The sequence below is a fragment of the Janthinobacterium sp. PSPC1-1 genome (assembly GCF_049897625.1).
Lineage (GTDB): Bacteria > Pseudomonadota > Gammaproteobacteria > Burkholderiales > Burkholderiaceae_D > Janthinobacterium > Janthinobacterium tructae.
In genome coordinates this window covers 1595191-1650644 of record NZ_JAFCWP010000001.1, presented here as the reverse complement: position 1 = coordinate 1650644, position 55454 = coordinate 1595191, and the positions used below count along the sequence as shown (strand labels likewise).

At 59.9% G+C, this 55454-nt stretch carries 58 protein-coding genes and 1 pseudogene (2 of these 59 only partly in view); 38 read left to right on the top strand and 21 right to left on the bottom strand.

Going from position 1 to position 55454, the window contains the following annotated elements:
- Positions 1 to 631, bottom strand: partial view of an acetyl-CoA C-acyltransferase gene (locus tag ACP7EG_RS07375; protein ID WP_426087093.1) — the 5' portion only. The gene continues 548 nt to the left of window position 1, outside the view; 631 of the gene's 1179 nt are visible here — the first part of the coding sequence; it begins with the start codon at positions 629 to 631; its stop codon lies beyond the left edge, outside the window.
- A gap of 227 nt (positions 632 to 858) precedes the next feature.
- On the opposite strand from ACP7EG_RS07375, the gene ACP7EG_RS07370 reads away from it, so the two are divergent.
- Positions 859 to 2559, top strand: a complete 1701-nt coding sequence (locus tag ACP7EG_RS07370) for an MFS transporter (RefSeq protein WP_426087092.1) — start codon at positions 859 to 861, stop codon at positions 2557 to 2559.
- Positions 2560 to 2651: 92 nt separating this feature from the next.
- On the opposite strand, the gene ACP7EG_RS07365 is transcribed toward ACP7EG_RS07370, so the two are convergent.
- On the bottom strand, positions 2652 to 2855 hold the full coding sequence (locus ACP7EG_RS07365; RefSeq protein ID WP_046682764.1) for a hypothetical protein: 204 nt from the start codon (positions 2853 to 2855) through the stop codon (positions 2652 to 2654).
- Between the two features lie 187 nt (positions 2856 to 3042).
- On the opposite strand from ACP7EG_RS07365, the gene ACP7EG_RS07360 reads away from it, so the two are divergent.
- Complete coding sequence (locus ACP7EG_RS07360; RefSeq protein WP_426087091.1) at positions 3043 to 3792, top strand: nucleotidyltransferase domain-containing protein; 750 nt, start codon at positions 3043 to 3045, stop codon at positions 3790 to 3792.
- On the opposite strand, the gene ACP7EG_RS07355 is transcribed toward ACP7EG_RS07360, so the two are convergent.
- Positions 3789 to 4694, bottom strand: a complete 906-nt coding sequence (locus ACP7EG_RS07355) for a LysR family transcriptional regulator (RefSeq protein WP_426087090.1) — start codon at positions 4692 to 4694, stop codon at positions 3789 to 3791. The genes ACP7EG_RS07360 and ACP7EG_RS07355 overlap by 4 nt on opposite strands.
- Before the next feature lie 111 nt (positions 4695 to 4805).
- On the opposite strand from ACP7EG_RS07355, the gene ACP7EG_RS07350 reads away from it, so the two are divergent.
- The 6 genes from ACP7EG_RS07350 (at position 4806) to ACP7EG_RS07325 (ending at position 8193) form a co-directional block, all read left to right on the top strand.
- Positions 4806 to 5045, top strand: a complete 240-nt coding sequence (locus tag ACP7EG_RS07350) for a DUF2798 domain-containing protein (protein ID WP_426087089.1) — start codon at positions 4806 to 4808, stop codon at positions 5043 to 5045.
- Between the two features lie 95 nt (positions 5046 to 5140).
- Complete coding sequence (locus ACP7EG_RS07345) at positions 5141 to 5545, top strand: VOC family protein (RefSeq protein WP_426087088.1); 405 nt, start codon at positions 5141 to 5143, stop codon at positions 5543 to 5545.
- Between the two features lie 100 nt (positions 5546 to 5645).
- Positions 5646 to 6482, top strand: a complete 837-nt coding sequence (locus ACP7EG_RS07340) for an alpha/beta fold hydrolase (protein WP_426087087.1) — start codon at positions 5646 to 5648, stop codon at positions 6480 to 6482.
- Positions 6483 to 6491: 9 nt separating this feature from the next.
- Positions 6492 to 6977 carry an IS6 family transposase gene (locus tag ACP7EG_RS07335; protein WP_426087148.1) on the top strand — a complete coding sequence of 162 codons (486 nt, stop codon included), beginning with the start codon at positions 6492 to 6494 and terminating at the stop codon, positions 6975 to 6977.
- A 182-nt stretch (positions 6978 to 7159) separates the two neighbouring features.
- Entirely contained in the window at positions 7160 to 7507 is a 348-nt protein-coding gene (locus ACP7EG_RS07330) for a FlxA-like family protein (RefSeq protein ID WP_426087086.1), read from the top strand.
- 86 nt (positions 7508 to 7593) lie between these two features.
- Positions 7594 to 8193 (top strand): transposase, encoded by a 600-nt coding sequence (locus tag ACP7EG_RS07325; protein ID WP_426087085.1) that lies wholly within the window; start codon positions 7594 to 7596, stop codon positions 8191 to 8193.
- A gap of 78 nt (positions 8194 to 8271) precedes the next feature.
- Here ACP7EG_RS07325 and ACP7EG_RS07320 read toward each other — a convergent pair whose 3' ends face one another.
- The gene (locus ACP7EG_RS07320) at positions 8272 to 10359 is read right to left on the bottom strand and encodes a 3-hydroxyacyl-CoA dehydrogenase NAD-binding domain-containing protein (protein ID WP_426087083.1); all 2088 of its coding nucleotides are present in this window, start codon (positions 10357 to 10359) and stop codon (positions 8272 to 8274) included.
- A 555-nt stretch (positions 10360 to 10914) separates the two neighbouring features.
- On the opposite strand from ACP7EG_RS07320, the gene ACP7EG_RS07315 reads away from it, so the two are divergent.
- From ACP7EG_RS07315 to ACP7EG_RS07300, 4 genes are read left to right on the top strand one after another with little or no spacing between them, the layout of a single operon-like run.
- Positions 10915 to 12978: a methyl-accepting chemotaxis protein gene (locus ACP7EG_RS07315; RefSeq protein ID WP_426087082.1), complete on the top strand. Its 2064-nt coding sequence runs from the start codon at positions 10915 to 10917 to the stop codon at positions 12976 to 12978.
- A gap of 3 nt (positions 12979 to 12981) precedes the next feature.
- A complete protein-coding gene (locus ACP7EG_RS07310; RefSeq protein WP_426087081.1) occupies positions 12982 to 13806 on the top strand; it encodes a CheR family methyltransferase in 825 nt (274 codons plus the stop codon).
- Entirely contained in the window at positions 13803 to 14342 is a 540-nt protein-coding gene (locus tag ACP7EG_RS07305) for a chemotaxis protein CheD (RefSeq protein ID WP_426087080.1), read from the top strand. Before ACP7EG_RS07310 ends, ACP7EG_RS07305 begins: the two co-directional genes overlap by 4 nt.
- Positions 14335 to 15837, top strand: coding sequence for a chemotaxis protein CheW (locus ACP7EG_RS07300; RefSeq protein WP_426087079.1), 1503 nt, complete (start codon positions 14335 to 14337; stop codon positions 15835 to 15837). Before ACP7EG_RS07305 ends, ACP7EG_RS07300 begins: the two co-directional genes overlap by 8 nt.
- Before the next feature lie 5 nt (positions 15838 to 15842).
- Here ACP7EG_RS07300 and ACP7EG_RS07295 read toward each other — a convergent pair whose 3' ends face one another.
- Positions 15843 to 17495 carry a 3-(methylthio)propionyl-CoA ligase gene (locus ACP7EG_RS07295; RefSeq protein WP_426087078.1) on the bottom strand — a complete coding sequence of 551 codons (1653 nt, stop codon included), beginning with the start codon at positions 17493 to 17495 and terminating at the stop codon, positions 15843 to 15845.
- 213 nt (positions 17496 to 17708) lie between these two features.
- Between ACP7EG_RS07295 and ACP7EG_RS07290 the strand changes: the two genes are divergently transcribed.
- From ACP7EG_RS07290 to ACP7EG_RS07260, 7 genes are all read left to right on the top strand, one after another.
- Complete coding sequence (locus ACP7EG_RS07290) at positions 17709 to 19187, top strand: protein adenylyltransferase SelO (protein WP_426087077.1); 1479 nt, start codon at positions 17709 to 17711, stop codon at positions 19185 to 19187.
- Between the two features lie 9 nt (positions 19188 to 19196).
- Positions 19197 to 19598: a peptide-methionine (R)-S-oxide reductase MsrB gene (gene msrB / locus ACP7EG_RS07285; protein ID WP_096235562.1), complete on the top strand. Its 402-nt coding sequence runs from the start codon at positions 19197 to 19199 to the stop codon at positions 19596 to 19598.
- Between the two features lie 84 nt (positions 19599 to 19682).
- Entirely contained in the window at positions 19683 to 20312 is a 630-nt protein-coding gene (locus ACP7EG_RS07280; protein WP_426087076.1) for a septation protein A, read from the top strand.
- Positions 20309 to 20596 (top strand): BolA family protein, encoded by a 288-nt coding sequence (locus tag ACP7EG_RS07275; protein WP_099763678.1) that lies wholly within the window; start codon positions 20309 to 20311, stop codon positions 20594 to 20596. The genes ACP7EG_RS07280 and ACP7EG_RS07275 overlap by 4 nt, the downstream gene beginning before the upstream one ends.
- An 84-nt stretch (positions 20597 to 20680) precedes the next feature.
- On the top strand, positions 20681 to 21460 hold the full coding sequence (locus tag ACP7EG_RS07270; protein WP_131686481.1) for a peptidylprolyl isomerase: 780 nt from the start codon (positions 20681 to 20683) through the stop codon (positions 21458 to 21460).
- A gap of 117 nt (positions 21461 to 21577) precedes the next feature.
- The gene (locus ACP7EG_RS07265; RefSeq protein WP_096235565.1) at positions 21578 to 22354 is read left to right on the top strand and encodes a peptidylprolyl isomerase; all 777 of its coding nucleotides are present in this window, start codon (positions 21578 to 21580) and stop codon (positions 22352 to 22354) included.
- 67 nt (positions 22355 to 22421) lie between these two features.
- Positions 22422 to 23102: a DNA alkylation repair protein gene (locus ACP7EG_RS07260; protein WP_426087075.1), complete on the top strand. Its 681-nt coding sequence runs from the start codon at positions 22422 to 22424 to the stop codon at positions 23100 to 23102.
- Here ACP7EG_RS07260 and ACP7EG_RS07255 read toward each other — a convergent pair.
- Positions 23065 to 23739 (bottom strand): TetR/AcrR family transcriptional regulator, encoded by a 675-nt coding sequence (locus ACP7EG_RS07255; RefSeq protein ID WP_426087074.1) that lies wholly within the window; start codon positions 23737 to 23739, stop codon positions 23065 to 23067. The two genes, ACP7EG_RS07260 and ACP7EG_RS07255, sit on opposite strands and share 38 nt — an antisense overlap.
- A 107-nt stretch (positions 23740 to 23846) precedes the next feature.
- Here ACP7EG_RS07255 and ACP7EG_RS07250 point away from each other — a divergent pair, with 107 nt between their 5' ends.
- A complete protein-coding gene (locus ACP7EG_RS07250) occupies positions 23847 to 24545 on the top strand; it encodes a DAPG hydrolase family protein (protein WP_426087073.1) in 699 nt (232 codons plus the stop codon).
- Positions 24546 to 24551: 6 nt separating this feature from the next.
- Here ACP7EG_RS07250 and ACP7EG_RS07245 read toward each other — a convergent pair whose 3' ends face one another.
- Positions 24552 to 25439, bottom strand: coding sequence for a GNAT family N-acetyltransferase (locus ACP7EG_RS07245; protein WP_426087072.1), 888 nt, complete (start codon positions 25437 to 25439; stop codon positions 24552 to 24554).
- Positions 25440 to 25571: 132 nt separating this feature from the next.
- On the opposite strand from ACP7EG_RS07245, the pseudogene ACP7EG_RS07240 reads away from it, so the two are divergent.
- Positions 25572 to 25951 (top strand): annotated as a pseudogene (locus tag ACP7EG_RS07240) (excinuclease ABC subunit A); the annotation flags it as partial.
- Positions 25952 to 26274: 323 nt separating this feature from the next.
- Here ACP7EG_RS07240 and ACP7EG_RS07235 read toward each other — a convergent pair.
- The gene (locus ACP7EG_RS07235; RefSeq protein WP_426087071.1) at positions 26275 to 29313 is read right to left on the bottom strand and encodes an NACHT domain-containing protein; all 3039 of its coding nucleotides are present in this window, start codon (positions 29311 to 29313) and stop codon (positions 26275 to 26277) included.
- Positions 29314 to 29624: 311 nt separating this feature from the next.
- On the opposite strand from ACP7EG_RS07235, the gene ypfJ reads away from it, so the two are divergent.
- Positions 29625 to 30518, top strand: a complete 894-nt coding sequence (gene ypfJ, locus ACP7EG_RS07230; RefSeq protein ID WP_426087070.1) for a KPN_02809 family neutral zinc metallopeptidase — start codon at positions 29625 to 29627, stop codon at positions 30516 to 30518.
- Positions 30519 to 30560: 42 nt separating this feature from the next.
- Here ypfJ and ACP7EG_RS07225 read toward each other — a convergent pair whose 3' ends face one another.
- The 4 genes from ACP7EG_RS07225 to ACP7EG_RS07210 all read right to left on the bottom strand — a co-directional run bounded on the left by ACP7EG_RS07225 (position 30561) and on the right by ACP7EG_RS07210 (position 35054).
- On the bottom strand, positions 30561 to 31322 hold the full coding sequence (locus tag ACP7EG_RS07225) for a substrate-binding periplasmic protein (RefSeq protein WP_426087069.1): 762 nt from the start codon (positions 31320 to 31322) through the stop codon (positions 30561 to 30563).
- Positions 31322 to 32188, bottom strand: a complete 867-nt coding sequence (gene nadC, locus ACP7EG_RS07220) for a carboxylating nicotinate-nucleotide diphosphorylase (protein ID WP_426087068.1) — start codon at positions 32186 to 32188, stop codon at positions 31322 to 31324. The genes ACP7EG_RS07225 and nadC overlap by 1 nt, the downstream gene beginning before the upstream one ends.
- Positions 32185 to 33318: a quinolinate synthase NadA gene (gene nadA / locus ACP7EG_RS07215; RefSeq protein WP_426087067.1), complete on the bottom strand. Its 1134-nt coding sequence runs from the start codon at positions 33316 to 33318 to the stop codon at positions 32185 to 32187. The genes nadC and nadA overlap by 4 nt, the downstream gene beginning before the upstream one ends.
- A 137-nt stretch (positions 33319 to 33455) precedes the next feature.
- Positions 33456 to 35054, bottom strand: a complete 1599-nt coding sequence (locus ACP7EG_RS07210; protein WP_071077220.1) for an ABC-F family ATPase — start codon at positions 35052 to 35054, stop codon at positions 33456 to 33458.
- A 224-nt stretch (positions 35055 to 35278) separates the two neighbouring features.
- On the opposite strand from ACP7EG_RS07210, the gene ACP7EG_RS07205 reads away from it, so the two are divergent.
- The 3 genes from ACP7EG_RS07205 to ACP7EG_RS07195 all read left to right on the top strand — a co-directional run bounded on the left by ACP7EG_RS07205 (position 35279) and on the right by ACP7EG_RS07195 (position 37636).
- Positions 35279 to 35827: a DUF2939 domain-containing protein gene (locus ACP7EG_RS07205; RefSeq protein ID WP_426087066.1), complete on the top strand. Its 549-nt coding sequence runs from the start codon at positions 35279 to 35281 to the stop codon at positions 35825 to 35827.
- A gap of 54 nt (positions 35828 to 35881) precedes the next feature.
- The gene (locus ACP7EG_RS07200; RefSeq protein ID WP_426087065.1) at positions 35882 to 36823 is read left to right on the top strand and encodes a hypothetical protein; all 942 of its coding nucleotides are present in this window, start codon (positions 35882 to 35884) and stop codon (positions 36821 to 36823) included.
- A gap of 156 nt (positions 36824 to 36979) precedes the next feature.
- Positions 36980 to 37636 (top strand): hypothetical protein, encoded by a 657-nt coding sequence (locus ACP7EG_RS07195; protein ID WP_426087064.1) that lies wholly within the window; start codon positions 36980 to 36982, stop codon positions 37634 to 37636.
- 106 nt (positions 37637 to 37742) lie between these two features.
- On the opposite strand, the gene ACP7EG_RS07190 is transcribed toward ACP7EG_RS07195, so the two are convergent.
- On the bottom strand, positions 37743 to 38435 hold the full coding sequence (locus tag ACP7EG_RS07190) for a DUF3334 family protein (protein ID WP_071077212.1): 693 nt from the start codon (positions 38433 to 38435) through the stop codon (positions 37743 to 37745).
- 301 nt (positions 38436 to 38736) lie between these two features.
- A complete protein-coding gene (locus ACP7EG_RS07185; protein WP_426087063.1) occupies positions 38737 to 40362 on the bottom strand; it encodes a methyl-accepting chemotaxis protein in 1626 nt (541 codons plus the stop codon).
- A 110-nt stretch (positions 40363 to 40472) separates the two neighbouring features.
- On the opposite strand from ACP7EG_RS07185, the gene ACP7EG_RS07180 reads away from it, so the two are divergent.
- The gene (locus tag ACP7EG_RS07180) at positions 40473 to 41309 is read left to right on the top strand and encodes a cupin domain-containing protein (RefSeq protein WP_426087062.1); all 837 of its coding nucleotides are present in this window, start codon (positions 40473 to 40475) and stop codon (positions 41307 to 41309) included.
- A 12-nt stretch (positions 41310 to 41321) separates the two neighbouring features.
- On the opposite strand, the gene ACP7EG_RS07175 is transcribed toward ACP7EG_RS07180, so the two are convergent.
- Both ACP7EG_RS07175 and ACP7EG_RS07170 read right to left on the bottom strand, forming a co-directional pair.
- Positions 41322 to 41579, bottom strand: coding sequence for a DUF1488 family protein (locus ACP7EG_RS07175; protein WP_426087061.1), 258 nt, complete (start codon positions 41577 to 41579; stop codon positions 41322 to 41324).
- Between the two features lie 12 nt (positions 41580 to 41591).
- Positions 41592 to 42743 carry a sensor histidine kinase gene (locus ACP7EG_RS07170; RefSeq protein ID WP_426087060.1) on the bottom strand — a complete coding sequence of 384 codons (1152 nt, stop codon included), beginning with the start codon at positions 42741 to 42743 and terminating at the stop codon, positions 41592 to 41594.
- Positions 42744 to 42900: 157 nt separating this feature from the next.
- On the opposite strand from ACP7EG_RS07170, the gene ACP7EG_RS07165 reads away from it, so the two are divergent.
- The 11 genes from ACP7EG_RS07165 to ACP7EG_RS07115 all read left to right on the top strand — a co-directional run bounded on the left by ACP7EG_RS07165 (position 42901) and on the right by ACP7EG_RS07115 (position 50682).
- Complete coding sequence (locus tag ACP7EG_RS07165; RefSeq protein WP_282407200.1) at positions 42901 to 43218, top strand: hypothetical protein; 318 nt, start codon at positions 42901 to 42903, stop codon at positions 43216 to 43218.
- Positions 43219 to 43335: 117 nt separating this feature from the next.
- A complete protein-coding gene (locus ACP7EG_RS07160; RefSeq protein ID WP_426087059.1) occupies positions 43336 to 45006 on the top strand; it encodes a DUF6138 family protein in 1671 nt (556 codons plus the stop codon).
- A 97-nt stretch (positions 45007 to 45103) separates the two neighbouring features.
- Positions 45104 to 45784, top strand: coding sequence for a hypothetical protein (locus ACP7EG_RS07155; RefSeq protein ID WP_426087058.1), 681 nt, complete (start codon positions 45104 to 45106; stop codon positions 45782 to 45784).
- A 25-nt stretch (positions 45785 to 45809) separates the two neighbouring features.
- A complete protein-coding gene (locus ACP7EG_RS07150) occupies positions 45810 to 46130 on the top strand; it encodes a hypothetical protein (RefSeq protein ID WP_426087057.1) in 321 nt (106 codons plus the stop codon).
- 84 nt (positions 46131 to 46214) lie between these two features.
- Positions 46215 to 46862: a hypothetical protein gene (locus ACP7EG_RS07145; RefSeq protein WP_426087056.1), complete on the top strand. Its 648-nt coding sequence runs from the start codon at positions 46215 to 46217 to the stop codon at positions 46860 to 46862.
- 36 nt (positions 46863 to 46898) lie between these two features.
- The gene (locus tag ACP7EG_RS07140) at positions 46899 to 47816 is read left to right on the top strand and encodes an alpha/beta hydrolase (protein ID WP_426087055.1); all 918 of its coding nucleotides are present in this window, start codon (positions 46899 to 46901) and stop codon (positions 47814 to 47816) included.
- Between the two features lie 94 nt (positions 47817 to 47910).
- Positions 47911 to 48765 (top strand): undecaprenyl-diphosphate phosphatase, encoded by an 855-nt coding sequence (locus tag ACP7EG_RS07135; protein ID WP_426087054.1) that lies wholly within the window; start codon positions 47911 to 47913, stop codon positions 48763 to 48765.
- Positions 48766 to 48947: 182 nt separating this feature from the next.
- On the top strand, positions 48948 to 49517 hold the full coding sequence (mntP, locus tag ACP7EG_RS07130) for a manganese efflux pump MntP (protein ID WP_099763654.1): 570 nt from the start codon (positions 48948 to 48950) through the stop codon (positions 49515 to 49517).
- Positions 49518 to 49623: 106 nt separating this feature from the next.
- Positions 49624 to 49830 carry a hypothetical protein gene (locus ACP7EG_RS07125; protein ID WP_096235588.1) on the top strand — a complete coding sequence of 69 codons (207 nt, stop codon included), beginning with the start codon at positions 49624 to 49626 and terminating at the stop codon, positions 49828 to 49830.
- Between the two features lie 236 nt (positions 49831 to 50066).
- Positions 50067 to 50372 (top strand): hypothetical protein, encoded by a 306-nt coding sequence (locus tag ACP7EG_RS07120; RefSeq protein ID WP_426087053.1) that lies wholly within the window; start codon positions 50067 to 50069, stop codon positions 50370 to 50372.
- A 64-nt stretch (positions 50373 to 50436) separates the two neighbouring features.
- The gene (locus tag ACP7EG_RS07115; RefSeq protein WP_426087052.1) at positions 50437 to 50682 is read left to right on the top strand and encodes a hypothetical protein; all 246 of its coding nucleotides are present in this window, start codon (positions 50437 to 50439) and stop codon (positions 50680 to 50682) included.
- A 13-nt stretch (positions 50683 to 50695) separates the two neighbouring features.
- On the opposite strand, the gene ACP7EG_RS07110 is transcribed toward ACP7EG_RS07115, so the two are convergent.
- Entirely contained in the window at positions 50696 to 50917 is a 222-nt protein-coding gene (locus ACP7EG_RS07110) for a hypothetical protein (RefSeq protein ID WP_096235591.1), read from the bottom strand.
- Positions 50918 to 51057: 140 nt separating this feature from the next.
- Here ACP7EG_RS07110 and ACP7EG_RS07105 point away from each other — a divergent pair, with 140 nt between their 5' ends.
- Positions 51058 to 51774, top strand: a complete 717-nt coding sequence (locus ACP7EG_RS07105; RefSeq protein WP_426087051.1) for an SOS response-associated peptidase — start codon at positions 51058 to 51060, stop codon at positions 51772 to 51774.
- Between the two features lie 4 nt (positions 51775 to 51778).
- On the opposite strand, the gene ACP7EG_RS07100 is transcribed toward ACP7EG_RS07105, so the two are convergent.
- The 4 genes from ACP7EG_RS07100 to ACP7EG_RS07085 all read right to left on the bottom strand — a co-directional run.
- Complete coding sequence (locus ACP7EG_RS07100) at positions 51779 to 52921, bottom strand: DUF418 domain-containing protein (RefSeq protein ID WP_426087050.1); 1143 nt, start codon at positions 52919 to 52921, stop codon at positions 51779 to 51781.
- Positions 52922 to 52971: 50 nt separating this feature from the next.
- Complete coding sequence (gene ldcA, locus ACP7EG_RS07095; protein ID WP_426087049.1) at positions 52972 to 53889, bottom strand: muramoyltetrapeptide carboxypeptidase; 918 nt, start codon at positions 53887 to 53889, stop codon at positions 52972 to 52974.
- A gap of 43 nt (positions 53890 to 53932) precedes the next feature.
- On the bottom strand, positions 53933 to 54850 hold the full coding sequence (locus ACP7EG_RS07090) for an alpha/beta fold hydrolase (RefSeq protein ID WP_426087048.1): 918 nt from the start codon (positions 54848 to 54850) through the stop codon (positions 53933 to 53935).
- Between the two features lie 152 nt (positions 54851 to 55002).
- Positions 55003 to 55454, bottom strand: partial view of a hemin-degrading factor gene (locus ACP7EG_RS07085; protein WP_426087047.1) — the 3' end only. Its footprint extends 706 nt past the window's final position; the window shows 452 of its 1158 coding nt (coding positions 707-1158); its start codon lies beyond the right edge, outside the window; it ends in the stop codon at positions 55003 to 55005.

The following is a 55454-nucleotide window of genomic DNA, read 5'->3' as shown; positions in this document are numbered from 1 at the left end:
CGCGCGACACCAGCATGCCGCTGGCCTTGTCGGCCACGCCCATGATGGTGGTCATCGGCACGATTTCCGCGTCGAACAGGCCGGCCGCCTGGGCGCTTGCTGCGCGCTGCTGGCTTTGCGCGCCATACACATCCTGGCGCTCGCGCGAAATCTGGTAGCGCTTGGCCACGGTTTCGGCCGTCTGCAGCATGGGCCAGTACACTTCCGGCTTGTGTTGCTGCAGCCAGACGTCGCGATACATATGCGTATTCATTTCGTTTTGCACACAGGAAATCGATTCCACGCCGCCCGCCGCATAAATATCGCCTTCGCCGGCGATGATGCGCTGCGCCGCCAGGGCGATGGCCTGCAAGCCCGAGGAACAAAAGCGGTTGACGGTCATGCCGGCCGTCGTGACGGGGCAGCCGCCGCGCAAGGCCACCTGGCGTGCGATGTTGCCGCCCGTGGCGCCTTCGGGGAAGGCGCAACCGACCAGCACGTCTTCCACTTCTTCCGCCTCGATGCGCGCACGCTCGATGGCGGCGGCCAGCACGTGGCCGCCCAGGGTGGCGCCGTGCGTCATGTTGAACGCGCCCTTCCAGGACTTGGCCAGGCCCGTGCGGGCGGTCGATACGATGACGGCTTCATTCATGCTGTGTCTCCTTGTGGAAAATATTATAGGTGGGGTATCTACGGAATCAGAATAGCACATTTAAGTACGGTCGTTCGCAAAGTTCTGACGTGCACCACTAGTAAGCCCCGTGTAAGTTTCAAGCAAGCATGACGTAAGGTTCGGAGAACACACTCGGCTCCAGCTGTTGCAAGAATGGTCAAAAAGACCTCGGCAATGGTTCACTATAAAACATAGGGAGACAAACCATGGCAACACCATCCGGCTCGGCCGACGTACGGAAATTTTCCACCAAGGGAACGCCGATTACACCCGAGGAACGCAAGGTCATTTTTGCGTCCTCGCTCGGCACCGTCTTTGAATGGTACGATTTTTATCTGTACGGTTCGCTCGCTTCCATCATCGCCAAGCAATTCTTCATCGGCGACCCCACCACCACCTTCATCTTCGCGCTGCTGGCCTTTGCCGCCGGCTTCATCGTGCGTCCGTTCGGCGCGCTGGTCTTCGGCCGCCTGGGCGACATGATCGGCCGCAAATACACCTTCCTGATCACGATTTTGATCATGGGCGGCTCCACCTTCATCGTCGGCTTGCTGCCGGGCCATGCCTCCATCGGCATCGCCGCGCCGATCATCCTCGTCATCCTGCGCATCCTGCAAGGCCTGGCACTGGGCGGCGAATACGGCGGCGCAGCCACCTATGTGGCCGAGCACGCGCCTGAAGGCAAGCGCGGCGCATTCACGGCGTGGATACAGACGACGGCAACCCTCGGCTTCTTCCTGTCGCTGATGGTCATCCTGGGCACCCGCCTGGCGACCGGCGAGAAGGATTTCGAGGCCTGGGGCTGGCGCATTCCCTTCCTGGTCTCCGTCATCCTGCTGGGTATTTCCGTCTGGATCCGCCTGGCCATGAATGAATCGCCCGCGTTTTCCAAGATGAAAGCCGAGGGCAAGACCTCGAAAGCGCCGCTGACAGAAGCGTTCGGCAAGTGGAAAAACCTGAAGATCGTCATCCTGGCCCTGATCGGTCTGACCGCTGGCCAGGCCGTCGTCTGGTACACGGGCCAGTTCTACGCCCTGTTCTTCATGATCCAGACCCTGAAAGTGGACCTGGCAACGGCCAACGTGCTGGTCGCCGTCGCCCTTCTGCTGGCTACGCCGTTCTTCCTGTTCTTCGGCAGCCTGTCGGACCGCATCGGCCGCAAGTACATCATCCTCGGCGGCTGCCTGATCGCCGCCCTGACCTACTTCCCGATCTTCAGCGGCCTGACCCATTTCGCCAATCCGCAACTGGAAGCCGCACTGAAGAACTCGCCAGTGGTGGTGGTGGCCGATCCGGCATCGTGCCACTTCCAGTTCAACCTGACGGGCCAGAAGAAATTCCCGTCCTCGTGCGACATCGCCACGGCTTTCCTGTCGAACAGCTCGGTGAATTACACCAAGGAAGACGCACCAGCCGGCAGCGTGGCCAAGGTACGCATCGGCACCAAGGAATTGACCTCGTTTAACGCCGTCATGACGGCCGACGGCTTGAATTTCGACGCGGACAGCAAAGTCAAGGAAGCGGCGTTCAAGAAAGAAATCGGCGCCGGCATCAAGGAAGCGGGCTACCCTGCGAAAGCCGATCCGGACCAGATCAACAAGCCGATGGTGGTCTTGCTGCTGTTCATCCTGGTGCTGTATGTGACCATGGTGTATGGCCCGATCGCCGCCATGCTGGTGGAAATGTTCCCGACGCGCATCCGTTACACCTCGATGTCCCTGCCCTACCATATCGGTAACGGCTGGTTCGGCGGCTTGCTGCCGACCACGGCCTTCGCGCTGGTGGCCTTCAAGGGTGACATTTATTATGGCCTGTGGTATCCGATCGTCATCGCCCTGGCGACGGTGGTCATCGGCACCTTGTTCGTCAAGGAAACCAAGGATAACAATATCTACGCCGACGATTGATCGTTCGCCAGCCCCGGCCGCAACGCCGGGGTCCGCAATGCAAAACGCCGCTGACTGGTCAGCGGCGTTTTTTTTATGCGGCAAGCCTTGGCCTATTTGTCGCTCTTGCTCTTTTTCAGCTGGTCGCGCTGCTGCACGTATTCCTGGTAGCTGGTCTGGTTGCGCTTGCGGCAGGCATTGCGGTCGTCAAAATTATTGAGGCTGTTGCAATACTCACCGATCTTGTCCCGGTTCGCGTCATACAAGACTTCACAGCCAGTCATGGCCAGCAAGAAGGGAACGATCAGATATTTCATTGCTACTCTCATGGATAGGGACGAAATTGCGCGTAAAAACACCAGATTGCCCACTTGATAAGCGAGCAAGCTTTATCTTAACGCGATCCTGACGAAAAGTACAAGCGCTCGGTATTACTGAATGGAAAGGATTTCCGGCACGCCGCATGCTATGGTGGAAGTTTCCTCCACCGGACTCGCGCCAGGCATGCCGACCATTGCTCCCGCCCCCTGCGGCCCATTGCAGCACCATTTCGACGCCTTGCTGCAGGACGTCTGCGCCAGCGTGACTACGCAAGCAGGTAACTTGCTCGATAGCATATACCTGTATGGCAGCGTCGCTCGCGGCGACGCCACGCCGGGCGTATCCGACCTCGACCTGACCCTGGTGCTGCGCCATCCTCCCACGCAGCAGCAGGCCGATGCGCTGGAAGCGCTGCGCCTGGCCTTGCAGGCGCGCCACCCGGAAGTACTGAAAATCGATTTCGATATCGGCCACCGGGCCCAGGTGCTGGCGCCGGAGCACCTGTACAGCTGGGGTTACTGGCTCAAGCACCAGTGCCGCTGCCTGTGGGGCGATGACCTGGCGTCGCACTTTGCGCCGTTCGCGCCTTCGCGCGCCATCGCCTTGGCCGTGAATGGCGACTTTGTCCGCGTGCTGGACGATTATGCGCAGCGCCTTGATGACGAGCGAGACCCTGTCGCCATCGTCCGCCTGCAGCGCGAAGCGTCGCGCAAGCTGATCCGTTCCTGCAACATCCTGCGCCAGGATAACGATCCCTGCTGGCCTGGCAGCCTGGATGAGCATGTCGCGCTGCTGCTGCGGCACTACCCCGCCATGCAAGCACAAATAGCCTATTTCCTTGCCCAGGCCAGGCCCGGTGCCGCGCCAGCCAGCCGTTTCACGCCAGCGCTGCGCCAGTTCACACAGTGGCTGGAGCAGCAACAAACGAGCTAAACGTTCAACTCCTCATTCAACAATGGATTGCCCGCCGCAAACGCCGCCAGGTGCTCGAGCAGCACGCGCACGCGGGCCGGCAGGTAGCGCCGCTGCGTCCAGACGGCATACACATGGCGCGGCTGCGGCATCCAGTCGGGCAGCACGCGCACGAGGCTGCCCCGCGCCACTTCGTCGCGGCATTGCAAGAGCGGACACAGCAGGATGCCGATGCCCGCGTCCGCCATCTCCACGGCCAGGCGCATTTCATTGACGCGCAGGCGCGCCTGTGGTTCGATCACCATTTCGGCGCCGTCGCCGGGCCGCCGCAAGCGCCAGCTGCGCAGCGGTTCGGCCACGATCAGTTCATGCCGTGCCAGTTCCTGCAAGTCGCGCGGCACGCCCGCGCGCGCCAGGTAGGCGGGCGCGGCCACCATCACCAGCGCGGCGCTACCCAGCCGGCGCTGCATCAGCGAGGAATCGTCGAGCGCCCCAACGCGGATGGCCAGGTCGGCGCCGCTGCCCACCAGGTCTTGCAGCAGGTTCGACAGTTCCAGCTCCAGGCGGATGTCCGGGTACTGCTGCATGAAGCTGACCCAGGCCGGCGTCAGCAAGCCGCTGGCGAAGTTCACGGGCGCCAGCACGCGGATACTGCCCGAGACGGCCGACAGGCTGGCGTCGAGCTGCTGCGTCGCTTGCCGCAAGGCGTGTACCAGGGGACGGCACTGCTCGTAGTATTGCCAGCCTTCCGCCGTCGGCTGCAAGCGGCGCGCGCTGCGGTTGAGCAAGCGGTAGCCCAGCTGGCTTTCCAGCTTTTGCAGCCGGCGCGTGACGGTAGCGGCGGGCAAGTCTTCCTTGACGGCCGCCGCATGCAGGCTACCGGCCTCCACGATGGCGACGAACAGGGCTAGGTCATCGAGCATGATGCGTCGAGCATGATTGCATTTTCGGAATTTGAAATTAAAAATATGGCTCTAGTATAGATTGCTGCAAGTCGTTACGCTGGCATCTTTCCACTATGTTGAAAGCACGCCATGTCCGATGCCCTGCGCCTGCGCTGCACGTTCGCCTTCCTGATGTCGCTGGTGATGACCCTGCTGATGAGCGCCTGGGTCACCTGGCTCAATATCGGCCTGCAGGCGGACTTCCTGCCCCGCTGGCGCCATGCGTTTTTTGCCGCCTGGCCCGTGGCCTTCTGCGCCGTGATGCTGTTCGCGCCGCGCGTGCAGCTGATGAGCCGCAGTATCGTGGCCCGACTCGCCAGCCGGACTTAACCGGCAGTCGGCCGCCGCCTGTATCACTCGGTTACTTCGGCCCACGGCCGTCCTGATCCGGGCTATGCTATGGCCTTCCTTGTTTCTACAGTGGAATGCCCATGCTCGATCACGTTTCCCTCACCGTTGCCGACCTGGAACGCGCCGAGCGCTTCTACGACGCCATCTTCGCCGCGCTGGGCGTGCCCAAGGTGGGCAGTGACCATGCCAACGCCTGGGTCGGCTATGGCGAGCGCAGCGATGCCGAGCACCCTGAACGCAGCTATTTTTCCGTGCGCCTGGGCCCCCGGCCCGACGACGCGCCACGCCGCCATTGCTGCTTCAAGGCCGCCTCGCGCGCGGCCGTGGAAGCGTTCTGGCGTGCGGGCCTGGCGCACGGCGGCATCGACCTGGGCGCGCCCGGCCTGCGCCACTATCACGCCAGCTATTACGCGGCCTTCCTGTTCGATCCGGACGGCAACCGCATCGAAGCCGTCTGCCATCGCGCCGACGCCGGCTGACAGCACGGGAAATCCGCCTCTGTTCGGCGTTTCCACTTCCCTGCGATTTGCCTATAATGGCTGGCACGCCATACCGGTCCCTGCACCAAGAAGGAAATTCATGCATCATCTATTCGTCGGCCGCCCCGCGCGCACCATGCTCCTCTCCAGCGCCGGCTTGCTGCTGGCAGGCTGCTCTCTGTTGCCATCGACCCCGGTCATGCCCGGCGTGCCCGCCACGGCCGCCCTGCCCGACGCCAGCATCGCCTATGCCTTGAGCGGCCAGGGCGGCTTGCCCGTGGTGTTCCAGTCAGCCATGGGCGACGGCAAGGATGTGTGGGCCAAGGTGGTGCCCGAAGTGGCCAAACAGCACCGCGTGCTCGTGTACGACCGTCCCGGCTACGGCGACAGCCGCAAAACCACCACGCCGCGCGACCCGTGCACGATCGCCGCCCAGCAGCGCGCCCTGCTGGCGCAAGCGGGCCTGAAACCGCCATATGTGCTGGTGGGCCATGGCTTGGGCGGGCTGTACCAGTATGTATATGCCAGGCTGTACCCGCAGGACGTGGCCGGCCTGGTCTTGCTCGACCCCACGCACCCGCAGCAATGGAACCGCATGCAAACGGACGCGTCCACCTACGCCATGCTCGTGAAGACGCGGCGCAAACTCATGTTCAACAGTACGGAATCGGCCGAATTCGATGCCCAGACGCAGTGCCTGCAGCACGTCGACATGGCCAGCCCGCTGCGCGTGCCCGCCATGCTGCTGGTTCGCGACAAGTTCGGCATCGAGGAGATGGGCTCGTTTGAAAACGTGGTGCGGGCCCAGGAAAAGGATTGGCAGCGCCTGTCCGGCGCGCCGGCCATCGAGCGCATCACGGGCGCCGGCTACTACATCCAGAAAGACAACCCCGTCATCGTCAACGAGGCGATCAAGATGGTGGCGAAGAAGAAGTAGTGGCGTCGGATTACGCGGCGTACCGCCGCTAATCCGACCTACGCCGACTTAGAACGCCTAACAAAACATCTCTACGCACCTCCAACAGATGAGCGTGCAGTCGATCAGAACGGTCATGTGATCGATATCCTGATGCAGAGCCGGCGCAACCGGCAGGCAGCAAATAGCTTTTTCCGCAAGCTCCTCAAGGGCTTGCGTTATACACCAGGGGTGCTGATCACTGACAAGCTAAAGAGCTATGCCGCGGCAAAAACGCAAATCATGCTGGGTGTCGAGCATCGCCAGCACAAGGGTCTGAATAACCGGGCCGAACTCTCGCATCAACCGACGCGGCAACGAGAACGACAGATGCGCCGCTTCGAGTCATCTGGCCAAGCTCAGCGTTTTTTGTCGGCGCATGGCCCGATCAACAACACTTTCCGGTGCCAGCGCAACCGCTTGACAGCGGATCGGTACCGGCACGTCCGTATGCAGGCATTTTTTTTCATGGAATGAGGCCACAGACGTAGCAAAAAACGCCGAATCCGTGACACCGTGTTACCCCATCAACGGCAATTTCGCTTGGAATTCTACAACTCGTCGCTCCGGTTCATCAAGTTGACATTACCCGTGTGCCTGTTTATCTATGGGAAATTTTGCGATAATGACGATATTGACACAGAGGAAAGAAAATCATCATGGTATCGGCAATTGGTTCGGGTAGCGCAGTGAGCACGGCCCCCAGCAGCGGCGGATCCACTAGCGCCAAGCAGATCGCCGCACTGCAAGAGCAGATCAAGGGGGCGCAAGAGCAGTTGAAGGAGTCGCAGAAGGGCGAACAGACGGACGCGTCGAAAAAGATGCAGAAGCAACTGGCGCAGCAGATACAGTTGCTGCAGGCGCTGATCGCGCAATTGCAAGCGCAAGCGGCTCAACAGGCACAGCAGAAACAGGACAGCCAGCCAGCCAGCGGCACCGATAACGGCAACAGCGCAGCGCGCTCGCCCACCTCGACCTTGGGCAACACTATCGACACCGAGGCTTAAGAACGCCTAACAAAACGTCGTCCAGAGAAACAAACGGCCCCGAAGCTGGTCCAACCCACCTGACATCATTTTCGGGGGGCCGCGCCATGGCTAAATCACTTCTTCCTGACGACCTGTGGGCGCTGATTCAGCCTTTGCTACCAGCACATCGTCCTTCTCCCAAAGGCGGGCGTCCTCGCATTGACGACCGCGCCGCCTTGACCGGCATCCTGTTCGTCCTCAAGACCGGTTTGCCTTGGGAATACCTTCCCCGTGAACTGGGTTGCGGCAGCGGCATGAGTTGCTGGCGGCGCCTACATGCCTGTCTGGTGGCGAGCATATCGGGGGCTCAGGTACATGATTCCCGCATGCTGATTCCACTGCTTGAAGCCGTCCCTTCAGTAGCAGGGCTTGCGGGCTGGCCACGCAAACGTCCTGCCAAACTGCATGCCGACAAGGCCTATGCTTCGCGTGCCCATCGGGCCTGGTTGCGTAGCCGTGGCATCGCTCCACGCATAGCCCGCTACGGTATCGAGTCGCGCGAACGGCTGGGAAGATGGCGCTGGGTGGTCGAACGCACACTGGGCTGTCTTCACCGTTTCCGCCGCCTGCGTATCCGCTACGAGCGCCGAGCTGATATCCATCAGGCATTCCTGTCACTTGCCTGCATACTCATCTGCTGGAGATACATTCAGCGGTTTTGTTAGGCGCTCTTAAGTAGGTCGGATTAGCGTGGCGAAGCCGCGCGTAATCCGACAACATCGGGCGTCAACGGTAGCGCCGGATTAGCTATTGAAACCCTTGCCCTCGCCCGCCAGCTTCACCAGCAGGGGCGCCGGTGTCCACGCCTCGCCGTGGCGGCCTTTCGCGTAAGCGGCAATCGTATCGAGCACGTTTGGCAAGCCGACCGTGTCCGCATAGAACATGGGGCCGCCACGGAACAGGGGGAAGCCGTAGCCCGTCAGATACACCATGTCGATATCCGAGGCGCGCAGGGCGATGCCCTCTTCGAGGATGCGCGCGCCTTCGTTGACCAGCGCATACACGAGCCGTTCGACGATTTCCTGGTCGCTGATCTTGCGCCGCGCCACGCCGATGTCGGCGGAGTGCTGGATAATCATGGCGTTCACCTGTTCCGACGGATACGCCTTGCGGTCGCCAGCCTTGTAGTCATACCAGCCGGCGCCCGTCTTCTGGCCATAACGTCCCAGTTCGCACAGCAAATCGGCCGTCTTCGAATACGTCACTTCCGGTTTTTCCACGTAGCGGCGCTTGCGGATGGCCCAGCCGATGTCGTTGCCGGCCAGGTCGCCCATGCGGAACGGGCCCATGGCGAAGCCGAATTTCTCCACCGCCTTGTCGACTTGCTCCGGCAAGCAGCCTTCTTCCAGCAAGAAACCGGCTTGCCGGCTGTACTGCTCGATCATGCGGTTGCCGATGAAGCCGTCGCACACGCCCGAGACCACGCCCGTCTTTTTCAGTTTTTTCGACAGCGCCAGCGCCGTGGCCAGCACATCCTTGCCCGTTTCCTTGCCACGGACGATTTCCAGCAGTTTCATGACGTTCGCCGGGCTGAAGAAATGCGTGCCGATCACGTCTTGCGGGCGCTGGGTGAACGCGGCGATCTTGTCCAGATCCAGGGTCGACGTGTTCGAGGCGAGGATGGCGCCCGGCTTCATGACGGCGTCGAGCTGCTTGAAGACCGTTTCCTTGACGCCCAGCTCTTCGAACACGGCTTCGATGACGATGTCGGCTTGCGCGATGTCGGCATACGCCAGCGTGCCGCTGACCAGAGCGATGCGCTGCTCGGCCTTCTCTGGCGTGAGCTTGCCCTTTTTCACCGTGTTCTCGTAATTCTTGCGGATGGTGGCCAGGCCCTTGTCCAGCGCTTCCTGTTTAGTTTCCAGCAGCATCACGGGAATGCCCGCGTTGGCGAAATTCATGGCGATGCCGCCGCCCATGGTGCCGGCGCCCACAATCGCCGCGCTGGTAATCGCGCGCACGGGCGTATCGGCCGGCACGTCGGGCACCTTGCTGGCGATGCGTTCGGCAAAGAAGGCATGGCGCAAGGCTTTCGACTCGGGCGACTGTACCAGCTGCATGAACAGTTCGCGCTCGTACTTCAAGCCATCGTCGAATTTCATCGTCACGGCGGCCGCCACGGCATCGACGCATTTCAGCGGTGCGGGGAACGGGCCGGACATGGCTTTGACGGTATTGCGCGAAAACTGCAGGAACGCTTCGTGGTTCGGGTAGTCGACCTTGCGCTCGCGCACTTTCGGCAGCGGGCGCACATCGGCCACCTTGGTGGCAAAGGCCACGGCGGCTTGCAACAAGTCGGCGCCGGGGGCGATGGCTTCGTCGAACAGGGCCGTGCCGGCCAGTTTCTCGGAAGCCACGGGCGTGCCCGAGACGATCATGTTGAGGGCCATTTCCAGGCCCAGCACGCGCGGCAGGCGCTGCGTACCGCCCGCGCCCGGCAAGATGCCGAGCTTGACTTCAGGCAAGGCCATCTGCGCGCCTGGCGCGGCCACGCGGTAGTTGCAGCCCAACGCCAGCTCCAGGCCGCCGCCCATGCAGACGCTGTGGATGGCCGCCACCACCGGCTTCGTGGATTGCTCAACGACGTTGATCAGGGTGTGCAGGGTCGGTTCCGTGAGCGCCTTGGGCGAATTGAATTCCTTGATGTCGGCGCCGCCCGAAAAGGCCTTGCCGGCCCCCGTGATGACGATGGCCTTGACGGTCTCATCCGCCAGCGCCTGGCGGATACCCGCCACGGCGGCCGTGCGCGTTGCCAGGCCCAGGCCATTGACGGGTGGATTGGCAAGGGTAATGACGGCAACGGCGCCGTTTACTTGATATTCAGCACTCATGTCTCTTCCTTATTGGTTTATTGGGTTTTGCTTAGCGATGAGGTGGTTGCAAGGGATGAAGCTTCACTATACCGCATAAAAGAACGCTCGTATTATTTTTGTCGTGGCGCGCGGAGCGCCGGTGCCCGCCATCATGGTACAACATCGCCGGCTCCGGCCGGCGGCACCGGCGACGGCAAGCGCCAGCAACTATCAATTGCATATCCATTTTAAATAATTAAAACATAATAAGAAAAACGCCGTTTTATTATGCAGTAAATGCTCTGCCATATGCTGGCACGGGCCAATAAGGACACTTTCAGCATTATTTATTCACGCCCCTTGTTTTCCGCCAGGCGCTGGAGAATAATAAAATTATTGATGCAAATCAATACTCTGCAATTGATTTAATATTATGTACCAGTGCCGCCGAATATCGCCTGTGTTCGCCTGTGTTATATCGCGTAGATTCTCACCGATTATCACGCCGACTCATGTGCGGGTCATTATGTTATATCGTCATTACCTGTCAGCATTAGCGCCACCCATTCCTCTTCCCACACTGAAGGAAATACTATGGACGCAGCCAGCCATGTCAGCCACTCCCAGGATCTGGACTTACAAGCGATAAATACTGCATTGAACCGTGTCCAGGCCGTCATCGAATTCGAACTCGACGGCACCATCCTGCATGCGAATGACAATTTCCTGCGCGTCGTCGGGTATACCCTGGCCGAGGTGCAAGGCAAACACCATGCCATCTTCTGCGACCCCGAGTATGTGAAAACGGCCGAATATGGCGATTTCTGGGCCAAGCTGGGTCGCGGCGAGTTCGACCAGGGCGAATACAGGCGCCGCGCCAGGGATGGCCGCGAAGTGTGGATCAACGCCTCCTACAACCCCATCATCGACGCCGATGGCAAGCCGTACAAAGTCATCAAGTTTGCCACCGATATCACGGCCAGCAAACGCCGCAATGCCGATTACGAAGGCAGGATCGACGCCATCAGCAAGGCCCAGGCCGTGATCGAGTTCCGGCTCGACGGCACCATCATCCGCGCCAACGACAATTTCCTTGCCTCCGTCGGCTACACGCTGGCAGAGATCGAAGGCAAGCACCACCGCATGTTTTGCGCGCCCGATTACGCTAACAGCGAGGAATACGCGCAGTTCTGGCAAAAGCTGGGCAAGGGCGAGTTCGATGCGGGCGAATACAAGCGCGTCACCAAGGACGGCCGCGAAATCTGGCTCAATGCCTCGTACAACCCCATTTTTGACGCGGAAGGCCGGCCCTTCAAGGTCGTCAAGTTCGCCAACGACATCACGGCCCTGAAAATGCGCAATGCCGAATACGAAGGCAAGGTCAGCGCCATCGGCAAGGCGCAGGCCGTGATCGAATTCGACATGCAGGGCAATGTGCTGGACGCGAACGACAATTTCCTCGCCGTCATGGACTATGACTTGAGCGATATCAAGGGCGAACACCACCGCACATTCTGCGAGTCCGAGTATGCCAGCAGCGCCGAGTACAAGAAATTCTGGCAAAAGCTCAACCGGGGCGAATTCGACGCGGGCCGCTACAAGCGCCTGGGCAACCATGGCAAGGTGGTGTGGATACAGGCCACCTACAACCCCATCCTCGACCTGAACGGCAAGCCGTATAAAGTGGTCAAGTTCGCCATCGACATCAGCGAACAGGTGAACCTGGAAAACAGCATCCAGGCCAGGGCCGCCAACGACAGCCGCAAGGTCAATGCCTTGCTCGACTCGGTGGCGCGCGCGGCGCAAGGCGACCTGACCTGCAATATCGTGCCCGAGGGCGACGAGCCGATCGACCTGCTGGCCGGCGGCATCAGCAAGATGATCGTCGACTTGCGCGGCGTGATCGGCAACGTGGTCTCGGCGGCGAACGGCTTTGCCGACGCCTCGCATGCCATCGCCGAGCGGGCCACGGGCGTGGCCGTGGGCACGCAGGCGCTGGGCGCCACGGTGGAAGAAATGAACGCCTCCATCGACGGCCTGACGTTTTCCATCAATTCCATCGCGGAAAACACTTCGAATGCCGATTTCCTGGCGAAAGCCACGCAGCAGGAAGCGGAAGCGGGCGCGCGCGCCGTCGCCAAGTCGATCGAGGCGATGGACTTGATCAACCGCTCGTCGGAAGACATCGGCGAAATCGTCAAGGTCATCAGCGAGATCGCCAACCAGACGAATATGCTGGCGTTTAATGCGGCTATCGAGGCGGCGCGCGCGGGTGAGCACGGCTTGGGCTTTTCCGTCGTCGCCGACGAAGTGCGCAAGCTGGCCGAGCGCTCCTCGCAGGCAACCAAGGAGATTTCCAAGCTGATCAACGAATCCGTCAAGCGCGTCTCGACGGGCAGCGAGATTTCACGCCAGGCCAGCGATGCCTTCGACAAGATCGTCTCGGGCGTGGCGAAGACCACCCTGGCCATCTCGGATATCTCGAAGGCGGCCAACGAACAGCTGCTGACGGCGCGCGAAGTGTCGACGGCGATCCAGTACATCGCCGAGGAAACGGAAAAGTCGGCCGCCAACTGCGACAGCATCGCCCGCTCGACGGATGGGCTGAACGAGCGCGCGGGCAGCCTGAACCAGACTGTCTCCGGCTTCGTGGTGTAAGCCATGAGCCACGCGGCCACCTTGACGCCCGAGGTGCTGACGGGCCTGATCGCGCTGGTGCGCGAGCATACGGGCATCGCCATGACACCGCGCAAGAGCGTGCTGCTGGAGCGGCGCTTGCAGCCACGGCTGCAGGCGCTGTCACTGCTCAGCTACCAGGCTTACCTGGAGCGGGTGGCCAGCGACCGCGACGAGGTGGCCCATTTCATCGACCTGGTGACCACCAACGACACCCTGTTTTTCCGCACACCATCGATCTGGGATTACTTCCGCGACCGCTACCTGCCCGGATGGGCCCGCGCCCATCCGGGTGGCTGCCTGGAAATCTGGTCGGCGGCGGCCGCCAGCGGCGAAGAGCTGTATTCAATCGCCATGCTGTGCGAGCAATTCAGGCTGCAAACGCCCGATTTCCGCTACCAGATATTGGCCAGCGACATTTCGCAGCAAATCCTGGGCGCGGCCAGGGTGGGCCAGTACAGCGGGCGCTCCGTCGAGCGCATCCGATTGTCGCACCCGGACTTGCTGCGCAAATATTTCACGCCCTCGCCGTATGGCGTCAAGGTCAACGAGGAACTGCGGCAACACGTCAGCTTTGCGCAGCACAATTTACTGGAAGCGCTGCGCCCGGCCCGGCAGTTCGACCTGGTGTTCCTGCGCAATGTGCTGATTTATTTCGATGCTGAGCACCAGGAAACCGTGCTGCGCCAGGCGCGCCTGAGCCTGAAGAACGAGGGCCGGCTGATTCTGGGCGAATCGGAAACCATCGCCCGCCTGGGTACCGGCTATCAATTCGAGTTTCCCATGATTTATAGGGCGGGAGCGGCATGATCCACACGTACACTGCGCCGGACGCGCCGCCGCTGCACTTGGTTGGCATGGGGCAACTTAGCGTGGGCGCGCAGGGCGAACAGCTGCAGGCGCTGCTGGGTTCCTGCATCGGCATCGGTTTCATCTGGAAGAACGGCCCTTGCTGCGGCCTGGCCCACTGTTTGCTGCCGGAAGCACCCGGAGCAGACAGCGCCCTTGGCGCCCCGAATGCGCGCTACGTGAGCCAGGCCGTGCCCTCGCTGCTGCGCCTGATGGGCGTGCGCGAGGCCGATTACGCCGATATCGACGTGGTGCTGGCGGGCGGCGCCAGCATGTTCGGCCCCGATAATGGTCATGGCCGCCTGCAGGTGGGGCGGCAAAACGCTGCAGCGGCGCAAAAATACCTAGACCAGTGCGGCTTGCACGTCAGTTTTTGCGCGCTGGGCGGACGCCACGGGCGCCAGTTGCTGATCGATTGCGCCCACCACAGCTACGCCGTCACCGATGTGGTGGCGCAACCCGGCTTGACTCCACGCAAGGAAGACGCATATGGATAGGCATGAAGGGCATGACACCTCCACCGAACTGTTCGGTTCTTTCCATCTGGGCGACGATGAATTCGCCCTGCCCGCCAGTTGCATCCGCGAAGTGGTGAACTACCCCGCGAAAGTCACCGCCCTACCCCTGTCGCCCGCGTATCTGGAAGGCATGTTCACCTTGCGCGGCAGTGTCATTCCGGTGGTCAACCTGGGGCGGCTGTTTCGCGCCGATGCGCCGCGCGCCGTGGCCACCGACAAGATCGCCATCCTCGACTTTCAGCAAGTGCTGATCGGCATCGTCTTCCAGGATACGGGCGACATCCTGCGCGTGCCGGCCAGCGCGCGCAGCGCCCTGCAGTATGCGGCCGGCGACGCGCACGCCGTCATCGCCGGTACGATATTGCTCGACGGCGGCGCGCGCCTGCTGCAAATCCTCGACCCGCACGCCCTGCTGCGCATCGAAAACGTGCCCCATGTGCTGGCCCTGCAAGCGGCGGGCGCCAAACTGAGCACGGCCCGCTACCACGCGCAAAGCGAACGCCGGCAGTGCGTCAGCTTTCACGCGGCCGGCGCCACGTTTGCCTTCGAAATGCTGGCCATCCAGGAAATCATCCGGGTGCCGGAACTGCACAACTCCCTGCTGAATAGCGAGCTATGCCTTGGCCGCATGCATTTTCGCGGCAGCCAGGTGGCCGTCATCGATTTCGGCGCCCTGCTGCAAGCGGCAGAACCCGGCAAGGAGGCGACCAGCGAGCAGCGCATCATCGTCGTGCGCCTCGATGACACGAGCGTGGGTTTTCTCGTCGACTCCGTCGACAGCATCGTGCATTTCTTTGGCGACGAGGTGCTGCCGATTCCCCTGCTGAGCAAGGCGCGCGCGGCCATGTTCGCCGGCTGCATCACGAAAGAGGGCCTGGGCGACATCATTTTCCTCGACCACAAGGGCATCCTGTCGCAGGCGGAGATCGTCGAGATGCGCGACGGCCACGCGCGCCTGTATCCAAACGACACGGAAACGGCCACTGCCGCCACGCGCAAGGCGCAGCGCCGCGTCTACATCACGTTTACCGTGGAAACCCGCTTCGCCGTGGAAATCGGGCAAGTGCGCGAAATCATCGACTACAGCGGCGCCATCACCACGCCACCGGGCATGCCGGCCTGCATGCGCGGCATGCTGAACTTGCGCCAGCAAATGATCAGCATCATCGACCTGCGCCAGCTGTACGCCATGCCGGCCCTGCCTGACGCGGGCGCCGGCAAGATCCTCATCGTGGAACGCGGTAGCGAGCGCTACGGCTTCCTTGTTGACCATGTCGACAACATCATGACCATTTCCGACAGCCAGCGCTTTGCGGCGCCGCAAATCATCCGCACGGGCACGCACGACGACTTGCGCAGCGAAATGGATGAAATGATCGATATAGGCACGGACGCGCAGCGCCAGACCCTGTCCGTCTTCCAGTGCGATCATTTGCTGGAAAAGCTGGGGGCGGCGCTGCCGCAGGCGGCGTAGCTTTTTTACAAGCCCGGCAGCTGGTGCCCCTTGAACTGCTCGCGCAGCTTGTTCTTCTGGATCTTGCCCGTCGCGCCCATGGGCAAGGCGTCGATGAACAGCACGTCGTCGGGCGTCCACCACTTGGCGATCTTGCCCTCGAAGAACTGCAACAAAACCTCGCGCGTGACCGTCATGCCCGGGCGCAGCACCACCACCAGCACGGGCCGCTCATCCCATTTCGGGTGGAACACGCCGATGCAGGCCGCCTGCAGCACGGCCGGGTGCGCCATGGCCAGGTTTTCCAGGTCGATAGTGCCGATCCACTCGCCGCCCGACTTGATCACATCCTTGCTGCGGTCCGTGATCTGCATGTAGCCATCCGCATCGATGGTGGCCACGTCGCCCGTGGGGAACCAGCCATCCTGCAGCACGTCGCCGCCCTCGTTCTTGTAATACGACGAAATGATCCACGGCCCTTTCACCAGCAAGTGGCCGTAGGCAACGCCATCCCACGGCAATTCCTTGCCATCGTCGTCGACGATCTTCATGTCCACGCCATAGATCGCATGGCCCTGCTTTTGCAGGATCTTGCGCTGTTCGTCCTTCGGCAAATCCAGATGCTTGGTCTGCAAGCCGCCCGCCGTGCCCAGCGGCGACATTTCCGTCATCCCCCAGGCGTGGATAACTTCGACGTCGAACTTGTCGATCAGGGTATCCATCATGGCTGGCGGGCAAGCGGCGCCGCCGATCACCGTGCGGCGGAAAGTGGAAAACTTCAAGTCATTCTGCAGCGCATGGTTCAACAAGCCCAGCCAGACGGTGGGCACGCCGGCCGAGAAGGTCACTTTTTCCGCCTCGAACAATTCATACAGCGACTTGCCATCGAGCGCCGCGCCGGGAAAGACCATGCGCGCGCCGGACAGGGGCACGGAATACGGCAAGCCCCAGGCGTTCACGTGGAACATGGGCACCACGGGCAGCACCGTGTCGGAAGCGCGCACGTTCAGGCCGCTGGGCATGGCCGAGGCATACGCGTGCAGCACGGTCGAACGGTGCGAATACAGGGCGCCCTTGGGATTGCCCGTCGTGCCCGACGTGTAGCACAGGGTGGCGGCCGCATTTTCATCGAACAGGGGCCATGTGTAATCGTCGGAATGTGTGGCGATCAAGTCTTCATAGCACAGCAGGTCGGGGATGCTGCTGCTGGCGGGCATCCGCTCGCGGTCACACATCAGCACGAAGTGGCGCACAAAGGTGCAGTCGGCAGCGATTTTCTCCACCACGGGCAAAAAGGTCAAATCAAACAGCAGAACCTGGTCCTCCGCGTGATTCGAGATGTAGGCGATCTGGTCGGGAAACAGGCGCGGATTGATGGTGTGCAGCACGGCACCCGAGCCGGACACGGCATAGTAGGCTTCCAGGTGGCGGTAGCCATTCCAGGCCAGCGTGGCAACCCGGTCGCCCATGCCGACACCGAGGCCATGCAGGGCATTGGCCAGGCGGCGCGCGCGCTGGTGGCAATCGCGGTAGGTGTAGCGGTGCATATCGCCCTCCACCCGCCGCGAAATGATTTCGCTGCCTCCATAATGACGCGCTGCAAACTCGATAATGCTGGAAATCAGCAGGGGCTGATTCATCATCTGGCCCATCACTGGACTCAAGGGAAATGCCGACATCGTGTCTCCTGGGGTGGCTACTCGGTTATTGTAGGAATTTAAAGATTTTCCCTAGTTTCGTACGGTCGTGCGGAAATCGTCAACGCATTTCGATATTGCAATGCAGCATGGAATTTTTGATTCCGTTTTTTGCAGTGCCGGCGTCCGGTACGGACCTTCGCGCCGTGCGGTAAAATCGGGTTCCAGCCTGGCGCACCTTGCCGGCGCATCTACTTGAATGGAATCGCCATCACCGCTCATACCTTACCACTGGACAATGCCTTTGCGGCCTTGCCACCCGCGTTCTATACGCGGCTGATGCCCACGCCCCTGCCCGCACCCTACTTTGTCGCCGCCAGCGCGCCGGCAGCAAGCCTGATCGGCCTTGATGCCGCGCGCCTGGCGCAAGCCGATTATGTGGAGCTGCTGATCGGCAATACCGTCGCCGAGCGCTCGCTGCCCCTGTCGGCCGTGTATTCGGGCCACCAGTTCGGCGTCTGGGCCGGCCAGCTGGGCGATGGCCGCGCCATCCTGCTGGGCGATATCGCCACAGCAAGCGGTCCGATGGAGCTGCAGCTGAAAGGCGCCGGCGCCACGCCGTATTCACGCATGGGCGACGGACGCGCCGTGCTGCGCTCATCCATCCGCGAATTCCTGTGCTCGGAAGCCATGGCGGCGCTGGGCATTCCCACCTCGCGCGCGCTGTCCATCATGGGTTCGCAGCAAGGCATCATGCGCGAAACGGTGGAAACAGCGGCTGTCGTCACGCGCATGGCGCCCAGTTTCGTGCGCTTTGGCTCGTTCGAGCACTGGTTTTACCGCAAGAAACCGGACGAGCTGAAAATCCTCGCCGATTACGTCATCGACGGCTTTTATCCCCATTTGCGCGCTGCGGCAAATCCGTATCAAGCCTTGCTGGCCGAAGTGTGCGTGCGCACGGCGCACATGATCGCGCAATGGCAAGCCGTGGGCTTCATGCATGGCGTGATGAACACGGACAATATGTCGATCCTGGGATTGACGCTCGATTACGGCCCCTTCGGCTTCATGGAAGCGTTTGACGCAGAACATATCTGCAACCATACGGACCAGCAGGGCCGCTATTCCTACACCAATCAGCCGCAAGTGGGCCACTGGAATTGCTATGCGCTGGGCCAGGCCCTGCTGCCGCTGATCGGCGAAGTGGAACTGGCGCAGGCGGCGCTGGACAGCTACCAACCCGCCTTTGCGGAGAAGATGAATGCCTTGCTGCGCGCCAAGCTGGGCTTGCAGACGAGCCAGGACGACGATACGGCGCTGTTCGACAGCATGTTTGCGCTGATGCAAGCCAATCACGTGGATTTCACCAACTTCTTCCGCGCCCTGGCGACACTGCAGGTAGCGGAGCCCGGGCACGACACGGCGCTGCGCGACTTGTTCATCGACCGCCCCGCCTTCGATGCGTGGGCGGCACAATACCGCGCGCGCCTGTTGCAGGAGCACAGCGTCGATGCTGAGCGGCAAGCGGCCATGAACGGCGTCAACCCGAAATACGTGCTGCGCAACTACCTGGCGCAAGTGGCCATCGAAAAAGCCCAGCAGCAGGACTACACGGAAGTGGCGAAATTGCTGGAAATATTGCAAAAGCCATTTGACGAACAGCCCGAACACCAGCACTATGCGGCCCTGCCACCCGACTGGGCCAGCCACCTTGAAGTCAGCTGCTCATCCTAAGGAGTCATTATGACCACCAATAAAGTCAAGAAAACCGATGCCGAATGGCGCGCCATGCTCGATTCCATGCAGTACGAAGTCACACGCCACGCGGCCACGGAACGGGCCTTCACGGGCAAGTTCTGGGACCACCATGCACACGGCATCTACACCTGCGTTTGCTGCAACACGCCCCTGTTCGCGTCGGACACGAAATTCGATTCCGGCTGCGGCTGGCCCAGCTATTTCCAGGCCCTGGACCCGGCCAACGTGACGGAGATTGTCGACCGTACCCACGGCATGCTGCGCACGGAAATCGTCTGCGCCGTCTGCGACGCCCACCTGGGCCACGTCTTCCCGGACGGCCCGCCGCCGACCGGCTTGCGCTATTGCATCAATTCGGCTTCCTTGCGCTTCGATCCGCAGCCTTGAGACACCGGTATGGCTTGGGAGCGCCACGGTTGCTCCTAAGCCATTCCTAAGATGATTTTAATAAGACCAGTGTAAAGTCTCGCCATGAAATTTCTATTCGACCTATTCCCCCTGATCGCCTTCTTCGCCGCTTTTAAACTGGGCGGCATGTATGAAGCGGCTACGCACGATTTCGTGCAGCAATATTTGTCCGGCTTCGTGTCTGGCGGCCTGATCAAGGCTGACCAGGCGCCATGGATACTCGCCACCCTGGTTGGCATCGTCGCCACCGCCTGCCAGGTCAGCTATCTGCTGCTGCGCGGGCGCAAGGTGGACGGCATGCTGTGGCTGTCGCTGTTCATCTTTGTCGTGTTCGGCGGCGCCAGCATCTACCTGCATGACGATTTCTTCCTGAAATGGAAGCCGACCCTGATCTACTGGCTGTCCGGCCTGGCACTGCTGATCGCCCATGTGGGCTTCAAGAAAAACCTGATCCGCAAGACCATGGAAGCACAAGTGCAATTGCCTGATGCCGTCTGGAACCAGTTGCTGGCGGCATGGATCCTTTTCTTTGGCGCCATCGGCGCACTGAATCTGTTCGTCGCCTTCGTGCTGTACAAGGGCGACATGGCCGCCTGGGTCAGTTTTAAAGCGTTTGGCGCGACGGGCATCTTCTTTGCCTTCATCGTGGCGCAAACCCTGTTCCTGGCCAAACATATCAAGGAAGACGCATGATGACGAACGACACGACAACGCGCATGCAGCGCATTCGTACCCGCCTGGAAACGGCACTTTCCCCTCTGGAATGCGTGCTGGAAGACGACTCGGCGCGCCACCGGGGCCATGCGGGCGCCGCCTCGGGCGGAGGCCATTACAATCTACGCATTATTTCTAGTCAATTTGAGGGGCTCAGGCTCGTCATGCGCCATCGACTGGTGTATGATTCCGTGCACGATATGATGCATAATGAGATACATGCATTGGCGATTGTGGCCCTGGCGCCGTCCGAAGTAGTGTAAGGATGGCGTTTTGGTGTACCCGAGCCATGGTATCAATTTCTTTCCATGCGTTTTTTACGAAACTTTCCCTAACAGGATTTAATAATGACTTTTAAGCCAGCCCGCTTGCTGATCGCACTACTCGCCGTTGTCGCGGTACCTGTTTTTGCGCAAAATGTTGCCGTTGTTAATGGCAAGCCTATCCCATCGTCGCGCGTTGATGCAGTCGTCAAGCAAGTCGTCGCCCAAGGCCAGCAACCGGATTCGCCGCAATTGCGCGAAATGATCAAGAAGGACTTGATCGGCCGTGAAGTGCTGATGCAAGAAGCGGAAAACAAAGGTTTCGGTAAAGATGCAGCCGTCAAGCAGCAAATCGAGAACGCACGTCAGGCCATCGTCATCAACGCCCTGGTCGGCGACTACCTGAAAAAGAACCCCGTCAACGACGCTGAAATCAAGGCGGAATACGACAAGTTCGTAGCCCAGACGGGCGACAAGGAATACCACGTGCGCCACATCCTGGTGGCCACCGAAGCGGAAGCGAAAGACATCATCGCCAAGCTGAAAGGCGGCGCCAAGTTTGAAGACCTGGCCAAGCAATCGAAAGATGCCGGCTCGGCCGACAATGGCGGCGACCTGGACTGGGCAGCCCCATCGTCGTTCCCGAAAGTGTTCTCCGACGCCTTCGTGAAGCTGCAAAAAGGGCAAGTCACCGACACCCCGGTGCAAACGCCTAACGGCTTCCACGTGATCAAGCTGGACGACACCCGCGCAGCCAAGCTGCCGACCCTCGAAGAAGTCAAGCCACAGATCGCCGAAGCGCTGCAGCAAAAGAAACTGCAAGCGTATCAGGAAGAAATGATCAAAAAAGCAAAAGTTCAGTAAGAACTGACCTCCCCGGCGCCCTTTTCGGCGCCGGTCGTGTATTCTGCGCCTGAATGCGCACTGCACGGCAGTCGCGATCTTTTGTACCGGTTTTTTGTATACTTATTAGGAATGAACATGATTTTGAAGCCAGCCCGCCTGATCTTAGCCCTGGTCGCCGTCGTCGCGATCCCTGCGTTCGCGCAAAACGTCGCCACCGTGAATGGCAAGGCCATCCCATCGTCGCGCGTCGACCAGGTCGTCAAGCAAGTCGTCGCCCAAGGCAAGCAAGCCGATTCGCCGCAATTGCGCGAAGCCATCAAGAAAGACCTGATCGGCCGTGAAGTGCTGATCCAGGAAGCCGACAAGCAAGGCTACGGCACGCGTGCGGAAATCAAGTCGCAGATCGACAATGCCCGTCAAAGCATCATCATCAATGCCCTGCTGGCCGACTACGTCAAGAAGAACCCTGTCAAGGACGCTGAAATCAAGGCCGAGTACGACAAGTTCAAGGCACAGGCCGGCGACAAGGAATACCATGCACGCCACATCCTGGTGGCCACCGAAGCCGAAGCGAAAGACATCATCGCCAAGCTGAAAGGCGGCGCCAAGTTCGAAGAACTGGCGAAAGTATCGAAAGACGGTTCCGCAGCCAATGGCGGCGACCTGGACTGGGCTAGCCCAGCTTCGTACGTGAAGCCATTCTCCGACGCCATGGTGGCCCTGAAACCAGGCCAGGTCACGCAAACGCCCGTGCAATCGCAATTCGGCTTCCACGTGATCAAGCTGGAAGAAACCCGTCCGACGAAGCTGCCGGCACTGGAAGAAGTCAAGGGCCAAGTGGCTGAATCGCTGCAACAGAAGAAACTCGCCGCTTACCGCGATGAGTTGATGAAGAAGGCAAAAATCCAATAATATTGGATGCAGATGAAAAGGCGCTCCACGGGGCGCCTTTTTTACGCCTGAACAGGGGAAAAACAGCATGGACTTGCACGCGGAATTAAAAATCGCACTCGAAGCGGCTGCCGAACCGGGCCGCGCGGCACCCATGCAAGCGTATATGCGCGACCAGTTCGTGTTTCTGGGTGTGGCGGCACCGCAGCGGCGGCTGGCCGCCAGGGACTTGCTGGCGGGCTTGAAAGGCATCGATGCCGATGTGCTGCTGGAACATGCGGAGCGGCTGTGGCAGCAGCCGCAGCGCGAATACCAGCACGTGGCGCTCGACATGCTGGCCCTGCACCGGCACCAGCTGGGTATCGAACACATCCCCGCCCTGCTGGCGCTGGCGCGCCAGCGCGCGTGGTGGGACAGCGTGGACGGCATGGCAGGCATCGTGGGCGACGTGCTGCAGGCGGAACTGCGGCGCGGCGGCGATGTCCATGCGCATATGGTCCCGGCCTTGCAGCACGAGGATTTCTGGCTGCGCCGCATCGCCATGCTGCACCAGCTGGGTTGGCGCGCCGACACGGATGCCGGGTGGCTGTTCGACGCGGCCCTGGCGCTGGCGCATGAAGACGAGTTTTTCATCCGCAAGGCCATCGGCTGGGCCCTGCGCGATTACGCGCGCCACGCGCCGGCAGAGGTGCTCGCTTTTGCTACGGAGCACCGCCAGCAACTATCGCCGCTCAGCTACCGCGAAGCGCTGAAGCACCAGCCACCTTGAACGACTGGCCGCCCAGCAATCGCAGCGCCGCATCGATGCGCGGCGCGGCATCCCAGGCCGGTACGGGCGCCAGCAAGCCCAGCGCCATCTGCCGTAGGGGCTCGGCAATCACCATGGCCAGCAGCAAGCCGGCCGTTTCGGACGCGTCGCCGAGCACCACGTGGCCCAGCGCTGCCTGGCGCTGCAACCACTCGGCCAGCAGGGCCGTGCCCCGCTCGATGCCGTTGCGTTGATATACAGCCAGTAAATCCGCGCGGGCGGGAAACTCCGTGCACAGCAAACGGAACAGGCCGACGGCATCCGCCGTCAGCACGCGCGCCGCCATCGCCTGCAAGATCTCCTTCAACAAGGGCAGCACTTCGCCGGGTGTGGCCGCATCGTGCGCCATGGCCGGCAGGAAGGCATCCGTCCAGCCGCGCACCACCAAGGCCACGAGTTCCTCGCGGTTGGCCGCATATTGATACAGCGACTTTTTTGCCATGCCCGCGTGGCGCGCCACCGCTTCCATGGTCGTGGCCGCATAGCCTTCGTGCAGCAGCAGCCAGGTGGCCGCCTGCACGGCCGCTTCGCGCGCTTCCTCGGGCGGACGCGCCGGACGGCCCCGTCCACGCAAGGCCTTGCTTTCTTCATCCTGCATGCCGGCTCCAGTCTTGATCGATGGGTAATTCTACACTGAAACATATTTAGGAAACGTTATGCGTTTCTTTAATATATAATTGTCGCACCCTAACAAAGGAGAACGACATGACGCAGCATATTGAATTCCCATGGAGCATCACCAACACGGGCGACTTGCTCGACCCGTTTCCCCTGCACCTGGAAACGGGCATCACGCGCCTGGAAGACGGTTGCCTGCTGGTGGCGGCGCGCACGGAACTGCACGGCTGCAGCGGGCGCATGCTGGACTGGTGGTTTACGTTTTTCGAGACGACGCAGCACATCAAGTGGTGGCATCCGCACGACCACGTGGCCCATCACGGCTGGAACAGCGCGTGGAAAAAGGGAGAGAGTTATTACGGCGCTTCGATCGAGGCAGTGGAGTCCTTGGGCGATATTCCACCCGTAAAAGCCAAGCTGAAGTTCCATGATCCGAAGGAAGTATTTGATCCGGCACAACTGCAACTGGCCAAGGACAGCGGCGCCCTGTCGGCTGCCATCTGCGCGCGCATCGGCTTTGGCGAGCACGTGCAACTGGACCCGCACGGTGACCCGCTCGACGGCGAAATGCTGCATTTGACGCGCGACACGCCCACAGGCTGCGTACTGCGCAGCCGCTTCTTGCTGGGACGCAACAGCCTCGATCCCGTGCGCGACGTGCCCGACGTGCTGGGCCTCAATTTGCTGCGCCATTGCTACAGCGAATTTACCTATCTGTCGCGTTTCCTGCCGTCCTTGTACTACGGCGAGCATGCCAACGGCGAAAAGGCGCCGTTGCCCTGGTAAGCAGCCTTACAGCAGCTTGTGCATGCGCGCCAGCGGCAGTTTGATGTCATCGGGCAAGTCGAGGTGAAAATCTTCCGTGACGGCAAAACCGCTGGCCAGGTACAGCGGCACGCCGGGCAAGGTGGCGGCCAGTTCCAGTGCCGTAAAACCGGCGGCCAACGCCTGGCGTTCGCAATGGCGCATCAGCATGCTGCCCAGGCCCTGGCGGGCGGCGCTCGGCTCGACAAAAAAGGCGCGGATGCGACCCGGCTGGCTGGCCGGATCGAGCAGCGGGTCCGGCCCGCTCTTCGCGCGGTCTGCGCCGTACAGGGTGGCGCGCTGGCTCCAGCCGCCGCAGGCCAGCATGGCGCCGTCGCGCTCGATGACGAAATACGTCTTGTCGGCAACGAGCTGCGTATCGACGCCGAACACGTGGCGTGTCACGGCCTGGGCCTGTTCCTGCGTATAAAAGCCCGCGCTCAATTCCACGCCGGAACGGGCGATCAGTGCATTCATGGCGGGCACATCGGCCGGCAGCGCCACGCGCAAGCTGGTCAGGGTGCCAAAGCTGAACCAGGCGCGGCTGATGCGGCCCCGCTCCACCTCATACGTCGCCACCAGCTCCTGCGCAGAAACACCGTCCGGCGTGTCGCCATGGACGATCTCATGGTCGATCACCAGCTTGCCGCAAGCGATGCGGTTGAGCAACTGCGCCTGTGGCCGGCTGGCGGCGAAACGGGCCGCGAAACGGGGGCCGATCTGTGCGCTGCCCGTGGCCAGCAAGGTGTCCGGGTGCTGGAATTGCTGCGCATCATCGGCGTAGATGGCCAGCAAGGCGGGCACGTCGTGGGCGTTGTAGGCATCCAGTTGTGCCTGGACGATGGCGGCGGGCTTGGGGTGAAGAAGGTCGGTCATGGCGCGGCTCCGCGGAGTATGGCTTATTTTATAATGTTTTCTTCCCGTCTACAATGCGCTTCTGTGCATAGGGGAACGGACGCGTCGCGGGACAGCCGCCAGACTGGTCTTTTATACCGATGAGGCCAGCCCATATCCCGACAACGATCTTCCACCGTACTTCTGACCAGCCATGTCAGCGTGCGCGGCGCGCGAGAACATAACCTCAAATGTGTGGACGTGGATATCCCGCGCGACATGCTGGTAGTATTTACGGGCGTGTCCGGTTCCGGCAAGCCCTCGCTGGCCTTCGGCACCCTATTTGCGGAAGCACAGCGGCACAACCCGGAATCCGTCTCGCCCTACGCGCACCATCTGCTCCACCAAATGGCTGGGCCCAAGGTGGACAGAATCAACGGCTTGCCGCCGCGTGACCTTGCAGCAGCTGCGCGGCCACCACGCATTAGTCGGTCGGCAGTGCCACCACTCTGCCCGACCTGCTGCGCATGCTGTATTCGCACGCAGGCGACTATCGACTATCGGATGGCACACCTGAGCCTTGCCGAGCTGTGGATCGATGGCTCCTTACGCCTCCGGCAAGGCCAAGGTGCGCGACGGCAAGAAGCACCTGTAAAAGACCATCGTTGCGCAGCGGATCGCGCACGACCTTGAGGGTTAGCTGGAAGTGCTCCTGGATCTGGGAGATTTGTTGTCAGCACGCCCAGACGCCGGTAACGATAGAGGCCAGAAGTTGGCCAGCGAGGAGCTGGCAAGGAATGACGCTAACTGAGAGTGGCGGCACTGCGCCCCATTTGATTTATTTATATCACAATTTCCCTGTAATAAATATAGAGAATCATAATTTCCCCGAATTTCTAATATGGAAAAATACTTTTTTCCCTATCGCACGTTGCAACAAAAATCTGTATTCATCATCTAAAAAATTTAGAAGAGGAAGGTCAGATACGATTGTTGTTGAGACTAGAACAGGATCTGCCAAGACCACAATTGAAGCAGATCTAACTTCGGCCTCACAAGACGAAAGAAATTTTTTATCTAGATTCAACCAAAACAATACTTCAGAAATTTTTTCAGCGTGCATAAATATTTCATAATCCCGATAATTCAACCTCTTGAGATTATTAAATTTTTTCAACATCTTACGTGAAATATATTTCTCACGAGCCAATAAAAAGAACCCACATACCAATAACACAAGAAAAAACGCAGGAACACCTATTTGCATATATTTAGAATTAACCTCAACATTAAAACCCATTTTTATTGCAATCCAATAGATAGAATTCCCAATAACCCAAGGAATACCAGCAATCACAAATAGCACAGGCGCCATTAAAACCATCGAAGTCTCTTTAATAAAATTACTGAAATTATCACTGGAAAATAAAGAGGAAATATTAATTTCCTTACCTTCATCTCTATTTCTGTATAAAATCACCAAAAATGAAGAAAGAAGCAAATACACAGCAGCGAAACAAATAAATATTTTTGACGTTAAAAAATCATAAGAAAATATTATAGAATCATGATTTTTACTTACCACATCACCAAAAATTCTAAAATGCCTAATCAAGGCCACTAATGCCATTGAAAAAGGCAATATAATTAAAGGTATTAACCACTCGGAACCACCATTATATTTAAAACTTGGAGTCATGCCTCCTATGCTTTTCTGAAAATCCGAACCAATATTTAATTTTTTCATAATTTTTAAAATTAAAATATTTGGAAGTAAGACAATTAAAGAAATGATATTTAATTTTACAATCACCGAACGTAATTTAAGACAGCGCTTAATAACAAAATTTGCACCTACTGAACTTGGCAACTGCGCCGCCAATGCAGCCAGTCTAAACCTCGAAGATTTATCACAAGAAATTAGAACCTCATCAGCGATTTTTTTTCGTATTAGTTTATCTAATTTTGGAGACATACCTGTTAAAAAAATACACTGTTTAAATGCTATCGCTCCAAATTCAGATAAATTATCTCTAAGTGCGATTGTGAGTTTTTCTATTAATTCAGGTTGTGGCAATAAGCCCCCTAATTTAATTACCATGTAGCGGTCAAAATGATCGCCCAAACTCCATCTCGGAGAAAGCAATTTAGATATAGCAAGACTTAAACTCGAAGGTACATCAATTAGCCGCCTAACAAAGCCCTCTTGCAAAATCTCCAATGCACGCATATAAAAATCAGAGTTCCACGAATAATAACCGAGAGAGTTATCAACCGAATTTATTGCAGGAATTATACTTTGAGAAATAGATGCATCTAAAATTATATTTTTTGCAGCTTCAATTATTGGTTCGATTATATTAAAATCTTGAGTTTGCAGCAATGTAACAGCATATTCTCGCCATTGTGGCTCACGCAAGAGTTCATCCGGCGTTATAAATCCAGGATTTTTCGCAATATAATTCGCGAATAAAGTTTCTTGATATCTTCGATGGGAAAATGCAAATCTCCTGTCTCCAGGATGTGCAGTCGAAACATCGTTTCGTCCAATTTTAACGTCGACGAGCGCAGCGATAATATTCTGGAGGCGCTCATTGGTTATGCCAGTAGCACTTAAAGCTAAAAATATCTCATCAAGTTTTGGTGCTAAGCTAAGCGAATTATTTTTTGCAAAAGTAACAGCTAGCAATTCGGCAGACGATAATAAATCATCCCCACTTAACCCGTACTTTCTTGCGGTATAGTCAGGCTCGCGAAATGCCAGTCTTTCGATATGAGAGGTTAACAACTGATGATCATTAACTGGTTGAACTCCCTCATCCTTAACATATCGGCAAAGAAGACTTAAAAAGAGAGGATTATTTCCTAATTTGCTTCTATCCATTGCCAAATGCTGATTCACTAATTCATTTTTCGAACTGTCCAAAAATGAATTTTCAACCAACTGCCTCTGCCGATCATTTGAAAGTGCAATAATTCTAAATTTCTCCCAAGGCAAACTTTCCGGCCCTTTGTATTCCCTAGATGCAAGAACACCTCGACACCCCCCCATTCCTTCCAAAAATTCCCTAATAGCCTCTGAGTATTTTTTCACTGCAGCACTTCCAGTTGCCGCGTGCAAAACCTCAGGAATCTCATCAAAAGAATCAAATAAAAAAAGCCATATTCCTTCGTCTTTATTTTTCACCCAATTTTCTCGAACATAAGCAGATGTATCTGCGTCACCGCGACGAATATTTTCCAATACAAAATTTTCAATTAAGTCCGAATCTATATTACATCCGTCTGCCACATCCAATTCTCTTAAATTAATATATAAAGGAATCGAACCTTTTAAATTTCTAGATTTCTTACCCCGCTCTGAAAGTTGTTTAGCCAAATGACGCAATGCAACACTTTTACCACTTCCCGGCTCTCCTACCAAAAGAATAACTCTTTCAGCGCTATATTCAATCGCTTTAATTAAAGATGAAACACGCCTAATGCCATAAAATTTCTTCCTTGCCAACCTACTAAGAGCAGAAGCATAATATCCACCTTCTATTTCAACCTCTGCTTCTAGGTCCGTAAAATGCTGGTCGTTCCAGTTCTCAGACTTTGCCATATAAGCAAGATCCGCATCTACAACAGAAAAAAATTGCTGTCGCTTTCTAATTATTTTCTTCTTTTCTTTTCCAAAAACAAAAGAAGAGGAACTATTTTTATAAAATTCAAATAATTTCAATAATTGCTCAAGCACTGCGACAAATGCCTTACAAAAAAACACCATTGCAACAAAAATTATAATCAGTAAAAAGAAAATTGCTATAACTCTACTCCACCACCCCCCATCGACAGCTGTGGATATGATGTAATCAAACATTTTCTGAAGTAGTATTATTACCTCCCCAGAAGCATCTTCCTTCAATTCCTCCATATTACCCCCCCCAATAAATATTTAAAATTTAATTGCTAAAAATAATTACAATGCACCACATCGTAATTTTTGATATATATATATGCAAACTCGCCTAATTTTTTTTAAAAACTTATTATTAATAACTTTATTTCAATATGGAAAATTTAATTGTAACATTCATATCATTTATTTTTTGAAATTTTTTATACTATAAATTTACTGAACATTACCGAAAATCGAAAATTTGCCACTATAATCATAGCTAATCATGAAATTTTTTGGAAACAACTTGTCGGCACTATAGAACTATAGCTATTGGAGTAACAATCATGAAATGGGAAGGCAATCGCGAAAGCGACAATGTGGAAGACCACCGTGGCGAAGGAGGCAGTGGTGGCGGCGGTGGCGGCGGCTTTGGTTTTGGTGGGCGCTCGATCGGCATCGGCACCATCGTCATCGCCCTCGTCGGCTCGTATGTGCTGGGCGTCAATCCCCTGACCTTGCTGAATCTGCTCAGCGGCGGTGGCGGCCAGGTCAGCACCCAGCAAAGCCAGTCGCCGGCGCGCCAGCCGCCCGAATCGGACGACATGGCCCGCTTCGTGAAAACCGTGCTGGCCGATACGGAAGACACGTGGGGCGCCCTGTTCAAGGCCGAAGGGGGCACCTATGTGCAACCCAAGCTGGCGCTGTTTTCGGGCAGCATCCCCACAGCCTGCGGCACGGGCCAGAGCGCCAGCGGCCCCTTCTATTGCCCTGGCGACCAGAAAGTCTACCTGGACCTCGATTTCTTCAATCTGATGCAGCAGCGCTTCAAGGTCTCGGGCGAATTTGCGCAAGCGTATGTGATCGCGCATGAAGTGGGCCACCACGTGCAAAACCTGCTGGGCTTGTCCGAAAAGGTCGACAAGGCGCGCCGCACGCAATCGGAGCGCCAGGCCAACGCCATGTCCGTGCGCCTGGAATTGCAAGCCGACTGCTTTGCCGGCGTCTGGGCATTCCACGCGAACGCCGACCGCAAGATCCTGGAACAAGGCGATGTGGAAGCGGCACTGAAAGCGGCCACGGCCATCGGTGACGATGCGCTGCAACGCCAGTCGCAAGGCCATGTCGTGCCCGACTCATTTACGCACGGCACTTCGGAACAGCGCGTGCGCTGGTTCAGCAAGGGCATAGCGAGCGGCCAGATGTCCCAGTGCAACACGTTTGAGGCGCGCCAGCTGTAATGCGGGCAAAGCCAGCATGCCGCCTGGTCTGGCGGCATGCGCTCAGGGCACGCCGACGTCGTAGCGCTTGCCCAGCTTTTTCAGTTCGCCGCTATCGATCAGGCTATTCAGTTCCTGATCGAACTGCAGGCGCAGCTTGTCGAAGGTGGGAGAGCGGGGAAAGGCGAAATAGCCGTTTTGTATGTCGATTACCTTGGGCAAAGGTTTCACCTGGCGAGCATAGCCGAGGCGGGCGATCACGGGGTCGGTATTGCGGCGGTTGCTGACGAACACGTCGACGTGATTGTGCACCAGCATCTTCAAGCCATTTTCCACATTGTTGGCGACGCTGACCTGCAAGCCGGGCCGCACGCGCTCCCATTCCGCGCCATACGCCCAGCCGTTGAGCAGCACCACCCTGCGGTTCTTCAGCACCGCGTAGTCGCCATCCCAGCCAAAGCTGGCGTCCTGGCGCGTATAAAAGACCATCTGGTCCTGGTAAAACGGCTTGTCGGAAAACCCCATGCTGGCGATGCGCTCGGGCGTCTTGTACGGGCCGATCAGGATATCGGCCTGGCCCTGCACCAGCATGGCTTGCGCGCGCGCCCACGGCACCATGCGAAAACGCACGGTATTACCCGTGCGCGCCGCCATCAGGCGCAGCAGTTCGGCGCCCAGTCCGCCATATTCGCCGCTCTCCTGGTACTCGAACACGCGCTCGAACTGCGCGCCCACGGCCAGCAGTTCCCGGGCTGGCGCCTGCGATGGCACAAGCAGCACGGGCCACAGCAGCGCCAGGGCCAGCAGGCGCCGCCCCGCTTTCATCAGCCGACGATGCGCAAGGAGTAATCGGTGGCCCGCACATCCTTGGTCAGGCTGCCGATCGAGATGCGGTCCACGCCCGTTTCGGCAATCGCCCGCACGGTGTCGGCATGGATGCCACCCGACGCCTCGAGCAAGGCGCGGCCGTTGGTGAGGGCCACGGCATCGCGCAGCATGTCGTTGCTGAAGTTATCCAGCAGCACCGAGACGGCGCCCGCATCGAGCGCTTCGCGCAATTGCGCCAGGGTTTCCACCTCGATCTGCACGGGCACGCCCGCGTCGAGGTTGCGCGCGTTTTCCAGGGCCTGGCTGACGCCACCCGCGGCCGCGATATGGTTTTCCTTGATCAGGATGCCGTCGTACAGGGCCAGGCGCTGGTTCTTGCCGCCACCGACGCGTACCGCATACTTTTGCGCCAGGCGCAGGCCCGGCAAGGTCTTGCGCGTATCTAAAATGGACGCCTTGGTGCCCGCCACCACATCGACATACTGGCGCGTGGCCGTGGCCACCGCCGACAGCAGTTGCAGGAAATTGAGGGCGCTGCGCTCGGCCGTGAGCAAGGCGCGCGCCGGCGCCTGGATCGTGCAGACGACGCTGTCGGCCGTCATCATGTCGCCTTCGGCGTAATGCCAAACGATATCGATGCTGCGGTCCAGGCTCTTCATGATGCCTTCGAACCACGGCGCGCCGCACAGCACGGCCGCTTCGCGCACGATGACGCGCGCCGTGACGATGTGGTCGGGCGGCACCAGTTCGCCCGTCAGGTCACACTGGCCCACGTCTTCCAGCAACGCGGCCAGCAGATTGCCTTCGAACGCGCGCGCCAGGGCGGGGTCAAAGGGAGCGAAAGAATTAACGAGGGTACTCATGCTGGACCGATTCCTTGGAACAATGTGGTTTCTTTTGCCAGGTCCGCGCCCGGCTTGAGGCCCGCCTTCTTGGCGGCGGCGAAGTTGAGCATGCGATTGATCGAACGCACGGCCAACTGGCCGACGGCGGGATCGACATGGATTTCGTTGTGCATGTTTTCCAGCGTTTGCGCCAGGTTCAGCAAGCCGTTCATGGCCATCCACGGGCAGTGCGCGCAGCTCTTGCAGGTGGCGCTGTTGCCGGCCGTGGGCGCTTCGATGAAGCGTTTTCCTGGCGCAGCCGCGCGCATCTTGTGCAGGATGCCATTGTCGGTGGCGACGATAAAAGTGTCCGTCTCCATGGTTTGCGCTGCCGCAATCATTTGCGACGTCGAGCCCACCATGTCGGCCAGCGCCACCACGTTGGCGGGCGACTCCGGGTGCACGAGCACCTTGGCTTGCGGATACTCTTCCTTGAGCAAATCGAGTTCGATGCCCTTGAATTCGTCGTGCACGAGGCAACTACCCTGCCACAGCAGCATGTCGGCGCCCGTTTCCTTCTGGATATAAGAACCCAGGTGCTTGTCAGGTGCCCAGAGGATTTTCTTGCCCTGTGCATGCAGGTGGGCAACGATGTCGAGGCCGATGGACGACGTCACCATCCAGTCCGCGCGCGCCTTGACGGCCGCGCTGGTGTTGGCGTAGACGACGACCGTGCGGTCCGGATGGGCATCGCAGAAAGCCGTGAATTCGTCCACCGGGCAACCGAGGTCGAGCGAACAGGTCGCGTCGAGGTCGGGCATTAATACGGTTTTCTCGGGACTGAGGATCTTTGCCGTTTCGCCCATGAAGCGCACGCCGGCCACGACCAGGGTCTTGGCCGGATGGTCGCGCCCGAAACGGGCCATTTCCAGGGAATCGGAGACGCAGCCGCCCGTGGCTTCGGCCAGGTCTTGCAGGTCGGCATCAACGTAGTAGTGGGCAACGAGCACGGCTTCGCGCTCGATCAGCAGGCGCTTGATGCGCGTGATCAGTTCGGCTTTTTCAGCCGGGGATGGCGTCGCTGGCGTGCGTGCCCAGGCGTGGGCAGTGCAGCTGGCTCCGTCTTGTGGATGTTCATACTCGACGGATTTGATGGCTAAAGTTTGCATGGCTGTGTCAAACAAAAACGGGATAGACCGGCACGAACGCAATGAAGCTGGTGCGCCGGAACGAAAAGACCGCGGCGCATCGGTGTGCTGCTGCCGGATGGGCGACTGGCGCGTCATCCGGCATATTGCCTTAGATATTAATCAATCCCTTGGCTTCTGAGGTAATCCTCGTAGTTGCCGCGGTAATCGACCACTTCATCTTCCTTGATCTCGATGATGCGGTTGGCCAGCGAAGACACGAATTCGCGGTCATGCGAGACGAAGATCAGGGTGCCCGCGTATTTTTCCAGCGCGATGTTCAAGGATTCGATCGATTCCATGTCCATGTGGTTGGTCGGTTCATCGAGCATCAGCACGTTGTGGCGGCCCAGCATCAGCTTGCCGTACATCATGCGGCCCTTTTCACCACCGGACAGTACCTTGACGGCCTTTTTCACATCGTCGCCGCCAAACAGCAGGCGGCCCAGGATGGAACGCACGGCCTGGTCATCGTCGCCCTCTTTCGTCCACTGGCCGATCCAGTCGGTCAGGTTCGTATCCTTGGCGAAATCTTCCGTCGGATCTTGCGGCATGTAGCCGACGTTGGCGTTTTCCGCCCACTTCACGCGGCCCTGGTCTGGCTGCAAGCCGGCGATGTCGCCCGCGATGCAACGCAGCATGGTGGTCTTGCCGGCGCCGTTGGCGCCGATGATGGCGATGCGCTCGCCCGCTTCGACCATGATGCTGAAATTCTTGAACAGTTGGCGGTCAAAGCCTTTCGAGATATTCTCGACTTCCACGGCCAGGCGGTGCAATTTCTTTTCGCCGTCGAAACGCACGAACGGATAGGCGCGCGACGATGGCTTGATGTCGTCGACCTTGATTTTTTCGATCTGCTTGGCGCGTGATGTCGCCTGGCGCGCCTTCGACTTGTTGGCGGCGAAGCGGCGCACGAATTCCTGCAACTCGGCAACCTTGTCTTTCGCTTTCGCGTTGTTGGCCAGCTGCTGGTTGCGCGCCTGGGTCGATGCGAACATGTATTCGTCGTAGTTGCCCGGGTAAATCTTCAGGGTGCCGTAGTCCATGTCGGCCACGTGGGTGCAGACCTGGTTCAGGAAGTGGCGATCATGGGAAATGATGATCATGGTGGAGTTGCGCTCGTTGAGCACGTCTTCCAGCCAGCGAATCGTGTTGATGTCCAGGTTATTCGTCGGCTCGTCGAGCAGCAGGATGTCCGGGTTCGAGAACAGCGCCTGCGCCAGCAGCACGCGCAGCTTCCAGCCTGGCGAGACATTGCTCATCGGGCCTTGATGCAGCTCGATGGCGACACCGGCGCCCAGCAGCAGTTCGCCCGCGCGCGATTCGGCCGTGTAGCCGTCGTATTCGGACACTTTGCCTTCCAGATCGGCGGCCTGCATATAGTCGTCGTCGGTCGCTTCCGGGTTCGCGTAGATCGCGTCGCGTTGCTGGATGGCGGCCCACATTTCCGTGTGGCCCATCATGACCACGTCGAGCACGCGCATGTCTTCAAACGCGAACTGGTCCTGGCGCAGCTTGCCCAGGCGCTCGTTGGTATCGAGCATGACATTGCCGCCCGATGGGTCCAGGTCGCCGCCCAGGATTTTCATGAACGTCGACTTGCCGCAGCCGTTGGCGCCGATCAAGCCATAGCGGTTGCCGTCGCCGAACTTGACGGAGATATTCTCAAACAATGGCTTGGCGCCAAACTGCATCGTAATATTTGCGGTTGATAGCATGTGATATTGGGTCTTTATTCAGTGAAAACAGCTAGTTAAGTACTTTTCTTCCATTATACAGCACCGACCCTCTTCCACTCCATAGTGGTCCAGCAGGCGCACCCTGAGTAAATGCGGAGAAATACACGAGGGAGATGATGGCAAGAAAATACTATTGCCGCAATTCTATTTAACGGATAACCTGCGTGGCATCCGTTTTCCACTCATCACCTCACAGGCATCACTTGAAAAAAACTACCATTGCCGCCGCCGTGGCCGTCATTGCCCTTGCTGTCACCGCCTACGCTTCGCCGTACTACGCCTTGCACCAGATCAAGACCGCCCTGGCCGAACGCAACGCCGAGGCTCTGGCCGGGCACGTGGACTTCCCTGCCCTGCGCGCCAGCGTCAAGACGCAGCTGGAGGCCAGCATGGCGCGCAGCATCGAGGCGACAGCCGGCAGCGGCAACCCGCTGGCCGCCCTCGGCCAGTCGATCGCCAGCGCCATGCTGGGCAAGATGGTCGACACCATGGTCTCGCCCGCAGGCGTGGTGGCGCTGGTCAACAAAAGCGCCGTCAGCCCGCAAGCAAGCGACACGGCAGATGCGCCGGCAGATGGCGCACGGAAAAAGGCCGACTATTCGGCAGGCTATGCCGGCGTGAACACCTTCGTCGTGCGCGCCAAGGAGGGCAATGCGCAGGAAGGTGCACTGGTCCTGCTGCGCCATGGCGTGTGGGGCTGGAAGCTGAGTTCGATCGAAATTGCGTCGGCGATGGCTGGGCACCAGGAGTGAGGTTGCCAATATTATTCGGCGTTATTATGCGACGAGTATTTAAGCGCAAAAGCGATGAAGTTTAAAGTAAAAACACACCTTTCACGACACACATATCCAATGAAAAAACTTGCATTTATTTCCGCATCCTCCATAACAGCACTGCTTATAGCAAGCCATTCGATTGCAGATGATTACGTTCGAAAACCTGCATTCAAGGCCAGCACAGATGGCTTTATCAAAGAAGAAGTTGTTCGCATAAAGAAATTTCAAAGTACTTTAGATCGTGAAACAAAGGCTGCCTTGCCAGGTTATTTGCAAGCCTCTTTCAACTCTTCTCAAGACTCACTCCCCAAAAATTTCAAAGGGAATAGTTGCCGCGCAATCGCAAAAGCATTAATCCCTCTCAAACCAGAAAAAGATGCATTTGAAACTTCTGCGGCTTACGAAATGAGGGCAGGTAAAATTCGGGAAGAAAAACTGTACGGCAATGTGAGGGCCAATAGCCTTTTAGCATTTGTAGACCCCATCAATATTGATTGGCGCTCCTATGATCCTGATTCGCGAAAAATGACTGTCAATAAGTCAATATTATTTGGCCAAAAAATATGGGACAATGGCCCAGCCAATAGAGCGGTTGATCTGGATGCAAAGAAGGAATACAGCAAGGCATATACTGCCACAACTGGCTTTGGCGAAACCATCAATGCCACAAGCATTCTTTATAATGTTTGCGCTGTAGCATTTGAAAACCTGGATATTTCCGGAGACTCGGACATTTCTTCGTCCTTCGAAGTTGCACCAGAAATTGCGCGTAAGCTCAAAGGTAATTTACGCGCGCTATACATAGGAAAGCTCACTACTCCCTTCATGGGGGAGTATCACCGATATGCCGACGCTACAGTAATCGATCCCGTTCAACTGATGTCTGGCGGTGACATTATCGTGATCAATCTTGAACAGATATGGCTGTTTGACTCAGAAACGGGAACTATTCTGTCAAAAATCCAACGATAAATATTTTTCTCTTCAAGCAAAGTCCGCGTCGAACTGCAAAACATGGCGCACGCCAGGAAATGTGCAAAACAGCAATCTGATACACAATGCATCTCATTTGTATCTGCGGTCAGGCGCGTCCAAGTCCGCCTGACCGCAAGCATTCCAGGAGATTTCATGCTGAAACACACGGCCTTATCGCTGACCATGGCCCTTGCCAGCGCCGCGCCATTCGCCCACGTCCTCGATGGCACAGCCGGGAGCAGCCACTCTGTCGCCGCGCGCATGCAGGCGGAAACGTCCAGCGCCGCCGATCCCGACGCCCCCGCGCCGCTGCCCGTGTCCAGCGACATTTCACTGGCCGAACTGGAGCGCCGCTGGGCGCTGGGACAGGCACAAGCCGCCGAAAAAAACTTCAGCAGTGCGCTCGACCCGGCCGCGCTGAAGGCCCTGGCGCAGCAGATGCAATGCATGGATATCGTCGGCGTGCAGGCGTATGGCTTCCCACTGGATCGGGCGCATCCTGCAGTGCTGAGCGGTGCGCACCTGCTGGCGCGCTGCCCGGACAGGGCCTACCTGACGATCACGGCGATGTCGATGGCGGGCAAGAATGGCAACCGCGTCACGATTTCGCCGCAGTCATTCAACCAGACCGTGGATGGCAAGCCCGCGCGGCGCCTGTATTACAAGGCGCCCAACGGACGCCAGAAGGAAACGCTGACCATCGTCGATGGCAGTTATGTGTATGCGCTCGAATACTGGTCGCTCGATGACAGCCAGCAGAGCGGCATGGTCGGCATGCGCCGCATGGAAGCATTGACGTTTCCACAATAACAAGGGAAGTTATCTTGCAGGGGCAAGCCCGGAGCAAAGTCTTGTCGGCTGTAAACGGCAGTGGCCGGCGGCAAACATGCCGCCGGCCACGTTCAGACACCGCTGCTTACATGCCCAGGGACTTGAGCAGGTCGGCGTTGTCGTCGTCTTCCGGTTCTACTACTGGTGCCGGGGCGGCGCCGCGTTCGCGGTTCGCGTATTCCGTATCCATCAGCGAGTCGGCATCGACTTCGCGCGAATCGAAATCGTGCAACTTGATGAACTCGGTACGGTCGATCGCCAGTTCCAGATAGAAAATATTGTTCTTTTCCGTGTAGAAGGTGACGCGGCGCATTTCCGGGCGGTCCAGCGGCGTGTCAACGCTGAGCATCACCTGCTTGTTCAGCACCAGCATCTTCGGCTGGCTCTGGGTGATGTTCGTTTGCAGTTCGCGCCGCACCTTGCCCGTGAAGTCGCCCACGATCTGGTTCATCAGCTCGCCCATGATGTTCGACACTTCGTCCGACGTGTAGAAATTGGCCAGTTCCGACTTCGGCATACCCATGTGCAACATGTAGCGCTCGTAGATTTCCATCGCCGTATCGGCGGCAAAATTGAGCACCACCAGGCCCGTGAAACCACCATCGAACATCACGAAGCAACCGATGTCCGGCTTCAGGCCGGTCTTCGTGATGCGCTGCACCATGCCTGAATAATTGACTCTGCTTTGCGTTGCAACATTGAGCACCCGAACCACCGAGTTGCACAAACTCATCAACAAATCTTCTGTACCGTACACAACATCCTTTTCTGCATCCATGAGCAACCTCTCCTACTATTTTAAAGATGACAGCACTGCTTCCCTGCCCGTTGCGAGCGGAAACACGACAGTTTCGCTCAGCAAGCGGACGACTTCACCTTTGCATGCCTGACCTTGCCTGGCAGTGCGAGCCGCGTTGCCGCCAGCACGAACCGCCCTCTTACTTTTTTCTGTATAGAAATAAGTATCAGATGCGCAGAATACCCAGATGTAACATTTCCGTCCAGCCATACCTGCATTTACTTGATGATCTGTGCGGAAATGTCATACGCCGCCGCCTGCGGCGCCACAGTGCCGGAGGCTAGCCGCGCATGCTCAAGGCCAGGGGCCGAGGCTTGGCAGGCCGCGCCGCGCCGGTCTGCGTGGCCGGTGGCGCGTCCTTCAGGCGAAACACTTGCACGGCGTGCGACAGCTGCGCCGCCTGATCCTGCATGGCATTGGCCGCGGCAGCCGCTTCCTCGACCAGGGCTGCATTTTGCTGCGTCACCTGGTCCATCTGGCTGATGGCTTCATTCACCTGCTCGATGCCGAGGCGCTGCTCTTCGCTCGCATCCGTAATCTCGCCGATGATGGCGCTCAGGCGCTGAACGCTATCCACCACGTCCTGCATGGTGGCACCGGCCTGGTCGACCAGCTTGCTGCCCGCGCCCACCTTGTCCACCGAATCATCGATCAAGCCCTTGATTTCCTTGGCGGCGCTGGCCGAACGCTGGGCCAGGTTGCGCACTTCCGTGGCCACCACGGCAAAACCGCGCCCCTGCTCACCTGCGCGGGCAGCCTCCACGGCGGCATTCAGGGCCAGGATATTCGTCTGGAAGGCGATGCCGTCGATCACGCCGATGATGTCGGCAATCTTGCGCGAGGAATCATTGATCGAACCCATGGTCTGCACCACTTCGGACACCACCGCACCGCCCTTGACAGCCACAGCAGACGCCGCCGACGCCAGCGAGCGCGCCGCCAGCGCATTGTCCGCATTCTGCTTGACGGCCGCAGTCAGCTCTTCCATCGACGATGCCGTTTCTTCCAGCGAACTGGCCTGCTGTTCCGTGCGCGATGACAAGTCCATGGTCCCGACGGCGATCTGCGCAGAAGCAGTGGCGATGGTATCGGTACCGCCGCGCACTTCACCCACGATGCCAATCAGCGCCGTGTTCATGTCGCGCAGGGCGGCCATCAGCTGGCCCGTTTCATCTTGCGAACGCACGACGATATCGCTGCTCAGGTCGCCCTGCGCCACGCGCTGGGCAACCGCCACCGCCTCGACCAGCGGGCGCGTGATATTGCGGGTCAACAAGATCGCCAGCATGCAAGCCAGCAACGCAGCGATGGCGCCGCCGCCCAGCAAGACCCACGTCGTGCGCGACTGCAAGGCGGCCGCTTCCTGGCCGCGTTGCCTTAATAACATACTTTCCGTCTTGCCTATGTCGGCGAGCAAGATACGCATCGCATCCATGGCTGCCTTGCCCTTGCCGGCCTGCTCCGCTGCGACCACGGCGTCGAGGCTGCCATCGATAGCCGCCGCGCGGCGCAAGGCGATCACGGGATCGATGGCCGTCGCCAGCCATTGCTGCTGAGCACCTTCCAATGCCTTCAGCCGCGCCAGCTGGGCAGGGTTGTCGGCAGTCAAGGCGCGGATCTTTTGCAAGTGTTCGGCAAAGCCGCGCTGGCCGCTTGCCAACGGTTCCAGCGAGCTATCCTTGCCGGTCAGTGCAAAGCCGCGCTCGCCGGTCTCGATGTTGATCAGGCTTTCGAGCAAGGCATTGGCCTCGCCCATGACCTCGTACGTATGGATATTCAGTCCATTGGCCTCACCCAGGCGGGAAAAATTCGCTTGCGCAGACGCGACCAGTATCGCCAGCAAGGCGATGACGGCGCCAAAGGCCAGGTACAGGCGGGTGCCGATCTTCAAGTTGGACAATGCCATTTTCGTACTCCAGTAAGAACAAACATCAAGGCGCCATCATAGCGATAAAAATGGAAACATTTGTTGCTGATGGGATACAATTTATATCTTATCGTCTTTTTATAATTTCCATGGATCGCTTGTCTGCCCTGTTGCTGCGCTTTGGATTCTCAGCCGACACCTTCTTCCAGGGAACGTTTTGCGGCAACAAGCACTTTCCCGCGCAGCCGGGAAGGGGCCATCTGCACCTGGTGCGCGAAGGGCCGGCGACCTTCGTCCACGCAGACGGCACCCGGCTGCACGTCGATGCGCCCACGCTGATTCTCTACCCGCGCCCACAGGCGCATGGTCTGCATACGGGTGCCGGCACGGCGCAGCTGTTATGCGCCAGCGTGCATCTGGCGGGCGACGGCGAGGCCGCGATCGACAGCCTGCCGGCCTGCCTCCAGGTGCCGCTGGCGCAATTGCCGGCCATGGCTGGCGTACTCGAGCTGCTGTTCGACGAGGCGCAGCATGGCGGGCTGGGGCAGAAACTGGTGCTCAACCGCTTGTGCGACGTGCTGATCGTCCAGTTGCTGCGCCATGCGCTGGCCAACCATCTCATGTCGGCCGCATGCCTGCTCGACCCGTCCGATGCCGTCCTCGCCAACGCCATGACGGCCATGCGCGACCATCCCGGGCGCCAATGGACGGTGGCATCACTGGCGACCCTGTGCGGCATGTCGCGCAGCCGCTTCGCGCGCCAGTTCCACGCGGTCATCGGTTGCCCGCCGGCCGCTTACCTGACGGGCCAGCGCATGTTGCGCGCCCAGGCGCTGCTCCAGCAAGGCCGGCTGGTGCAGGATGTCGCGCTGGAAGTGGGCTATGCCAGCCAGCCGGCTTTCACCCGTGCCTTCCGCGCCAGCACCAGGCTGTCGCCGCGTGACTGGCTGACACAGGCGGGCCGGGCCGATTCCCGGCCCGCTTGACAGGCGCGTCCGCTAAAAATCGAGCGCCCGCAAGACCACGCTGCTGACCCGCAGGTCGCGGCTCAGATAAGCGAAGGCGCGCTGGCCGATGCGCAGGCGGTGGGTGTCGAAGATGAGCAGCCAGTCGCCGCCCTGGCCCTGGTCCAGGCTGCGCAATGCCGTCACGCTGATACGGCAAGTCTTTTCCACGCCGAAGACGGTCAGATGAAAGCGGATGGCGTCGCCCGCCGGTTCGAGCGCGATGCTGTCGCGCAGGATGTCATAGGGCATGGCCGCCGCCGCTCATGTGGCGACGTTGGCCATAGCAGCGGCATGCCGTGGCAAGTCGATGATGAAGACGCAGCCATGGCCAGGCACGCTTTTCGCGCTCAAGGTGCCGTCATTCGCTTCCACGCTGCGTCGGGCAATCGACAGGCCCAAGCCCAGGCCCGTCTTGTTGGCGCCGCCTTGCGTAAAGGGCAGGAACATGTCGTCAGCGGCCTGTGGGGACAGGCCGGCGCCGTTGTCTTCCACTTCGATCCTGATCCGCTCGCCGTGTGCATACGCGCGCAGCACCACCGTACCCTTTGGCGAGCCAAACTTGAAGGCATTCTGCAGCAGATTGCCCACGGCGGAGAGCAGCAAATCCTGGTCCGCATTGAGCTGCAGCAAGGGGGCAACCTCGTCCACGATCAAGGTGCAGCGCAGCAACTCCGCTTCCAGGCTGGCCGAATAGCTCAGTTCACTGATGAAGTTATCCAAGGAAAAGACCGAACGTTGCAAGGTCAGGCCCGCCTCCACCCGCACCTCCGCCAGCGAGCGGTCGATCAGGGTCCGCAAACCCACGAGGCTGCGGTCGAGCACGGCGCCAGTGGCGCCCGTCACGCCCATGCCGCCCTGCTTGATCGCCGCGACGGCCAGGCCTGCCGTGCCCAGGTGATTGCGCAGTTCATGGGCGAAAAAGCCGATACGCTGGCTCAGTGCCAGTGCCTGCTCGTTGGCGATGAGCACATCGCGCCGCTGGATAAATTCAGAGACGGCTTCGGCAATGCCGTTGTCGAGGCAACGGTTCAGCGTCCTGAATTCCTCGACGGCAAATTGCTCGTCCAGCGCCACGGCCAGATCGCTGACGGCCTGGCACAGGTCGCCATAATCGTGCACCACCTGGCTGACGGAATAGCCGAGCGCCAGCAATTGCCCGCCGTGCGTGCTGGCGCTATCGGCCAGTTCCGATGTACCCGCCGCACTGCCGTCGGCGGGGCCGGAAATGGCCAGTCCCTTCGCCATCTGGCCCGCCTCCTCCGCCTTCAGGGTGCGGATCAGCTGATCGAGGAAGATGGGTATGCCTTCCCTTAACTGTATGTCAGTCGAAAAACGCAGGGGCCGCTTGGCCACTTTGTCACGGCAACGGCGCTCAAGCTCGGCGCGATTTTCCGCTAGGAATACATGCATCATGGCGTTTTCGGCAATCTCAATGGTTAAGAACAAGCCAGCCTAGCGCGATGACCCGTCAAGCACCGTCTGTTACCGTACATACCTAGATACTTGCGCGCACGCATCGGCCATCCCCTGTGCTATTGTCACCGCATACATAACCAAGCAGGTGCCCCAGATGCAAAACATCGTTACCAGCGTTTCGTTCCGCTACATCGATCCGCGCCACAAAGAGCCGGGCCCGAGCAGGGAATTCATCAACCAGAACATCCTGCTGCCGTCGGGTGCCCATCTGCCGCGCATGGGCGAAGCCATCGAACTGATGCACTGGGACTTGAACCGCGACATGAAATCGGGCGTGTATTCCGTCCTGTTCATCCACACGCGCATCGCCTTGTTTAACGGCAACGACAAGCCTTCCGGCTGGCATACGACGATCACCGTGGGACCGCAATCCGACGAAATCGACGCGCGCTTCCTCACTGCCCCCTCCTGACGCCCGTGCGGCCCTTGTTGCAGCCAGGCCCAAACACCTAAAATACTGCTTCAGATTAAACATGACCATGACGGCAGCCGGTGGCACTGTCACGCGCAAGGAAAGACGACGACACTGATGAGTACTCTTGTAGAGCTGGTAACACAGGAAATGACGGCGGCCATCCACGCCTGGTTCGATGAGCGCCTGCAGCGCACGGATCTGGAGCAATCCGTCAAGCGCACGACCTTGCAAGCGGGCATTTTCAATGACTTCATGCTCGACTACAAGCCAGGGCGCGCGATCGCCGACGATATCGACCTGGGCTTCGACGACGACGCGCGCCCCAGCACGGCTGCACGCCTTGACGATGCGCAAATGCGCGAGGGTGTCGTGCCACAACTGACGGCCGTGGTACAGGCCCGCCTGGCGCCGCTGGTGGACACGCCGATGATCGACTACCGCTTCACCTGCCGCGGCAAGTTCCAGACGGCGCAGGGCAAACTGCACCTGACGTTGCTGGAATACGTCAACGAGGATAAACGCCAGGCCTTGCTGGAAAACATACACGCGTACATCGGGCAAAAGCTCACGCATGGCAAGCATCCGACGAAGCCGCTGGAAACGTTCTTCCTGGCACGCCACCTGCTCGACCCGCAGCTGTTCCCGCAACTCGACGTGGCCTGGAGCATCGCCCAATACGAACGCATCCAGGCCTTGAACAAGAGCCAGCCGGAGGCCTTGGCCAAGCACCGCGCCGACATCATCCGCGCCATCACGCAATGGGCGGAAAACGTTTTCCTGCCGCAATTTTATGACCGCACGCTGTCCGCCTACCGCGCCACCGAATACACGCTGAAAGCGGGCGCGGCGCCCGATGCACAGACACTGCAGCCGATCGACCTGCTGCTGTATGGCGCCGTGATGATCTTGCGCCACGACGCCAGCTACGCCAAATCCAAGGGCCTGAAATTCCTGGAAATCGCGCGCGAACTGGGCAGCGAACGGGCCGTGCGCATGCTCAAGGAAGGCAGCGGCACCTTCCCCGATGCGGACATTCACCTGAAAAATGCGCTGCTGGAATGCCGCGCCAACGATGTGTTTGCCACGATCAGCATCACGATTGCCCGGGAAGAGGCAGACGCGTATGCGCAGGCGCTGGCGTTCGTCACGCATTTGCTGCAAAACGGTTTTCCGAAAAGCTACCAGATCAAGCTCAAGGCCAAGACCAAGGAATATCTGCCCATCAAGGGACTGGCGAAATCCGACACGCACCGTTTCTTTGCCAACGCCCTCGCCCATGCGTCCCTGCAGCCGCAACTGGAAGCGTATGCGCGCGCCGCCATTGAAGCATTCGAATTCTATGCCGATACGGAAGGGGAAAAGAATTGCATGCCCGGCAGCTATGCCACGTTCGGCCTGGGCTTACTCGATGCGCGCTATTTCCCCCTGGTGCAGCACTACATGGCCAACGTCGACGAGGAACACCAGTGCGTGCAGGACCAGTTCACGGCCGCCTTTGCTGAAAAGCATGGCGTGACGCGCGACTCCGTCCCCGTGCTGGCCGCATGTCTGCGCGCCTGCACGGATAGCGCCAAGGTGAAAATCCAGGCGGAACTGGAAGAGGTGGAGAAGCTGGAACTGTTCTGCCAGCAACTGCAAGGGCTGGAAGGCTATCTGATCGAGCACATGCTGTATCCGGTCTGGGGCAAACTAGAAAAACTGGCCACCCTGGCGCGCAAGGCGGACGGACGGCGCAAGGAGCTGCTGCTGGCCTTGCTGGAAGCGGCGAGCAAGACCGACGCCTAAAGTGCGCAACGTTATGACTTTCACCATATATAATGCGCGCGCCAGAGTTGCTATAAGGCATCTTTTGGCGCCTGACATTGAATCGTGGAGAAAATACATGCACAAGCAATTCCCTGCCGCCAGATTGCTGGCCGCCACCTTCGCCGCCGCACTGATGCAGCCAGTCATGGCTGCTGAACCCACCGCCGTGGAACTGGCGCCGCTGGACGTCGCCAATCTGTACATCCAGACCATCATCAACCAGGATGAAGCCAGCGTCGCCAAACTCAACGCCTATTTGCGCCCCACGCGCCTGGCGGGCCAGCAGAGCGCCGAATACGCGTCGTACAGCGGCTTGAAGGAAGCGGACGCCAAGTTTCCGACGGAAACGGGCAAGCTGATTGCCGACCTGTTCCCCGCCCCCATGCGCGCGGCCGTGACGCCGGCCGCCGAACTGCTGGCCGCCAATGTCATCGCCGCCAAGAATGGCGCCGCGTGCCAGGCCGCCAAGGCGGACCCGGTCATCGTGGAAAACGGCATACAGACGGCTGCCGTCAGCTTCGAATGCCAGCTCGTCAAGGTGCCCGTGGCCTGGGCGGCGGCTGCCCAGCAACTGGCGAAGAGCGGCTGCAAGGTCGAGCAATGCAAGGCCGGCCTGCAAAAGATCGCCGCCACCTACACGAGCTCGCCGAAGCAGACCTGGCGCGCCGTGTTTGCCGTCAGCCGCGAAAAGGACTCGGAAGCCTGGCGCAACGATTTCGCGCGCGAAACTTTTGATGAAATCTGGGACTACCTGTAATCATGGCGTCGTTTAGAATGGGCCGATGGATACCCTGATACCGCAGCCTGCCGGCCTGACCTTGCTGCGCTTGATCGACCCCGACCATGTGGAAGGCGCGGTGGTCAAGCAAGCGCTGGCGCAAGACTTGCCTGCCCTGCACGGCAGGCAATTGCTGGCGCTGCTGCGCCGGCTGCGCGCCGCCCAGTCCAACCAGCAGCACTATGCAGGTGCCAGCGTCGAACAGTCCGAACAGCTGTTTGGCGCCGCCATCGCCGCCGTCAAGGCGGAGCTGGCCACGCGCCCGCACCTGCCCAACAAGCAGGAAGCGAAGGCCCTGCGCCAGGCGGCGGCAAAGAAGCGCTGAACGGGTCTGCGGTGCGCGGGCGGGCACGGCCCTCCTTCTATAATCGGTGACGATACATTGTTTCCCGCATTGAAAGGATTCCCCATGCCCACACGCTTTTCCCGCCACGTAGCCGGCTGCGCCGTACTTGCTGTCTCCGCTCTGGCCACCATGCAGGCGGCCCATGCCCAATCCCAGCCGACGGGCCCCATCGACGCGCGCGCCGTGTGGCAGGAACGCTCGCTGTCGGCCTGCCGCAGCGAACAATCCCAAACTGCACCCGACGTCTGCCTGCTGCGCACCATGCAGCGCTCCGGCGCGCGCCCGCAAGCCGTCGCCGCCGCCAGGATGCTGGTCAAGGCGAACAAGGCGGGCTTCATCACCGCCTGGCGCCCGCTGGGCAAGGCGGCCCTGGCCACCGTCACCTATCCTTTCCGTGCCAACACGAATGAAGGCAGCTTGCTGATCGGCAGCGATGGCGCCGCCATCGACGTCGACGAGGACGCGGTGCGCGAGGAAGACCGCGCCACACCGGCCTGGCGCGCGTTTGCCGCCGCCCATCCGGACGCCGTGCCGTTCGCTCCCGCCGATTTCGTCGGCAGCACGGCCACCGACGATGGCGGCCAGCGCCTGCTGTTTTCCACGCCCCTGAAGAGCTGCCATGCCTGCGCCGACGATGGCGCCCTGCTGGTCGCCTACAAGGTCGACAAGGCGGGTATCGTGCGCGAACGGCAACTCTTGACGATCAAGTAAAGCTGCATCAAGGATAAGATAGAATTGCCCGATGGCATGTCCATACACGTACATGCCATCGATCCGACTTACTTATTACAGGAAAACATGCGCCGCTCTTGCCTTGCACTGCACCTCACCGCCACCCTGCTGCTGTCCAGCCCCTTCCACCTCGCCCATGCCACGCCCGCCGCTACGGCTACTTCCAGCGCGGCCACCCCGCTGGTCATCGGCGAAAGCTTTGTCATCGATTCGCAGGTGCTGCAGGAGCAGCGCCATATCAATGTGTACCTGGCGCGTGCCTGGGATACGCCGCCTGACGCGCCCCTGCCCGTGCTGTACATGCCCGACGGCGGCGTGGCCGAAGACTTTTTGCACGTGGCGGGCTTGCTGCAAGTGTCGGTGGCGAATGGCACGATGCGCCCCTTCATGCTGGTCGGCATGCAAAACACGCAGCGCCGGCGCGACTTGACGGGCCCGACGCAGAGCGCGGAAGACCGCAAGATCGCCCCCGTGGTGGGTGGCGCGCCAGCCTACCGGACCTTCATCCGCGATGAACTGATGCCGGAAGTCAAACGACGCTACCGCACGACAGGCGAAACGGCCATCGTCGGCGAATCGCTGGCGGGCCTGTTCGTGGTGGAAACATACTTGCTGGAACCGCAGCTGTTCGACCACTATTTGGCGTTCGACCCAAGCCTGTGGTGGAATCATGGCGCCCTGCCGCGCCAGGCGGCAGCCCTGCTGGCCAAGGGCAAGCCAGGCAAGCACAGCCTGTACCTGGCGTCCAGCAGCGAAGCGGGCATCGCCGTCGAAGTGCAGCGCCTGTCCCAGGTGCTGGACAAACAGGCGCCGCCAGGCTTGCAATGGCATCTGGAAAAGATGCCGGAAGAAACCCATGGCACGATCTACCATCCGGCCGCCTTGAAAGCGTTCCGCGCCGTGTTCAAACCGCAGTTGCCGGTCAGCCAATAGAACATGGACAAACTGTAATCTGACACGGGGCGTGCCCGCCGCCACTGGCGGGTAAAATCGGCGGCCCATCCTCCCCCGCCCGAGTCCCGTTACCATGAGTTTTCTGCAACTATTTATTCTTTCCATCGTCCAGGGCTTCGCCGAACTGCTGCCCGTGTCCAGCTCCGCCCACGTCATCATGGCGGAAAAATGGATGGGCCTGGACCCCACGTCGCCCGAGCTGACCATGCTGCTGGTGATGCTGCACACCGGCACCATGTTCGCCGTCATCGTGTATTTCTGGGCATCCTGGCGCGCCACGTATTTCAGTTCGAGCGCCGCCTTCCGCAGCAATGTGCTGCTGCTCGCGGCCGCCACCGCACTGACGGGCATCGTCGGCTTCGGCTTGCTGAAAGCTATTACGCACGTCATGAGCAAGGATGCGCCCGGTTTTGAAATCGAGCACCTGTTCGGCAATGCGAAACTGATGGCCGCCGCGCTGGCCGCCGCCGGCGTGCTGATCATCGTCTCGTCGCGCCTGCAAGCGCGCCAGCATGGCACCTTGTCCATCGGCAAGGCGATGCTGATCGGCGCCGTGCAAGGCCTGTGCCTACCCTTCCGGGGTTTTTCCCGCTCGGGTGCCACCATTTCGGCCGGCATCGCCATGGGCGTGCCGCAGCGCCGCGCGGAAGAGTTCAGCTTTGCCCTGGCCGTGGTGCTGACGCCGGCCGTGCTGGCCAAGGAAGGCTGGCGCTTTTACCAGGCCGTGGCAAATGGCAGCCTGGACCATCTGGAACACGGCAACAGCCTGCTGCACCTGCTGGGACCCAGCCTGCTGGGCATGCTGCTCTCGTTCCTGGCCGGCTTGCTGGCCCTGCGCTGGCTGTCGCGCTGGCTGGAACAGGGCCGCTGGCATTTCTTTGGCGCGTATTGCCTGCTGGCCTCTGCCGTGGTGCTGTACGTAGGGTAAAATCGCCGGGTTTACGTTGAACACCTATAAAACCTACTGCGCGTCGTGATTTACGGCCTGCGATGCTCACTGTACCTTCGTACAGTTGCGCTTCTCGGCCGCAACTCCCTTCCGCTCGCTACGGTTTTCTTAGGCGTTCTTGAGTTAACTATCATCCAGCCAGGTTCCACAGAAAGCCAACGATGAATTTCGCCGCCACCGCCGCCCTCTCCCTTGCCATGTCCACCGATGCCTTCGCGGCCGCCGTGGGCAAGGGCGCCGCCCTGCACAAGCCGCAATGGCGCGAGGCGCTGCGCACGGGCCTGATCTTTGGCGTCATCGAAGCCATCACGCCCATCATCGGCTGGGCCCTGGGCAGCGTGGCCGCGCCCTACGTGGAAGCGTGGGACCACTGGATCGCCTTCAGCCTGCTGGGCATCATCGGCCTGTTGATGATACGCAATGCCCTGTCCGACGCCGACGAGGACGAAGCGCCGGCCCAGTCGCACTCGTTCTGGGTGCTGGCCGTCACGGGCCTGGCCACCAGCATCGACGCCATGGTGGTGGGCGCGGGCCTGGCCTTGCTGGGCGCCAACATCGTCGTCACCGCCGCCGCCATCGGCTTTTCCACCTTCGTCATGGTGACGCTGGGCGTGATGCTGGGCCGCGTGCTGGGCACGGTGGCAGGCCGGCGCGCCGAACTGGTGGGCGGCCTGGTGCTGATCATCATCGGCTGCGTGATCTTGTACGAGCATATCGGCCATCCGGCCTGAGGATCGGCCGACCAACGGGCGCGCACGCCACAGGTGCCGGCATGGCCGGCGGCGCGCTTTGTGCTACATTCATTCCTCTGCATTCCTGTCTCGCAAGGTGACCACCATGGAAACTCTGGAGCTGCTTTTTGCCGCGCTGGTGCGCGAAACGGCCGTGTCGATACGCGACCACCATGTCCCCTTTGCCATCAAGCACGACGAACGCGCGTATTTCGAGTGGATGGACGGACACCCGATCAATGGTTATGTCCAGGAAGCGTATCGGGAGATCGAAGAAACGGCCCAGCAGATCCGCGCCATTCGCGCTGGATGATGACGGCTGCCGCAAGCTACTGCGCGGGGGGCTTTGCGGCCTGCGATGCTCACCGTACTTATGTACGGTTGCGCTTCTTAGCAGCACATCCCCTCCGCTCGCTACGCTTGCGGCAGCCGTCGAGACGTTAGTTGAACCTTGGCTAGAATTGGCGGTCTTGATCCAAATCAAATGGCCCACTATTCCTATCAAATTGATGGCCCAATACCGTGACAATAGGATTGGAGGCGGGAGACATGGATCAACAACAAAAACACCAGATCAGGGGCTATGAATTTCATGTGGCGGGGGCGCTGGAGAAGGATGGGCGCTATCGGGGCATGATTTTGATCAGCAAGCGCGGCGATACGCAGCAGGTGTATGCCAAGCCCGTACTGGTAGAAACGCCCAGCAGCTTCAAGTCCGCGCATGCGGCCTTGATCGAGGCATCGGCGTACGCCCAGGAACTTATCTATAACGGCGTCATCAAGGCGCTGCTGCCGGCCGATGCGCCGGCCGGCGGCAAGCAGGCGCCACAGCCGCCGGACCTGGTCGGCAATTAACTGGGCACGGAGGGGCAAGGAAGGGCGCGTATAATCGCGTTCCCCTTGCTAAGAGTGCGTCATCATGGAATTTGTGAATTTACCGCTGGTCTTCCTGATCGGCTGCGCGCTGATTGCCCTGCTGGCCAAGAAGAATGGTTACTCGTGGTACCTGTTTTTCTTTGCCATCGCCGTGCCGGGGCCCCTGTTACTGCTGGCCTTGCCGCATGTGCTGGGCGCGCAGGCCGCCTCGCTGACCTCCGTACGTCTGGGTACGGCCCTGCTGTTCCCGTGCGCAGGCCTGCTGCTGGCCTTGCGGCGCCAACGCTGACGCTGCGCGCAGCTTAACGTGCCTGCATGCCATCGGCCAGGCGCCAGCCGACGGACAGCGCCAGTTGCTGCGCCTCTTTTTCATTGCTGCAATCGTCGTAGTCGCAGGTATCCGCATACGCGCCGCGCGCCTGGTTCTGGCTGACATACGAACCGACCCACCGGCCATCGCGGCGCTGGCAAGCCGTGGCGCTGATGGTAAAACCTTTGTGGATGGTGGGATTTTCAAACGACATAATTCCTCCGATGCAAGAAGCGTCAGCCACCTGACTGGCTTCCACTGTGCGCCATAGCCCGCCCGCAGTCTGTACGCTGGCCCACACCCACGCCTGCGTGCCAGTTCGCGCGCGCCATGGCGATCAGGTATGATTTCGCCATGTGTGGACGATTCGATCAAAATGACACGGCGCGCATGCTGGCGTCGTCCTTCGGCTGGACCGACGCGGTGTTCGACAGCGAGGCTGAACCGCACCTGAACGTCTCACCCGGCACCTACCGGCCCGTGTTGCATATCCAGGATGGCGTGCGGCGGGTCGACGATGTGTTCTGGGGCTACCGTCCCGCCTGGGCCGCACAGGCCGTGCCCGCGCCCGGCAAGAAAAAAATCCCCATCGCCATCAATGCACGGCTGGAAAAACTCGCCGGCGCCTACTGGAAACCCTTGCTGCGCGCTGGGCGCGGCATCGTCTGCGTGTCCGGCTGGTATGAATGGACTGGGGGAAAAGGCACGAAGCAGCCGTGGCACATCCACCGTCACGACCGCGCGCCCCTGTTCCTGCTGGCGCTGGCCCAGTTCGGGCCCTACAAGCACAACCGCGAGGAAGCGGGCTTCGTGCTGGTGACGGCCGACAGCCTCGGTGGCATGGTCGACATCCACGACCGCCGCCCCGTGGCCCTCAGCCTGGAAGACGCGCAGCGCTGGCTGGACCCCGCGCTCACTCCCGAGCAAGCGCTGCACCTGGCGCGCACCTGCATGCTGGACGTGGACTTATTCGAATGGCATGCGGTGGACAATCCCCTCGTGCCCACGGCCAGGGCCAAGGCGCCGCCGCCGGCATCGCCGCAAGGCGCGTTTGACTGGGGAGCGGATTAATAGCCTATCCCAGGCGCGCCAGGCGGCGCCACAGCGCTTCCATGGGACCCTGCCTGAAATGGCGCAGCCAGTAGCGGCTGAGCAGCACCTGCCCCGCCATGATCGCTACCGCCAGGCCCAGCATCTCGGCCGGACGCAAACGGGCGCCCCAGCCCAGGCCCGGCCCCTGCAGCAGCCAGGTGCCGATCAGCGATTGCAGCAGATAATTACTCAGCGCCATGCGTCCGACGGGCGCCAGCCATGACCCCAGCCAGCGCAGCATGAACGGGCCGGCCAGCATCAGCGCGGCCACATAGCCGGCCGCCAGCACGGGACCGCCGGCGAACAGGCCCACTTCGAACAGGGCCGTGTCGAACACGGTTTGATAGGGGTCAGCCACTTGCCACGCGACGGCCCCCGCCGCCAGCAGGTTGAACGGCAAGCCCAGACCCAGCCCCACGCCGCACACGCGCCGCCACAGCCGGCGGTGACGCTGCGGCTGCGTCAGCCAGCCGCAGCGTACGGACAAGATGCCCAGCAAGAACAGCACGACGATATGCGGCAGCATGACGGCGGCGTACAGCAAGGAGACGAGAAAATCGTTGGCGCGCAGCCTGGCCACGGCCCACGCACTGCCTTGCGTGTAAATCGCGTAACGCTCCGCAAAGCCTTGCAGGTCGCGCGCGATGTCCGGCGCGCCGCCCTGCTGGCCCACGGGAATCAACAAGCACATAAATAGTAGAAAACCGGCCGCCACCAGCCAGGCGCGATTGCGCACACGGCTGAGCCTGGCGGACGCCAGCGGCAGGATCAGCATGCCGGCCACCGCATACGAGGTCAGCACGTCGCCGCTCCAGATGCAAAAACCGTGCAGCAGGCCAAACACCAGCAGCCAGCGCAAACGGCGTTTATAAGCCGCTTGCGCCGCTTCCCAGCCGCCCAGCTGGCGTTTCAGGGAACGTGTCTGCAGGGCAAAGCCGGCGCCAAACAGAAAGGCGAAGATGGGATAGAACTTGAATTGCGCCAGCGCCGCGACCAAAAAAATGACCAGCTGGTCCAGCACGGGTGGCTGCGCCGGCAAGGTGCCGTAACGCAAGGAAAGCGTGCCCCAGGCAAAGCCCCAGATATTCACCAGCAAGATGCCAAACACGGCGATGCCGCGCAGCACATCGAGCTGCAGCAGCCTGCCAGGTTTGACGTGAATGGCGTTAAGGGAGTTCAGGGCCGCGCCAGGGTCGGGTAATCGCTCACCTGCAGGCTGAAGCCGGACGCATCCGATTGCAGGCGCGCCTGGCCGCCGAACGGCAAGGTGACACGGCGGCGGATGTGGCCGAACTCCAGCCCCGTCAGCACGGGCACGGGCAAGCGCTGGCGCACGTAGGCCAGCATGACGTCAAAATCGTAGCCCCTATCCATGGGACTCAATTTATAGCCGGAAAAATCACCGAGCACGATCGCGTTCTGGCGCTGGAGCACGCCCGCGTGCAGCAATTGCAGCAGCATGCGCTCGACCCGGTACGGGTGTTCGTTGACGTCTTCCAGAAACAAAATGCCGCCGTCGATCTGCGGGAAATACGGCGTGCCCAGCAAGTGCACCAGCATGGCCAGGTTGCCGCCCCACAAGGTGCCCGTCAACTCGACCTGCGGATTGCCCGCTGCCCTGCCCTCTACCTGATGCGTGGGGCCGGCCAGGCACGACCACAGTTGATCCAGCGTAAACTGCTCGGGCTCGTCGCGCGTGAAATCGTCGCAGAGCATGGGGCCGGCAAAGCTGGCGCGGCCCGTCTTGGCCAGCAAGCCCATGTGGAAGGCCGTGAAGTCGCTGTAGCCGACAAACAGTTTGCGGCTGTCGGCCATGGCGGTAAAGTCGATGTCGGGCAGGATGCGGCTGAGACCGTAGCTGCCGCGCAAGGCGAGCACCACCTGCACGTCCGGGTCGGCCGCCGCCGCGTTCAGCTGCGCCAGGCGGCCCGCATCCGTACCGCCGAAGCGCTGGAAGGTGTGCTCGGGGTCGTAGTAATTGTGGACGGTGGCGCCTTGCGCCTGCAAGCGGGCGATGCCGCGCGCCACGGCCGCGTCATCGGGCGCGCAACCGCCCGGCGCCACGATGGCGATGCCAATTTCAGGTGTCTTCAAAATGCCCGTGCCTTCAAAAATGGTGGGCGCGCCAAGTAACTTTTCAAGCTGGCTGGGAGCGCATCTGGGGCGCCATCTTACCTTGCAGATGCACATCGATCAAGGCGAGCAGGCGCTCGATCAGCTGGGGCGGCATGTCGTGCCCCATGCCTTCGATCACTTCCAGCCGGGCGCCCGGGATCAGCGCCGCCGTATCGATGCCGCAGGCGACAGGGATCAATGGATCGGCCGCGCCATGGATCACCAATGCCGGACAACTGATGCTTGGCAGCAGGGCCGTGCGTTCGCCCGAGGCGGCAATGGCCACCATTTGCCGCGCCACGCCTTCCGGGCAACTGCCCCGCTGCAGCGCCGCGTCGATGCGCTGGTACAGCAGTCTTTCCGAGACGGGATAGGCGGGACTGCCGATGACGCGCACGGTGGCGGCCATGTGCGCCATCAGTTCGGCGCGGCTGGCATTGCGTTTCGGACGTTGCAACAAGGCGTTGCGCGCCGCACGCGTGGGGCCGGGCAAGCCGCGCCGGCCGCTGCTCGACATGATGGAGGTCAGACTGAGCACCTGCTGCGGCGCGCGCGCCGCCATCACTTGTGCGATCATGCCGCCCATCGACACACCGATCACGTGCGCCTGGACAATACGCAAGGCCGCCAGCAAGCCCAGCGCGTCTTCCGCCATGTCATCGAGGGTGTAGGAAGTTTTCAGGGGCCAGCCGATGAGGTTTTTCACGTAGGCCAGCGGCAGATACGGTTTACCCGCCAGCGCCATCTTGCTCGACAGGCCGCTGTCGCGGTTGTCGAAACGCACAACCCGAAAACCTTGCTCGACGATGCCTTCGACGAAGTCCGCCGGCCAGGCGATCAGCTGCATGCCCAGGCCCATGACCAGCAGCACGCACGGATCGTTGGGGTCGCCGTGGCTTTCATAAGCTATGTTGAGGCCGTTCGCCATGATGGTTGCCATGATTGCCTCTCTTCAGGAACCAGCACGCAGGCACGATCGCTGCGGCCTTGGACTCAGCATACCACTATTGTGCTTCAGACATGAGACCGGCACGCGGCACTCTATCTGAAGTGTTGCCGCGCCGGTACGGCGCGCGGCAACATTACTGCAACTTACTTGGCCTTTGGCAAGGAATCGGCCAGATCCACCCAGCTTTGCGGCTGCGGTTTGCCCCGCTCGCGTACGCCGAAGAAGGAGACCACTTGCGTGCCATCGTTATCGAAGAACTCGACCGAGGTGACGCCGCCGCGCTTGACGACCCAGCCGCTGCGCAGGGCCGTGTCGCGGATGTGCAGGTTGAAGTCCGGGTCCAGCACGTTGAAGAAACCGCCGGCGGCCATGGTTTTCTCGATCTTGCCGCTGTAGATCTGCGTCAAGCCTTCATTGCCCAGGAACACCATGATGGCGACCTTGTCCTTCGCCGCGTTTTCCAGCAGGGTGCGCAGCGCCTGCGGCGTCACGCGCTCGACCACGCCGGCCGGCGCCAGGCGCAGCGCCTGTTCACGCGTCAGATGGAATTCGCGCATGATTTGCGCAAACTGGTGCACGTCCGTCATGTCTTTCC

Bases quoted from the DNA above. Each gene is read 5' to 3' on its own strand.
- ACP7EG_RS07370 (WP_426087092.1), top strand. From the start codon at position 859: ATGGCAACACCATCCGGCTCGGCCGACGTACGGAAATTTTCCACCAAG.
- ACP7EG_RS07365 (WP_046682764.1), bottom strand. From the start codon at position 2,855: ATGAAATATCTGATCGTTCCCTTCTTGCTGGCCATGACTGGCTGTGAA.
- ACP7EG_RS07360 (WP_426087091.1), top strand. From the start codon at position 3,043: ATGCCGACCATTGCTCCCGCCCCCTGCGGCCCATTGCAGCACCATTTC.
- ACP7EG_RS07355 (WP_426087090.1), bottom strand. From the start codon at position 4,694: ATGCTCGATGACCTAGCCCTGTTCGTCGCCATCGTGGAGGCCGGTAGC.
- ACP7EG_RS07350 (WP_426087089.1), top strand. From the start codon at position 4,806: ATGTCCGATGCCCTGCGCCTGCGCTGCACGTTCGCCTTCCTGATGTCG.
- ACP7EG_RS07345 (WP_426087088.1), top strand. From the start codon at position 5,141: ATGCCCATGCTCGATCACGTTTCCCTCACCGTTGCCGACCTGGAACGC.
- ACP7EG_RS07340 (WP_426087087.1), top strand. From the start codon at position 5,646: ATGCATCATCTATTCGTCGGCCGCCCCGCGCGCACCATGCTCCTCTCC.
- ACP7EG_RS07330 (WP_426087086.1), top strand. From the start codon at position 7,160: ATGGTATCGGCAATTGGTTCGGGTAGCGCAGTGAGCACGGCCCCCAGC.
- ACP7EG_RS07325 (WP_426087085.1), top strand. From the start codon at position 7,594: ATGGCTAAATCACTTCTTCCTGACGACCTGTGGGCGCTGATTCAGCCT.
- ACP7EG_RS07320 (WP_426087083.1), bottom strand. From the start codon at position 10,359: ATGAGTGCTGAATATCAAGTAAACGGCGCCGTTGCCGTCATTACCCTT.
- ACP7EG_RS07315 (WP_426087082.1), top strand. From the start codon at position 10,915: ATGGACGCAGCCAGCCATGTCAGCCACTCCCAGGATCTGGACTTACAA.
- ACP7EG_RS07310 (WP_426087081.1), top strand. From the start codon at position 12,982: ATGAGCCACGCGGCCACCTTGACGCCCGAGGTGCTGACGGGCCTGATC.
- ACP7EG_RS07305 (WP_426087080.1), top strand. From the start codon at position 13,803: ATGATCCACACGTACACTGCGCCGGACGCGCCGCCGCTGCACTTGGTT.
- ACP7EG_RS07300 (WP_426087079.1), top strand. From the start codon at position 14,335: ATGGATAGGCATGAAGGGCATGACACCTCCACCGAACTGTTCGGTTCT.
- ACP7EG_RS07295 (WP_426087078.1), bottom strand. From the start codon at position 17,495: ATGTCGGCATTTCCCTTGAGTCCAGTGATGGGCCAGATGATGAATCAG.
- msrB (WP_096235562.1), top strand. From the start codon at position 19,197: ATGACCACCAATAAAGTCAAGAAAACCGATGCCGAATGGCGCGCCATG.
- ACP7EG_RS07280 (WP_426087076.1), top strand. From the start codon at position 19,683: ATGAAATTTCTATTCGACCTATTCCCCCTGATCGCCTTCTTCGCCGCT.
- ACP7EG_RS07275 (WP_099763678.1), top strand. From the start codon at position 20,309: ATGATGACGAACGACACGACAACGCGCATGCAGCGCATTCGTACCCGC.
- ACP7EG_RS07270 (WP_131686481.1), top strand. From the start codon at position 20,681: ATGACTTTTAAGCCAGCCCGCTTGCTGATCGCACTACTCGCCGTTGTC.
- ACP7EG_RS07265 (WP_096235565.1), top strand. From the start codon at position 21,578: ATGATTTTGAAGCCAGCCCGCCTGATCTTAGCCCTGGTCGCCGTCGTC.
- ACP7EG_RS07260 (WP_426087075.1), top strand. From the start codon at position 22,422: ATGGACTTGCACGCGGAATTAAAAATCGCACTCGAAGCGGCTGCCGAA.
- ACP7EG_RS07255 (WP_426087074.1), bottom strand. From the start codon at position 23,739: ATGCAGGATGAAGAAAGCAAGGCCTTGCGTGGACGGGGCCGTCCGGCG.
- ACP7EG_RS07250 (WP_426087073.1), top strand. From the start codon at position 23,847: ATGACGCAGCATATTGAATTCCCATGGAGCATCACCAACACGGGCGAC.
- ACP7EG_RS07245 (WP_426087072.1), bottom strand. From the start codon at position 25,439: ATGACCGACCTTCTTCACCCCAAGCCCGCCGCCATCGTCCAGGCACAA.
- ACP7EG_RS07235 (WP_426087071.1), bottom strand. From the start codon at position 29,313: ATGGAGGAATTGAAGGAAGATGCTTCTGGGGAGGTAATAATACTACTT.
- ypfJ (WP_426087070.1), top strand. From the start codon at position 29,625: ATGAAATGGGAAGGCAATCGCGAAAGCGACAATGTGGAAGACCACCGT.
- ACP7EG_RS07225 (WP_426087069.1), bottom strand. From the start codon at position 31,322: ATGAAAGCGGGGCGGCGCCTGCTGGCCCTGGCGCTGCTGTGGCCCGTG.
- nadC (WP_426087068.1), bottom strand. From the start codon at position 32,188: ATGAGTACCCTCGTTAATTCTTTCGCTCCCTTTGACCCCGCCCTGGCG.
- nadA (WP_426087067.1), bottom strand. From the start codon at position 33,318: ATGCAAACTTTAGCCATCAAATCCGTCGAGTATGAACATCCACAAGAC.
- ACP7EG_RS07210 (WP_071077220.1), bottom strand. From the start codon at position 35,054: ATGCTATCAACCGCAAATATTACGATGCAGTTTGGCGCCAAGCCATTG.
- ACP7EG_RS07200 (WP_426087065.1), top strand. From the start codon at position 35,882: ATGAAGTTTAAAGTAAAAACACACCTTTCACGACACACATATCCAATG.
- ACP7EG_RS07195 (WP_426087064.1), top strand. From the start codon at position 36,980: ATGCTGAAACACACGGCCTTATCGCTGACCATGGCCCTTGCCAGCGCC.
- ACP7EG_RS07190 (WP_071077212.1), bottom strand. From the start codon at position 38,435: ATGGATGCAGAAAAGGATGTTGTGTACGGTACAGAAGATTTGTTGATG.
- ACP7EG_RS07185 (WP_426087063.1), bottom strand. From the start codon at position 40,362: ATGGCATTGTCCAACTTGAAGATCGGCACCCGCCTGTACCTGGCCTTT.
- ACP7EG_RS07180 (WP_426087062.1), top strand. From the start codon at position 40,473: ATGGATCGCTTGTCTGCCCTGTTGCTGCGCTTTGGATTCTCAGCCGAC.
- ACP7EG_RS07175 (WP_426087061.1), bottom strand. From the start codon at position 41,579: ATGCCCTATGACATCCTGCGCGACAGCATCGCGCTCGAACCGGCGGGC.
- ACP7EG_RS07170 (WP_426087060.1), bottom strand. From the start codon at position 42,743: ATGATGCATGTATTCCTAGCGGAAAATCGCGCCGAGCTTGAGCGCCGT.
- ACP7EG_RS07165 (WP_282407200.1), top strand. From the start codon at position 42,901: ATGCAAAACATCGTTACCAGCGTTTCGTTCCGCTACATCGATCCGCGC.
- ACP7EG_RS07160 (WP_426087059.1), top strand. From the start codon at position 43,336: ATGAGTACTCTTGTAGAGCTGGTAACACAGGAAATGACGGCGGCCATC.
- ACP7EG_RS07155 (WP_426087058.1), top strand. From the start codon at position 45,104: ATGCACAAGCAATTCCCTGCCGCCAGATTGCTGGCCGCCACCTTCGCC.
- ACP7EG_RS07150 (WP_426087057.1), top strand. From the start codon at position 45,810: ATGGATACCCTGATACCGCAGCCTGCCGGCCTGACCTTGCTGCGCTTG.
- ACP7EG_RS07145 (WP_426087056.1), top strand. From the start codon at position 46,215: ATGCCCACACGCTTTTCCCGCCACGTAGCCGGCTGCGCCGTACTTGCT.
- ACP7EG_RS07140 (WP_426087055.1), top strand. From the start codon at position 46,899: ATGTCCATACACGTACATGCCATCGATCCGACTTACTTATTACAGGAA.
- ACP7EG_RS07135 (WP_426087054.1), top strand. From the start codon at position 47,911: ATGAGTTTTCTGCAACTATTTATTCTTTCCATCGTCCAGGGCTTCGCC.
- mntP (WP_099763654.1), top strand. From the start codon at position 48,948: ATGAATTTCGCCGCCACCGCCGCCCTCTCCCTTGCCATGTCCACCGAT.
- ACP7EG_RS07125 (WP_096235588.1), top strand. From the start codon at position 49,624: ATGGAAACTCTGGAGCTGCTTTTTGCCGCGCTGGTGCGCGAAACGGCC.
- ACP7EG_RS07120 (WP_426087053.1), top strand. From the start codon at position 50,067: ATGGATCAACAACAAAAACACCAGATCAGGGGCTATGAATTTCATGTG.
- ACP7EG_RS07115 (WP_426087052.1), top strand. From the start codon at position 50,437: ATGGAATTTGTGAATTTACCGCTGGTCTTCCTGATCGGCTGCGCGCTG.
- ACP7EG_RS07110 (WP_096235591.1), bottom strand. From the start codon at position 50,917: ATGTCGTTTGAAAATCCCACCATCCACAAAGGTTTTACCATCAGCGCC.
- ACP7EG_RS07105 (WP_426087051.1), top strand. From the start codon at position 51,058: ATGTGTGGACGATTCGATCAAAATGACACGGCGCGCATGCTGGCGTCG.
- ACP7EG_RS07090 (WP_426087048.1), bottom strand. From the start codon at position 54,850: ATGGCAACCATCATGGCGAACGGCCTCAACATAGCTTATGAAAGCCAC.